This window comes from Sphaerotilus sp. FB-3 (assembly GCF_023706025.1).
In the GTDB taxonomy this organism is placed as follows: domain Bacteria; phylum Pseudomonadota; class Gammaproteobacteria; order Burkholderiales; family Burkholderiaceae_C; genus Sphaerotilus; species Sphaerotilus sulfidivorans.
Map to the genome: position 1 here is coordinate 42,722 of NZ_BQWE01000015.1, position 42,105 is coordinate 84,826.

General features: G+C 72.9%; 34 protein-coding genes, 2 pseudogenes and 1 riboswitch. Of the genes and pseudogenes, 24 read left to right on the top strand and 12 right to left on the bottom strand.

Annotated elements, in window-relative coordinates; translation table 11 throughout:
- Positions 1-1,728 (bottom strand): annotated as a pseudogene (locus NFT33_RS19310) (hybrid sensor histidine kinase/response regulator); the annotation flags it as partial.
- Between NFT33_RS19310 and NFT33_RS08085 the strand changes: the two are divergent.
- The 3 genes and pseudogenes from NFT33_RS08085 to NFT33_RS08095 all read left to right on the top strand — a co-directional run bounded on the left by NFT33_RS08085 (position 1,639) and on the right by NFT33_RS08095 (position 4,712).
- Positions 1,639-3,269: pseudogene (locus NFT33_RS08085) on the top strand (acyl-CoA synthetase). The pseudogenes NFT33_RS19310 and NFT33_RS08085 overlap by 90 nt on opposite strands.
- Before the next feature lie 32 nt (positions 3,270-3,301).
- Positions 3,302-3,787, top strand: a complete 486-nt coding sequence (locus tag NFT33_RS08090; RefSeq protein WP_149502838.1) for a MaoC family dehydratase — start codon at positions 3,302-3,304, stop codon at positions 3,785-3,787.
- A gap of 79 nt (positions 3,788-3,866) precedes the next feature.
- The gene (locus NFT33_RS08095; RefSeq protein WP_251674493.1) at positions 3,867-4,712 is read left to right on the top strand and encodes a Rossmann-like domain-containing protein; all 846 of its coding nucleotides are present in this window, start codon (positions 3,867-3,869) and stop codon (positions 4,710-4,712) included.
- On the opposite strand, the gene NFT33_RS08100 is transcribed toward NFT33_RS08095, so the two are convergent.
- From NFT33_RS08100 to queA, 3 genes are all read right to left on the bottom strand, one after another.
- The gene (locus NFT33_RS08100; RefSeq protein ID WP_251674495.1) at positions 4,663-7,182 is read right to left on the bottom strand and encodes an ATP-binding response regulator; all 2,520 of its coding nucleotides are present in this window, start codon (positions 7,180-7,182) and stop codon (positions 4,663-4,665) included. The genes NFT33_RS08095 and NFT33_RS08100 overlap by 50 nt on opposite strands.
- Positions 7,183-7,248: 66 nt before the next feature.
- A complete protein-coding gene (locus NFT33_RS08105; protein ID WP_149502841.1) occupies positions 7,249-7,626 on the bottom strand; it encodes a c-type cytochrome in 378 nt (125 codons plus the stop codon).
- Between the two features lie 108 nt (positions 7,627-7,734).
- The gene (gene queA, locus NFT33_RS08110; protein WP_149502842.1) at positions 7,735-8,904 is read right to left on the bottom strand and encodes a tRNA preQ1(34) S-adenosylmethionine ribosyltransferase-isomerase QueA; all 1,170 of its coding nucleotides are present in this window, start codon (positions 8,902-8,904) and stop codon (positions 7,735-7,737) included.
- A gap of 31 nt (positions 8,905-8,935) precedes the next feature.
- Between queA and NFT33_RS08115 the strand changes: the two genes are divergently transcribed.
- From NFT33_RS08115 to NFT33_RS08135, 5 genes are all read left to right on the top strand, one after another.
- A complete protein-coding gene (locus NFT33_RS08115) occupies positions 8,936-9,160 on the top strand; it encodes an AbrB/MazE/SpoVT family DNA-binding domain-containing protein (protein ID WP_149502843.1) in 225 nt (74 codons plus the stop codon).
- Complete coding sequence (locus NFT33_RS08120; protein WP_149502844.1) at positions 9,157-9,564, top strand: type II toxin-antitoxin system death-on-curing family toxin; 408 nt, start codon at positions 9,157-9,159, stop codon at positions 9,562-9,564. Before NFT33_RS08115 ends, NFT33_RS08120 begins: the two co-directional genes overlap by 4 nt.
- 61 nt (positions 9,565-9,625) lie before the next feature.
- The gene (recG, locus tag NFT33_RS08125; RefSeq protein WP_251674548.1) at positions 9,626-11,641 is read left to right on the top strand and encodes an ATP-dependent DNA helicase RecG; all 2,016 of its coding nucleotides are present in this window, start codon (positions 9,626-9,628) and stop codon (positions 11,639-11,641) included.
- A 169-nt stretch (positions 11,642-11,810) separates the two neighbouring features.
- Positions 11,811-11,981, top strand: coding sequence for a hypothetical protein (locus NFT33_RS08130; protein ID WP_251674498.1), 171 nt, complete (start codon positions 11,811-11,813; stop codon positions 11,979-11,981).
- A 27-nt stretch (positions 11,982-12,008) separates the two neighbouring features.
- Entirely contained in the window at positions 12,009-13,223 is a 1,215-nt protein-coding gene (locus tag NFT33_RS08135) for a hypothetical protein (protein WP_251674500.1), read from the top strand.
- An 81-nt stretch (positions 13,224-13,304) separates the two neighbouring features.
- On the opposite strand, the gene NFT33_RS08140 is transcribed toward NFT33_RS08135, so the two are convergent.
- Positions 13,305-13,520: a hypothetical protein gene (locus NFT33_RS08140; RefSeq protein ID WP_251674503.1), complete on the bottom strand. Its 216-nt coding sequence runs from the start codon at positions 13,518-13,520 to the stop codon at positions 13,305-13,307.
- Positions 13,521-13,630: 110 nt separating this feature from the next.
- On the opposite strand from NFT33_RS08140, the gene NFT33_RS08145 reads away from it, so the two are divergent.
- From NFT33_RS08145 to NFT33_RS08160, 4 genes are read left to right on the top strand one after another with little or no spacing between them, the layout of a single operon-like run.
- Positions 13,631-13,918 carry a hypothetical protein gene (locus NFT33_RS08145; RefSeq protein ID WP_251674505.1) on the top strand — a complete coding sequence of 96 codons (288 nt, stop codon included), beginning with the start codon at positions 13,631-13,633 and terminating at the stop codon, positions 13,916-13,918.
- Positions 13,915-14,607 (top strand): hypothetical protein, encoded by a 693-nt coding sequence (locus tag NFT33_RS08150; RefSeq protein ID WP_220785030.1) that lies wholly within the window; start codon positions 13,915-13,917, stop codon positions 14,605-14,607. Before NFT33_RS08145 ends, NFT33_RS08150 begins: the two co-directional genes overlap by 4 nt.
- A gap of 43 nt (positions 14,608-14,650) precedes the next feature.
- Positions 14,651-15,829, top strand: coding sequence for a CaiB/BaiF CoA transferase family protein (locus tag NFT33_RS08155; protein WP_251674507.1), 1,179 nt, complete (start codon positions 14,651-14,653; stop codon positions 15,827-15,829).
- Positions 15,826-17,661, top strand: coding sequence for a PhoX family protein (locus NFT33_RS08160; protein WP_251674509.1), 1,836 nt, complete (start codon positions 15,826-15,828; stop codon positions 17,659-17,661). The genes NFT33_RS08155 and NFT33_RS08160 overlap by 4 nt, the downstream gene beginning before the upstream one ends.
- Before the next feature lie 148 nt (positions 17,662-17,809).
- Here NFT33_RS08160 and NFT33_RS08165 read toward each other — a convergent pair whose 3' ends face one another.
- The 3 genes from NFT33_RS08165 to NFT33_RS08175 form a co-directional block, all read right to left on the bottom strand.
- Entirely contained in the window at positions 17,810-18,853 is a 1,044-nt protein-coding gene (locus NFT33_RS08165) for a pirin family protein (RefSeq protein WP_251674511.1), read from the bottom strand.
- Positions 18,854-18,919: 66 nt separating this feature from the next.
- Entirely contained in the window at positions 18,920-19,948 is a 1,029-nt protein-coding gene (locus NFT33_RS08170) for a LacI family DNA-binding transcriptional regulator (RefSeq protein ID WP_251674513.1), read from the bottom strand.
- Between the two features lie 87 nt (positions 19,949-20,035).
- Positions 20,036-20,770, bottom strand: coding sequence for a helix-turn-helix domain-containing protein (locus tag NFT33_RS08175; protein WP_220785020.1), 735 nt, complete (start codon positions 20,768-20,770; stop codon positions 20,036-20,038).
- Between the two features lie 250 nt (positions 20,771-21,020).
- On the opposite strand from NFT33_RS08175, the gene NFT33_RS08180 reads away from it, so the two are divergent.
- From NFT33_RS08180 to NFT33_RS08200, 5 genes are all read left to right on the top strand, one after another.
- Positions 21,021-21,449 carry a YiaA/YiaB family inner membrane protein gene (locus tag NFT33_RS08180; RefSeq protein WP_220785018.1) on the top strand — a complete coding sequence of 143 codons (429 nt, stop codon included), beginning with the start codon at positions 21,021-21,023 and terminating at the stop codon, positions 21,447-21,449.
- Between the two features lie 90 nt (positions 21,450-21,539).
- Positions 21,540-21,941, top strand: a complete 402-nt coding sequence (locus tag NFT33_RS08185) for a hypothetical protein (RefSeq protein ID WP_251674550.1) — start codon at positions 21,540-21,542, stop codon at positions 21,939-21,941.
- A complete protein-coding gene (locus NFT33_RS08190; protein WP_251674515.1) occupies positions 21,938-22,747 on the top strand; it encodes a DUF2145 domain-containing protein in 810 nt (269 codons plus the stop codon). Before NFT33_RS08185 ends, NFT33_RS08190 begins: the two co-directional genes overlap by 4 nt.
- 108 nt (positions 22,748-22,855) lie before the next feature.
- Positions 22,856-24,814 carry an MFS transporter gene (locus NFT33_RS08195; RefSeq protein WP_376744137.1) on the top strand — a complete coding sequence of 653 codons (1,959 nt, stop codon included), beginning with the start codon at positions 22,856-22,858 and terminating at the stop codon, positions 24,812-24,814.
- Positions 24,811-25,953 (top strand): GNAT family N-acetyltransferase, encoded by a 1,143-nt coding sequence (locus tag NFT33_RS08200; protein WP_251674519.1) that lies wholly within the window; start codon positions 24,811-24,813, stop codon positions 25,951-25,953. The genes NFT33_RS08195 and NFT33_RS08200 overlap by 4 nt, the downstream gene beginning before the upstream one ends.
- A gap of 24 nt (positions 25,954-25,977) precedes the next feature.
- On the opposite strand, the gene NFT33_RS08205 is transcribed toward NFT33_RS08200, so the two are convergent.
- The gene (locus NFT33_RS08205) at positions 25,978-29,625 is read right to left on the bottom strand and encodes a DUF748 domain-containing protein (RefSeq protein ID WP_251674521.1); all 3,648 of its coding nucleotides are present in this window, start codon (positions 29,623-29,625) and stop codon (positions 25,978-25,980) included.
- 182 nt (positions 29,626-29,807) lie between these two features.
- Positions 29,808-29,917, top strand: a riboswitch (TPP riboswitch).
- Positions 29,918-30,013: 96 nt separating this feature from the next.
- On the opposite strand from NFT33_RS08205, the gene thiC reads away from it, so the two are divergent.
- From thiC to NFT33_RS08230, 5 genes are read left to right on the top strand one after another with little or no spacing between them, the layout of a single operon-like run.
- Positions 30,014-31,867 carry a phosphomethylpyrimidine synthase ThiC gene (gene thiC, locus NFT33_RS08210; RefSeq protein WP_251674523.1) on the top strand — a complete coding sequence of 618 codons (1,854 nt, stop codon included), beginning with the start codon at positions 30,014-30,016 and terminating at the stop codon, positions 31,865-31,867.
- Positions 31,868-31,870: 3 nt separating this feature from the next.
- The gene (locus tag NFT33_RS08215; protein ID WP_251674526.1) at positions 31,871-32,938 is read left to right on the top strand and encodes an FAD-dependent oxidoreductase; all 1,068 of its coding nucleotides are present in this window, start codon (positions 31,871-31,873) and stop codon (positions 32,936-32,938) included.
- Positions 32,935-33,135, top strand: a complete 201-nt coding sequence (gene thiS / locus NFT33_RS08220; protein ID WP_220785003.1) for a sulfur carrier protein ThiS — start codon at positions 32,935-32,937, stop codon at positions 33,133-33,135. The genes NFT33_RS08215 and thiS overlap by 4 nt, the downstream gene beginning before the upstream one ends.
- 6 nt (positions 33,136-33,141) lie before the next feature.
- The gene (locus NFT33_RS08225; protein WP_251674528.1) at positions 33,142-33,960 is read left to right on the top strand and encodes a thiazole synthase; all 819 of its coding nucleotides are present in this window, start codon (positions 33,142-33,144) and stop codon (positions 33,958-33,960) included.
- An 11-nt stretch (positions 33,961-33,971) separates the two neighbouring features.
- Positions 33,972-35,672: a bifunctional hydroxymethylpyrimidine kinase/phosphomethylpyrimidine kinase gene (locus NFT33_RS08230; RefSeq protein WP_251674529.1), complete on the top strand. Its 1,701-nt coding sequence runs from the start codon at positions 33,972-33,974 to the stop codon at positions 35,670-35,672.
- Here NFT33_RS08230 and NFT33_RS08235 read toward each other — a convergent pair.
- Complete coding sequence (locus NFT33_RS08235) at positions 35,579-37,021, bottom strand: GGDEF domain-containing phosphodiesterase (protein WP_251674531.1); 1,443 nt, start codon at positions 37,019-37,021, stop codon at positions 35,579-35,581. The two genes, NFT33_RS08230 and NFT33_RS08235, sit on opposite strands and share 94 nt — an antisense overlap.
- A gap of 127 nt (positions 37,022-37,148) precedes the next feature.
- On the opposite strand from NFT33_RS08235, the gene NFT33_RS08240 reads away from it, so the two are divergent.
- On the top strand, positions 37,149-37,919 hold the full coding sequence (locus tag NFT33_RS08240; RefSeq protein WP_251674533.1) for a hypothetical protein: 771 nt from the start codon (positions 37,149-37,151) through the stop codon (positions 37,917-37,919).
- Here NFT33_RS08240 and NFT33_RS08245 read toward each other — a convergent pair.
- Positions 37,882-39,759, bottom strand: coding sequence for a CHAT domain-containing protein (locus NFT33_RS08245; protein ID WP_251674535.1), 1,878 nt, complete (start codon positions 39,757-39,759; stop codon positions 37,882-37,884). The two genes, NFT33_RS08240 and NFT33_RS08245, sit on opposite strands and share 38 nt — an antisense overlap.
- Entirely contained in the window at positions 39,756-40,721 is a 966-nt protein-coding gene (locus NFT33_RS08250; protein WP_251674537.1) for a caspase family protein, read from the bottom strand. The genes NFT33_RS08245 and NFT33_RS08250 overlap by 4 nt, the downstream gene beginning before the upstream one ends.
- A gap of 286 nt (positions 40,722-41,007) precedes the next feature.
- On the opposite strand from NFT33_RS08250, the gene NFT33_RS08255 reads away from it, so the two are divergent.
- A complete protein-coding gene (locus tag NFT33_RS08255; RefSeq protein ID WP_251674539.1) occupies positions 41,008-41,985 on the top strand; it encodes a GMP reductase in 978 nt (325 codons plus the stop codon).
- The last annotated feature ends 120 nt before the right edge of the window (positions 41,986-42,105 follow it).

Sequence of the window (42,105 nt, forward strand, 5' to 3'; positions counted from 1 at the left end):
GTCGGTACGGCCGGGCATGACGATGTCGGTGATCAGCAGGCCGATGTCGGGCACCGCATCGAGGATCTCGCGCGCCTCGTCGCCGTCGCCGGCCTCGATCACCGGATGGCCGAGCGCGACCAGCTGGCGCCGCACGATGCGGCGCAGCTCGGCCTGGTCGTCGACCAGCAGCACCAGCGGCCGGCCGGGCCGGGCCGGTGCGGTCTCCGGGTCGGGCGCTGCACGCAGCGCCTGGCCGGCGGGCGCACGCACGATCGCCGATTCGTCGAGCGCCGGCAGCAGCAGCGTCACCTGCGTGCCGGCGCCGGGGCGGCTGTGCAGCAGCACGCCGCCGCCGCACTGGTGCACGAAGCCGTAGACCATCGACAGCCCCAGGCCGCTGCCCTGGCCGAAGCGCTTGGTGGTGAAGAAGGGCTCGAAGACCCGCGCCTGCGTGGCCTCGTCCATGCCGATGCCGGTGTCGGTGACGCGGATGCGCACATGGCGGCCGGGCAGCACCTCGGCCTCGGCCGCCTCGGCGGTGTCGAGCAGGCATTCGTCGGTCTCGATGCGCAGCTCGCCGCCTTCGGGCATCGCGTCGCGGGCATTGATCGCCAGGTTCAGGATCGCGCTCTCGAGCTGATGCGCGTCGGTGCGGGCGATCAGGCGCTGGCGCGGCGCCGCCAGCGAGGTCAGCAGCCGCACCGAATCGGGCAGCGAGCGCACCAGCAGCTGCGCGGCATCGGCCACCACCTCGCCGACATCGACCGCACGCGGCGCCAGCGGCTGCTGGCGCGCGAAGGTCAGCAGCCGGCGGATCAGGTCGGCGCCGCTGTGCGCGGCCTTCAGCGCCGGTGTCAGGAACTCGGCCAGCTCCGGATCGCCCGGATGGCGGTCGCGCAGCGCGGCCAGATTGCCGATCATCACCGCCAGCATGTTGTTCAGGTCGTGCGCGATGCCGCCGGTGAGCTGGCCGACCGCCTCCATCTTCTGCGCCTGGGCCACCGCCACCTGCGCCTGCTTGACCTCGCTGACATCGACCGACAGCACGAAGCAGCCCAGCACCTCGCCGTCCGGGCCGAACTCCGGGACCAGCTCGGTGCGCGCATTGACGATGCGGCCGTCCTCGCGCTCCATCTCGTACTCGTAGCGCTGGCGGCTGCCCTTGAGCGCCTGCACCACATGCGGGATCACCACCGCATAGACCTTGGGCGGCAGCACGTCGATGATCGGCCGTCCGGCGGCGATGTCGCGGCCGCGCCCGAACCAGTCGGTGTAGCCCTTGTTGGCGTACTGGTAGACATGGTTCTGGTCGAAGTAGCCGATCAGCGCCGGCACGTTGTCGAAGATCAGGCGCAGCCGCGCCTCGCTCAGGCGCAGCTCGGCCAGCAGCGCTTCGCGCGGTGCCGATTCGGGGTCGGGTTCGGAATGGGGGAGCAGCGGATCCATCCCGGCCCATTCTAGGCAGCGAGCTGACCCCGGGCTTCCGGATGCACCCGGATGCCGCTGCATTCCGGTGTACGTCGCCGTACCCGGGTCGGGATGCCAAGATTCGATACATTTGCTCCGATGTGTTGAAAAAGTCACTCGGGAAGATGCGCCTCCGTTGAATGACAAACGGAGACAGATGCCATGCCAGTGACCGGACACGCCGGCGCGATGCCTTATGACGAGGGCCTGGAGCGCCAGGCCGCCAACTTCGTGGCCTTGTCGCCGCTGAGCTTCCTGGCCCGCACCGCCGCCATTCATCCGGAGCGCATCGCGCTGGTGCACGGCCTGCTGCGCCAGACCTGGGCCGCCACCTACCGGCGTTGCCGCCAGCTCGCCAGCGCGCTGCAGCGCCGCGGCGTCAGCGCCGGCCAGACGGTGGCGGCGATGCTGCCCAACACCCCGGCGATGTTCGAGGCCCATTTCGGCGTGCCGATGGCCGGGGCGGTGCTCAACACCCTCAACACGCGTCTCGATCCGGAGGCGATCGCCTTCCAGCTCGATCACGGCGAGGCCCGCGTGCTGCTGACCGATCGCGAGTTCTCCTCGACCATCCGCCGCGCGCTGGCGCTGATGACCGGCCCGAAGCCGCTGGTCATCGATGTGGCCGATGCGCTGTTCGAGGGCGGCGAGTTCCTCGGCGAGAAGGAGTACGAGGACTTCCTGGCCGAGGGCGATCCGGCCTTTGCCTGGCAGCTGCCGTCGGACGAGTGGAACGCGATCGCGCTGAACTACACCAGCGGCACCACCGGCAACCCGAAGGGCGTGGTCACGCACCACCGCGGCGCCTACCTGAACGCCACCTCGAACGTCGTCACCTGGGCGATGCCGCGCCACGCGGTCTATCTGTGGACGCTGCCGATGTTCCACTGCAACGGCTGGTGCTTCCCGTGGACGATGGCGCTGCAGGCCGGCACCAGCGTGTGCCTGCGCCGGGTCGATCCGACGCTGATCTTCCCGCTGATCCGCGAGCACCGCGTGACCCACATGTGCGGCGCGCGATCGTCTACGGCCTGCTGATCAACGCCTCCGAGCAGCTGCGCGCCGGCATCGAGCACTCGATCCACGGCCTGATCGCGGGCGCGGCGCCGCCGGCGGCGATCATCGAGGGCTGCGAGCGCATCGGCATCGACATCACCCACGTCTACGGCCTGACCGAGGTCTACGGTCCGGCGGCGGTCTGCGTCAAGCAGGAAGGCTGGGAGAAGCTCTCCATCGGCGAGCGCGCCGAGCTCAACGCCCGCCAGGGCGTGGCCTACCCGATGCAGGACGCCATCGCGGTGCTCGATCCCGAGACGATGCAGCCGGTGCCGGCCGACGGCCAGACCATGGGCGAGATCTTCTTCCGCGGCAACCTGGTGATGAAGGGCTACCTGAAGAACCCCGAGGCGACGGCCGAGGCCTTCCGCGGCGGCTGGTTCCACACCGGCGACCTGGCGGTGATGCACCCGGACGGCTATGTCAAGATCAAGGACCGCAGCAAGGACATCATCATCTCGGGCGGCGAGAACATCTCCAGCGTCGAGGTCGAGGAGGTGCTCTACCGCCACCCGGCGGTGATGGTGGCGGCGATCGTCGCCGCGCCGGACCCGAAGTGGGGCGAGGTGCCCTGCGCCTTCATCGAGCTGCGCGAGGGCGCCGAGTGCAGCGAGGAGGAGATCGTCGAGTACTGCCGCCAGCACATGGCGCGCTACAAGGTGCCCAAGCGCGTGGTCTTCGGCACGCTGCCCAAGACCTCGACCGGCAAGATCCAGAAGTTCATGCTGCGCCAGCAGATGAAGTCGGCCTCGGCCATCGGGTGAGACCGTGAAACGACCGGACGGGGGAGACGACGATGAACGATCTTCAAGGCCATGACATCGAGGACCTGCGCGTCGGCATGACCGCGACCTTCTCGAAGACCATCACCGAGGCGGACATCGTGCTGTTCGCCGGCGTTTCCGGCGACGGCAACGCGGTGCACACCAACGAGGAATTCGCGCAGGGCACGCCGTTCAAGGGCCGCATCGCCCACGGCTTCCTGACCGCCAGCGTCATCTCGGCCGCGGTGGCCAACAAGCTGCCCGGCCCGGGCTCGATCTACCTCGACCAGCGCATGAGCTTCAAGGCGCCGGTGCGGCCCGGTGACACGGTGCATGCGACGGTGCGTGTCAAGGAGGTCCAGCCCGAGCGCTGCCGCGTGCTGCTCGAGACGGTCTGCACCGTCAAGGGCACGGTGGTGATCGACGGGGAGGCGCTGATCAAGGTGGGCTCGCTGCTCAAGCGCGAGCAGGCCCAGGCCCGCGCGGCCGCGGCGGCCACCGCACCGGTCGAGGCCTGACGCAGCGCAGGGGGCGCCGCCGCGGGCGCCGCTATGCTCCGGCTCCTGTCCCTGCGTCCGGATCCGGAGAGCCTGCGCCATGCGCCTTGACGATGAACTGGTGGCCCCGCTGCGTGCGGTGGCCGAGCGCTTCGCGCTGCCGAAGGTGCGCGCGCTGCACCTGCCGCCGCGCGAGGCGGTGCAGGCGGCGCGCCGGGCCGGCCGCGGCGAGTTCTGCCTGCTCGAGCTCGACGACGGCACGCCCGGCGCCGCCTACGTCATGCTCGACGACGATCACGAGGCGCTGCTGCTCGGCCACGGTGCCGAGGCGCTCGCGGGCGCGGACGCGCTGGCGCTGGCCGCCTCGTTCGGGGCCGCGCGCGGCGCGCGCCGGGTGGTGGCGTGGGCGGCGCTGGGCGCGCTGTCGCGCTGGCTGGTCGAGCGCGCCGGGCTGGAGGTGCCGCGCAGCGGCGATCCCTGGGGCCGGCCGGCGCCGCTGCCGGGCGAGCATCTCGGCATGGTCGGGCTGTTCACGCCGATGGTGGCGCCGCTGCTGGAGGCCGGACTGCGGCTGACGGTGCTGGAGCTTCAGCCCGAGCTGGCCGGCCGGCGCGACGCGCTGACCGTGACGCTGGACCCGGCGGCGCTGCAGGACTGCCGGCGCATCGTCTGCACCGCCACCACGCTGATCAACGGCAGCCTCGAGGCGCTGCTGCCGCACCTGCGCCATGCGCGTCATCTGGCGCTGCTGGGCCCGAGCGCCGGCTGCCTGCCCGATGCGCTGTTCGCGCGCGGGGTCACCCAGATCGGCGGGCGCTGGATCACCGATCCGGCCGGCGCGATCGATGCGGTGCGCGCCGGCCGCGGCCTGGGCGAGGTCTCGCGCAAGTTCGCCTTCAGCCGCGGCGACTGGCCGGGCTGCCCGGCGCTGCTCGAGCGGCTGTGATCCCGAAGGTCTCGGCGGTGGCCAGCACCTGCTCGATCGCCGCCAGCAGCGCCTCGGCGCGGAAGGGCTTGTGCAGCACCTGCAGCCCGCTGGCCGACAGCAGCGAAAGATCGCCCGGCGAGGTGTCCCCGGTGATCACCAGCACCGGGACCGGTCCGCCGTAGCTGCGCACCGCCTCGACCACATCCAGCCCGCTGGCGCCGCGCAGCCGGTGGTCGGTGATCAGCAGGTCGATGCCGCTGTGGCCGCGCGGGCGCTGCGCCAGCTGGTGGCGCAGCGGTGCCAGTCCGTCATGGCACTGCACCACCGCGCCCCAGGCCTGCAGGCGGGCGCGCAGCGCGTCCTGCACCGCGGGTTCGTCCTCGACCACCGTCAGCCGCAGGCCCTGCAGCGGCAGCCGGCGCGGCAGCGCCGGCACCGGCAGCGCCGGCAGCGGCGTGGCGCTGTCGAGCTGCACCGAGAAGCGGCTGCCCCGCCCGGGGCGCGAGTTCAGCAGCAGCCGGTGGCCCAGCAGCGCGCAGCTGCGCTGCACGATCGACAGGCCCAGCCCCAGGCCGCGGCTGCTGTCGCCCAGGGTGCGCCGCGGCCTGCCGATCGGGGTGTCGAGCTGGACGAACTCCTCGAAGACCGCATCCTGGTCCTCCTGCGCGATGCCGACCCCGGTGTCGATCACGTCGAGCTGCAGCCGCTCGCCGCGGCGGCGCACGCCGACCAGCACGCCGCCGTGCTCGGTGTAGCGCACCGCGTTGCTGACCAGATTGCGCAGGATCTGGTCCAGCAGCACCGGGTCGGACACCACGGTGGCGCCACTGGGCCGGAAGCGCAGCTTCAGGCCCTTGCGCCGAGCGGTCTCGCCCTCGTGCGTGGCGATCGCGTCGAACAGCGGCTGCAGCGCCACCGGCTGCGGGCGCGGGCGCACCGTGCCGGCCTCCAGCCGCGACAGGTCGAGCAGGCCCTTGAGCAGATCCTCCATCGAGGACACCGCCTCGTCGACCCGGTCGGTCATGGGCCGCAGCGGTGCGGGCACCTGCTCGCGCAGCAGGTCGATCAGCAGGCTGATCGTCACCACCGGCTGGCGCAGGTCATGGCTGGCCGCGGCCAGGAAGCGGGTCTTGGCCTGGTTGGCCTGCTGCAGCGCGGCGGTGCGCTCGGCCACCCGACGCTCCAGGTCGGCGTTGAGCTGCTCGACCTGCCGCAGCGCCTCGACCAGCCGGCGGATCATCAGGCTGCCGATCGCCAGCAGCGCCAGCGGCAGCGCCAGCGGCAGCCAGTAGTGGTCCATCACCGAGCTCAGTCCCATCCAGACCAGATGATCATGGCCTGCGGCGATCAGCAGCGCCGCCAGCAGGCCGGCCAGCAGCAGGCGCGCCGGCCCCGGCAGGCGCCGGCAGCCGCTCCAGGCCAGCGGCATCAGCAGCGCGCAGACCAGGATCAGCACCGGGTGCAGCCAGAGGCGGACCGCGTCGAGCACGCCGGTCAGCGCGCCCCACAGCGCCAGCGCCACCGCCAGCAGCAGCGTCGCCTGGGCGACGCCGGCGCTGGCCGACTGCAGCCGGCCGCTCAGCTGCAGCGCGATCGCGGCCCCGAGCGCCAGCGTGCCGATCTGCAGCAGCAGCAGCAGGCCGTCATGCAGCGCGTCGGGCTGCGGCGGCGACAGCAGCACCAGCAGATGCATCAGGAGGCAGAGCATCCAGATCAGTCCGAACTGGCCGCAGATGCGCTCGCTGGGCCGGCGCCACCAGATCGCCAGCATGAACACCGCCAGACCGGCGCCGACCAGATAGAGGCTGCTCGGGATCCAGGCCATCTGGTGGATCAGTCGGGCGCCGGTCGGCAGGGCCTGCGCCGGGCCGAGCATCAGCATCGACAGGCCGGCATTGCGGCTGTGGACCACCGACAGCTCGATGCGGTTGAGGCCGGCCTGCAGCAGGTGGGGCGGCACGCTGACCAGATGGTCGCGGCCCCCGGTGTCGCCGGGCGGGCGCTCGAAGGGATCGATCAGCGCCCCGCCGAGCAGCTCGCCGTTGAGCCGCAGCTCATGCACCCGGCTCATGCGCGGAATGCACAGCACCCACAGGCCCGCAGGCCGTGCGCCCAGCGTGAACTCGATGCGGTAGTGACCGAGCCCGGCACTGGCCAGGCCGCGGCGCGCCCAGGTGTCGGGCAGCGGCACCGGCTGCCAGGCATCGCGCGGGCGCAGGCGGAACTCGGCCTCGCTCAGCTCGATCATCTGCATCGGTGCGGCGCCCGGCGCCCGCCCGTCCGCGAGGGTGGCCGGCGTGGTGCCCATGCCGCGGGCATCGTCCGGACCGGCCAGCAGCAGGACCAGCACCACCGCCAGCGCGGTCAGGATCAGGCCGCCCAGCAACAGCAGCCCGGCCCTGAGCCGCGGGCTGGAGCGGATCAGGGCGAGCGTGGCGGAACGGGCGCCAGGCGGTGGCAAGGGCGGGGGAGGGGGCGGAGCGGTCATCGGCGCCGCCGATGATCGCAGAGCCGGCCGCCGCCGTCAGCGCCTCGGCGGCGCTTCAGTGGTGCATCAGAGCGCCAGGATCCACTTCACCAGATCGCGGGCATCCGCTTCCTTGATGGCGACCGCGTTGGGCGGCATGGCCAGGCCCGAGGCCTTGCCCTTCCAGTGGCTGTCGTAGGGGTTGGAGCCCTTCAGCACGATCTGGGTCAGGGTGTCGGCGGCCTGCTTGTCGCTCTTGTACTTGGCGCCGACATCCTTCCAGGCCGGGCCGATCGGCGCCAGGCCGTCCGGACCCTTGGCGCCCGGCTCGATGTGGTGGCAGGTCATGCAGCCGCTCTTGGTGGCGAGCGCCAGCATCGCGTCATCCTTCGCCTTGTCGGCCAGGGCGGCGCCGCTGGCGAGCAGGGCGATCGCGGCGGCGAGGGCTTGGGTGCGGGTCTTCATGGTGGCTCCTGGAGTCGCGGCTTCGGCCGCGGGTTGAATCGGATGCCTCCAAGGTAGTGGCGCGCCGCGCCCCAAGGTTGCGCAAGATCAAGCGTGCGGCGGCTTTTGTCAGCGTGGCACAGCGCTGTTGCCGGATGGATCGCCGTCGTTGCCGGCAGATGCTGCACGCTGGAGCAGCATCGCGTCGCCGTAGCTGAAGAAGCGCATCCGTCGCGCGATCGCGTCGGCGTAGAGCGTGCGGATCGCGTCGAAGCCGGCGAAGGCGCTGACCAGCATCATCAGCGTGCTGCGCGGCAGGTGGAAGTTGGTCACCAGCCGGTCGACCACGCGGAAGTCGAAGCCTGGCGTGATGAAGATGTCGGTGTCGCGCGCGCCGGCGCGCGGCAGCCGGTCGGGTGTGCCCAGCGCGGCCGATTCCAGCGAGCGCAGCGTGGTCGTGCCGACCGCGATCACCCGCCCGCCGCGCGCGCGGGTCTCGGCGATGGCGTCGACGGTGGCCTGCGGCACCTCGAACCATTCGCTGTGCATGCGGTGGTCACTGATCGACTCGACCCGCACCGGCTGGAAGGTGCCCGCGCCCACATGCAGCGTCACGCTGGCGCGGCGCACGCCGCGGGCCTCGAGCGCCGCCAGCACGCCCTCGTCGAAATGCAGCGCCGCGGTGGGCGCGGCCACCGCGCCGGGCACGCGCGCGAACACCGTCTGGTAGCGGCGTGCGTCGTCCTCGTCGTCGGCATGCGTGATGTAGGGCGGCAGCGGCACATGGCCGAACTGCTCCAGCAGCGTCAGCGCGTCGCCGGGCAGGCGCAGGTGGAAGAGGCCGTTCTCCGGGCCGCAGCGCCCCAGCACCTCGGCGGCGAAGCGCTCGCCGGCGGCATTGTGGAAGTGCACCGTCTGGCCGGCGCGCGGCGACTTGCTCGCGCGCAGGTGCGCCCAGACCTCGTGGCGGCCGTCCTCGGTGCCGGGCAGCACCCGCTCGACCAGCGCCTCGACGCTGCCGCCGGTGTCCTTGGCGCCGTGCAGCCGCGCGCGGATCACCCGGGTGTCGTTGAACACCAGCAGGTCGCCGGGCTCGAGCAGGTCGGGCAGCTCGCGGAACACCCGCTCGGTGGCCGGCAGCGCGCGCCCGTCGAGCAGGCGCGAGGCGCTGCGTTCAGGCGTCGGATGCTGGGCGATCAGCTCCTGGGGCAGGTCGAAGTCGAAGTCGGCGACGGTGTGGTTCACGGGTTCACGCGGGAGAGCTTGCGAAGGGAAGGGGGGCGGCGCAGAATGGTGCATCGTATAACATTGGTTATAACCGGAGTCCGCCATGCACGCACTGAAGCTTACCCAGATCGGCAACTCGGTCGGCGTCATCCTGCCCAAGGAGATCCTGGCGCGGCTGAAGCTCGAGAAGGGCGACTCCCTCTACCTCACCGACAGCCCGGACGGACTGCGCCTGACTCGGCAGGATCCGGTGTTCGAGGAACAGATGAAACAGGCGCGCGAGGTCATGAAGGCGCGCCGCGCGGTGCTGCACGAGCTGGCCAAATGAGCGAGCCGGCCAACCCGGCATGGGTCTGGATCGACGCGGCCGTGCTGAGAGCGGTTCACGAGGAGCAGCTGGTCGAGCACGGCGGGGCGCCGGGCGTGCGCGACATCGGCCTGTTCGAGTCGGCGCTGGCGCGACCCCGGCATCTGGTGATGTATGGCGAGCCGGACCTGGCCGCCTTGGCGGCGGCCTATGGCTACGGGCTGGCACGCAATCATCCGTTCGTCGACGGCAACAAGCGCACGGCCTTCGTCGCGATCGAGCTGTGCCTGCTGCTCAATGGCCAGCAGCTGGCCGCGGATGACGCCGCGTGCGTGCTGACCACGCTGGCGCTGGCCGCGGGCGAGCTGACCGAGGATGAGCTGGCCGCCTGGCTGCGCCGGCACATGACGGCCCGTGAGCGCTGACCACACCACCACGGACGCCGCCGCCCCAAAGGCCTCGGCCCGCTCCGCCCCGCAGCGGGCGATGGACAAGCTCGGCCTGGTGCGCGACATCGACCTGGCGCTGCACCTGCCGCTGCGCTACGAGGACGAGACGCGCCTGACGCCGATCGCGGCGCTGCGCGAGGGCGACAGCGCGCAGGTCGAGGGCGTGGTGCGCTCGTGCGTGGTCGAGACGCGCACCCGCCGCCAGCTGGTCGTGCGGCTGGTCGAGGGTGCGGCCGAGCTGGTGCTGCGCTTCGTGCATTTCTTTCCGTCGCACCAGAAGACGCTGGCGGTGGGCGCGCGGGTGCGGGTGCGCGGCGAGGTGCGCGCGGGCTTCTTCGGCCGCGAGATGGTGCATCCGGTCTTCAAGGCGGTCCCGGAGGGCGGCGCGCCGCTGGCCGAGGCGCTCACGCCGGTCTATCCGGCCAGCGCGCAGCTGCCGCAGGCCTACCTGAGGAAGGCGGTCGAGTCGGGCCTGCGCCGCGCGCCGCTCGACGAGGTGCTGCCCGCCGGCGTGGTGCCGCGCGGCCTGCCGGCGCTGCGCGAGGCGCTGCAGCTGCTGCACCATCCGCCGGTGGGCACCTCGGCCTGGCAGCTCGAGGAGCGCAGCCATCCGGCCTGGCAGCGCATCAAGTTCGACGAGCTGCTGGCGCAGCAGCTCTCGCAGCTGACGGCGCAGCGCGAGCGCGCCCGGCTGCGTGCGCCGGTGCTGGCGGCTGCCGACGGGCAGGGTGCACCGGGCAGCCTGCACGCGCGCCTGCTGGCGGCACTGCCCTTCGGCCTGACCGGCGCGCAACAGCGCGTCTGCGCCGAGATCGCCGCCGATCTGGCGCTGCCGCAGCCGATGCATCGGTTGCTGCAGGGCGATGTCGGCTCGGGCAAGACGGTGGTGGCGGCGCTGTCGGCGGCGGTGGCGATCGACGCGGGCTGGCAGTGCGCGCTGATGGCGCCCACCGAGATCCTCGCCGAGCAGCATTTCAGGAAGCTGCTGCAGTGGCTGGAGCCGCTGGGCATCGGCGTGGCCTGGCTGACCGGCAGCCGCAAGGGCAAGGCCCGCGCCGCGATGCTCGAGCGGGTCGCCTCTGGCGAGGCCGCGCTGGTGGTCGGCACGCACGCGGTGATCCAGGAGGAGGTGCGCTTCGCGCGGCTGGGGCTGGCGGTGATCGACGAGCAGCACCGCTTCGGCGTGGCGCAGCGGCTGGAGCTGCGCCGCAAGCTCGCCGCGCAGGCGCTCGAGCCCCACCTGCTGATGATGAGCGCCACGCCGATCCCGCGCACGCTGGCGATGAGCTACTTCGCCGACCTGGACGTCAGCACCATCGACGAGCTGCCGCCCGGACGCACGCCGATCGTCACCCGCGTCTTCGCCGACGGCCGCCGCGACGAGATCATCGAGCGGGTGCGCGACGAGGTGGCCAAGGGCCGCCAGGTCTACTGGGTGGTGCCGCTGATCGAGGAGTCCGAGGCGCTGGACTTGCAGAACGCCACCGAGACGCACGCGCGGCTGGCCGCCACCTTCGACGGCGTCGCGGTCGGCCTGCTGCACGGGCGCATGCCGGCCAGCGACAAGGCCGCGGTGATGGCGGAGTTCACGGCCGGGCGCATGAGCGTGCTGGTGGCCACCACCGTGATCGAGGTCGGCGTGGACGTGCCCAACGCCAGCGTCATGGTCATCGAGCACGCCGAGCGCTTCGGGCTGGCGCAGCTGCACCAGCTGCGCGGCCGGGTCGGGCGCGGCGCGGTGGCCAGCGTGTGCGTGCTGCTCTACACCTCGCCCCTGTCGCCGACCGGGCGCGAGCGCCTGAAGGCGATGGCCGAGACCACCGACGGCTTCGAGATCGCCCGGCGCGACCTGGAGATCCGCGGCCCCGGCGAGTTCATGGGTGCGCGCCAGTCGGGCGACGCGCTGCTGCGCTTCGCCGATCTGGGGCAGGACGGCGCGCTGCTCGAGCGCGCCCGCGCGGTCGCGCCGGCGCTGCTCGAGCGCCATCCAGCGGCTGCCGCCGCCCACATCCAGCGCTGGCTGGGCGGGCGCATGGAGTTCCTGAAGGCCTGAATCCGGCTGAACCCGGCTGAATCTGAAACCGGTCGCGCCGGAACTTGAGGAAGAAAGTCACGCCGCCGAAATAAGCCCTGCTTTTCCGGCGATTCCCGGCCGGGGGCGGATTCAAGAATCGGCCCGTCCTGCAGCTTCCGTGGCCTGCAGTCGAGTCGGGAGTCGTGACTTGAATGCCTTTTCCTTCCTTCGTGGCGAGATGCTGATCTGGCTGGTGTTCTCCGGCATCCTGCTGTCGGCGATCGGCCTGTTCCTGTTCTGGTTCCTGCCGCCGCTGCGCCGGCTGGGTGCGGCGCTGTCCACCCGCGGGCTTGCTCGACTGCCGGCGGCAAGTTCCTGACCTCGCTGGCGGGCCTGGGGGGCCTCGGTGGGCTGGACGGTGGCGGCCCGCCGGGCGATGGCGCGGGTGCAGGACCGCTGCGAGCTGCTGCTCGAGGCGCTGGCCGAGCACCTGGGCCGCTCGATCAGCGCCTCCATCGTGCCCGAGATGGAGGCGATGAGCCGGCGCATCGTCGCCAGCCTCGACGGCCTGACCGGCCAGATCTCGGCGATGAACCAGCAGGCGCTCGAGCAGATGATGCGCGACCACGCCGGTCTGATCCAGCAGTCGACCCGCCACGAGATGGGCGAGCTGCGCGCGGCGCTGACGCTGATGTCGGAGCGCCTGCAGGCCTCGGCCGGCACGCTGGTCAACGGCGCCGACGATGTCGCCGGCGTGCTGCGCGGCGCCGGCCAGGACCTGCAGATGCAGCTCACCGCCGCCTCGCGCGCCTGGAGCGACTCGGCGCAGGCGACCTCGAACGCGTTCGGCAGCAGCATCGCCACCTCGGTCGACGCGCTGGGTCGCGCCGGCACGACGCTGGGCAGCACGATGGAGCAGGCGGTGGCCTCCTTCAGCCAGAGCGCCGCGCAGGCCACGCAGTCGCTGCAGCAGGCTGGCAGCGAGCTGGAGAGCGGCGTGACCCGCATCGGCGGCGTGCTGGGCCGTGGCGCCGAGGATCTGGATGCGGCGCAGCACAAGCTCGCCACCAGCGCGGTGGCGATGCGCGATGTGCTGGCCGACATGAGCAGCCAGGGCCGCCAGGGCGCCGACCAGATCCGCGCGGTGGCGCAGCAGCTGCGCGACACCCTCACCCAGCTGGACCAGGTGCAGCCGCGCTGGGCCGGCACCACCGACCGCCTCGGCCAGATCGCCGAGGAGATCGGCCGCGCGCTGGCCAGCGTCGAGACGCTGGCCCGGCAGCAGCAGACGCTGGTCGAGACGGTCGGCCAGAGCGCACCGCAGGCGCTCGAGGCGGTGCGCCAGGTCGGCACGATGCTGGAGCAGTCCGGCCGCGACACCGCCGCGGCGATGCAGTCCGGCCGCGACGCGCTGACCGGCAGCAGTGCGGTGCTGGCCGCCGCGGTCGAGTCGGTGCGCAGCAGCATCGAGCAGGGCGCCGCGCAGGCGCTGGCCCAGCAGCAGCAGCTCGACGGCCACCTGGCCCGCGCGGTCGGCCAGATCGGCGGCGCGGTGCGCGAGCTGGCCACCTTCACCCGCAGCCTCGAGGACCTGCTCGAGGAGCGGGTCGCGGCGGTCTGATCCCGGAGCGACGACGATCATGCTGATGACCCGACGCACCGCGCCTGCGGCTCCCGGCGCTCCCGCCCGGGGCGAGGGCGGCTATCTGGCCTCGGCCTCCGACCTGATGATCGGTCTGCTCTTCGTCTTCATCATCCTGGTGGTGGTGCTGGCGCTGGAGCAGCGCCGCCAGGCCATCGAGATCGAGGCGAGCAAGAACGAGCTGCGCGGCCAGGCCGATCCGCGCGGCAAGGTGACCGACACCATCGGCCAGGCGATGCTGGCGGCGATGCCGACGGTGCGCATCGATCCGGTCACCGGCGTGATCTCGCTGCCGGAGGATGTGCTGTTCCCGATCGGCCGTGCCGAGCTGGGAGCCCAGGGGCGTGCGGCGCTGCATGCGGCGGTCGACCACCGACAGCCGCCCGATGGCGCGCGGCGCCTACGACAACACCAGCCTGTCGCTGGACCGCGCGCGGGCGGTGCATGCGGCGCTGGTCGAGCAGAGCCCGCTGAACGGCTACCGCAACCGGCTGGCGCAGCCGCTGTTCTCCTTCAGCGCCTATGGCGACAAGCGCCTGCTGCCCGGCATCGATCCGACGGATGCGCGCAACCGCCGCGTCGACCTGCGCATCGTGCTGACCTACCGCACGCCGTCCGAACTGGAGGCCACGCTGACCCGGGCCCGCGCCGCCGACGCGGCCGCCTCGCGATGAGCGCCGCCGAACACTGGTCGCAGACTGCGGCGGCGGTCGAGGCGCTGGCGGCTCAGCTGCGCCGCCCCGATCCCGCGCCGCCGGTCGATCCGGTGCCGGGCGACGCGCAGCGGCTGGGGGTGCTGCTGCGCCAGCGCCTGGCGCAGGCGGGCGCCGATCCGCGCCGGGGTCTGGCGCGCGCCGAATGGCGCCGGCTGCCGCTGGCCTTCTGGGTGGACGGCGAAGATCCGCTGCCGCTGGTCGAGCCGGAGCGGATCGCGCTGTACTGGCAGCAGGTGCTGCCGGCGGCGCTGGCGCGGGGCGATGCTGCCGCGGCGGCGCGCTGGCGGGTCGAACTGCTCGCCGGCTACGCCAACGGCTTCGATCACGACGGGCCGCTGCTGCGCTCCTTCGCCGCGTCGCTGGCGCGCAGCTGGGCCGGCGTCGGCGACGCCCCGGGCGATGCCTGGGCGCGCCGCATCGCCGCGCTCGACCGGGCGACCAGCCTGTTCACGCCGTCGAAGGCGGTCGCTGGCCTGGCTGCCGATCTGAAGGCGCATGACGGCCTGTCGTCCGGCTGGCTGGCCCGGCATGGGCTGTGGCCGGACTTCTTCCGCTCGGCGCTGGGGCGTGCGGTGATGCGGGCGCTGCCGCAGGTGCCAACGCGGCCGTCGGTGCCGGTCGGCGAGTTCGAGACCTGTCTGGCCTAGCCCCTGGCGCCGGCGGGCGGCGTGTCGCGGTAGATTCGGCGCCATGTCCGAAACCGCCATCCCCTCCCATTCCTCCGACGCCGCCCGTTCGCGCAGCCCGCTGGCCGGGCTGAAGGTGCTCGAGCTCGGCCAGCTGATCGCCGGACCCTTCGCCGGCAAGACGCTGGGCGACTTCGGCGCCGAGGTCATCAAGGTCGAGCCGCCCGGCACCGGCGACCCGCTGCGCCAGTGGCGCCTGCTGCACGACGGCACCAGCGTCTGGTGGCAGGTGCAGAGCCGCAACAAGAAGAGCGTCGCGCTCGACCTGCGCACCGAGCAGGGCCGCGCCGACGTGCGCCGCCTGGCCGCCGAGTGCGATGTGCTGATCGAGAACTTCAAGCCCGGCACGATGGAGAAGTGGGGCCTGGGCTTCGACGAGCTGGCGCGCGACAACCCCGGCCTGATCATGCTGCGCATCAGCGGCTACGGGCAGACCGGCCCCTACCGCGACCTGCCGGGCTTCGCGGTCGTGGCCGAGGCGATGGGCGGCATGCGCCACCTGATGGGCGAGCCGGGCCGCGCGCCTGTGCGCGCCGGCGTCAGCCTGGGCGACACGCTGGCGGCGCTGCACGGCGTCATCGGCGTGCTGCTGGCGCTGCAGGCGCGAGCGCGCACCGGGCGCGGCCAGGTGGTCGACGTGGCGCTGTTCGAGGCGGTCTTCAACTGCATGGAAAGCCTGCTGCCCGAGTACAGCGCCTTCGGCGCGGTGCGCGAGCCGGCCGGATCGGCCTTGCCCGGCATCGCGCCGAGCAATGCCTACCGCTGCGCCGACGGCCAGGTGGTGATCGGCGGCAACGGCGATTCGATCTACCGCCGGCTGATGAGCGCCATCTGCCGCGCCGATCTGGCCGAGGCGCCGGATCTGGCCAGCAATGCCGGTCGCGTCGCCCGGGTCGACGAGATCGACGCGGCGATCACGCAGTGGACGGTGCAGCGCCCGGTCGACGCGGTGGTGGCCGCGCTGCAGGCGGTGCAGGTGCCGGTCGGGCGCATCTACACGGTGCGCGACATCGCCGCCGATCCGCACTACCGCGCGCGGCAGATGATCGAGCGCATCGTCACCGCCGACGGGCTGGCGCTGGAGGTGCCCGGCGTGGTCCCGAAGCTCGGCGACACGCCCGGCGGCCTGTTCCGGCCGGCGCCGCGCCTGGGGGAACACGACGGCGAAGGATGGACGCGATGACCGAAGCCGACGATCTTCTTCCGGCCGATCCGGCGCGTCGGCGCAGGCTGGGCGCGACGGCGGCCTGGATGATGCTGGCCAGCCTGGGCGCCGGGCGGGCGCAGGCGGGCCGCACCGGCACGACGCCGGCACTGGCCTTCACGCCGGTGCCGATGACGGTGGAGGCGCCGCTGGCGGTGCCGCCGGGCTACACCGCGCGGGTGCTCTACGCCTGGGGCGACGCCACCGGGCAGGCCGCCGTCCCGCCGTGGCGCAGCGATGCGGTGCCGACGCCGGCCGAGCAGACGCTGCAGGCCGGCATGCATCACGACGGCATGGCCTTCTTCCCGCTGGGCGGGCGCGGCGTGCTGAACGGCCGTCACGGCCTGCTGGCGCTGAACCATGAATACACCGACGAGCGGCTGCTGCACCGCGATGCCGCCTCGCTGGCCGGTGGCGCGCGCACGGCCGAGCAGGTCGCGCGCTCGCAGGCGGCGCACGGCGTGTCGGTGATCGAGGTGCAGCGCGAGGGCAAGGGCACGGACGCGCCGTGGTCGGTGGTGCGGCCCTCGCGCCGGGCGCGGCGCCTCACCGCGAACACGCCGATGGCGGTGGCCGGCCCGGCCGCGGGCCACGCGCTGCTGCGCACCGCCGCCGATCCCGAGGGCCGGCGCATCCTGGGCACCTTCGCCAACTGCGCGGCCAACGCCACGCCCTGGGGCTCCTACCTCACCTGCGAGGAGAACATCCAGGGCTACTTCGAGCCGCCGGCCGAGCCCGATGCCTCGCAGCGGCGCTGGGGCCTGCAGGCGGGCGGGCGCGGCAACTGGGCGCGCTGGCATCTGCACGACGAGCGCTTCGACCTGCGCCGCCACCCCAACGAGTTCCACCGTTTTGGCTGGGTGGTCGAGATCGATCCCCACGATCCGACGATGACCCCGGTCAAGCGCACCGCGCTGGGCCGCGCGGTGCACGAAGGCGCCGCCACCGGCGTGTCGAAGGACGGCCGCGCGGTGGTCTTCATGGGCGAGGACGCGCGCTTCGAATCCATCTACCGCTTCGTCAGCCGCGACCGCATCCGCCCCGGCGGCTTCGCGGCCAACCGCGACCTGCTCGACCACGGCACGCTCAGCGTCGCGCGCTTCGACGCCCAGGGCCGCGGGCGCTGGCTGCCGCTGACGCACGGCCAGGGCGGCCTGACGCCCGAGAACGGCTTTGCCGACCAGGGCGAGGTGGTGATCCGTACCCGCGAGGCCAGCGACCGCCTGGGCGGCACGAAGATGGACCGGCCCGAGTGGACCGCGATCAGCCCGGTCACCGGCGAGGTCTTCGTCTCGCTGACCAACAACACGCAGCGCGGCAAGCCCGGCCTGCCGGGGGCGGACGCGGCCAATCCGCGCGCGCCTAACCCGACCGGCCACCTGCTGCGCTGGCGCCACGGCGGCGACCTGGCGGCCGAGACCTTCCAGTGGGACATCGTGGCCCTGGGCGGCGGCGAGACCGCGGGCGACGCCTTCAGCAGCCCCGACGGCCTGACGGTCGACCCCTTCGGCCGGCTCTGGGTGGCCACCGACGCGGCGCCGATGCTGGAGGCCGCGCCCGGCGAGCGGCTCTGGCTGCCGCGCAACCAGCTGCTGGCCTGCGATCCGGTGGCGCCGGGCGGCGTGAACATGCGCCGCTTCCTGGTCGCGCCGCCGGGCTGCGAGGTCACCGGCCCGGTGATCACGCCCGACGGCCGCACGCTCTTCCTCAACATCCAGCACCCCGACCCCGGCTGGCCCGCGCCCGGCGGTCGCCCGCGCTCGGCGACGGTGGTGGTGACCAAGGACGACGGCGGGGTGATCGGGGGCTGAGCGATGCTCCCGACGCTGCCCCGTCATTCCCGCGAAGGCGGGAACCTACGAGTCGCCGCCGTCGTGCCCTGCGTGGGCCCCCGCCTGCGCGGGGGTGACGGCGTGTGGCGGGATGACGGCAGGTTGCGGTGACGGGCCGGGCGCTGCGTCACTCCGGCCGCTCGACGCGGCCGTCCGGGTGCCGGGCGAAGCGGGCGGCGTCGGTTCCGTGCACCGGCGCGGCGTCGTCCCAGGACCAGCCGCCGAAGCCGGTGCGCTGGTAGTCGGCGAAGGCCTGGCGGATCTCCGCCTGGGTGTTCATCACGAAGGGGCCGTACTGCGCTACCGGCTCGCCGATCGGGCGGCCCTGCAGCATCAGCAGCTCGGCCGGCGAGGTGCCGGTGTTGACGATCTCGGCCGGCCGCTCGGCGGCGAGGTCGATCGCGCAGTGGCCCGGCACCGGCTGGTCCGCCACCCGCAGGCCGTCGCCGAGGAAGAAATAGAGCCGGCGCTTCGTCGCCGCGCCGCCGCGTGCGGCGGGCAGCGTCAGCCGCGCGCCGGCATCGAGCTTCAGGGTCCAGATCGCCACGTCGGCCTCCGCCTGGCTGGCCCAGGAGTCGGGCGGTGGGCTGGGCGGCGTGGCCAGATCGGGCAGGGCGCCGGCCACACACAGCAGCTCGGCGCGCCGGCCCTGGGCATCGGTCTCGATGTGGCGGGGCATCGTGTCGGCCCAGAACATCGTGAAGTGCGGCGCGGCGAACTTGCTGCGCGCCGGCAGGTTCAGCCAGATCTGGAACAGGTCGAGCGGGTTGGGCGCGTCGGTGCGCAGCAGCGGGAACATCTCGCTGTGCTGGATGCCGCGCCCGGCGGTCAGCCACTGCACGTCGCCGTCGCCGTAGCGCGCGGCCGCGCCGGCCGAGTCGGCGTGGTCGATGCGGCCGGTGCGCACCAGCGTCACCGTCTCGAAGCCGCGGTGCGGGTGGGCGGGAAAGCCCGGCACCTGCTCGCCGTGGTACAGGCTCCAGCCGTCGCGGTAGGAGAAGTCGCTGCCGATCTGGCGTCCGGCCAGCGACGCCGCCGGGCCGAAGCGGCCGTTGCCGGCGGGGTAGCGGTCGTCGTGGTGGACGCAGAAGAGGAAGGGGTCCTGCGTCGGCCACGGAAAGCCGAGGGGCAGGAAGGTCGGTGCGGGCAGATCGGCGTCGGGCGTGGACATGGTCGGGGCGGGCCGGCGGGCCCGGGTGACGGGGTTCCCGGACTGTACGCCCCGACGCCTTTCCCCTCAGGCCGCGTCGACCCGGCGCACCGACTGCCGCCGCACCAGCTCGGGCGCGACATCGCGGATCACCGGGCGGTCGCGGCCGTAGCAGCGGTTGATCAGGTCGCGCGTGGCCTGCGTGGCGATCGCGTCGATGTCGATGCGCACCGTGGTGAGCGCCGGCCAGACATGGGCGGCGAACTCGCAGTCGTCGTAGCCGACCACCGACAGGTCCTCGGGCATGCGCAGGCCGGCGGCCGCGAGCACGCTGATCGCCGCGATGGCCATCGGGTCGTTGGCGCAGAACAGCGCCGAGAAGGGCAGGGGCGCCGGGCCGCAGCGCGCCAGCAGCGCCTCGGCGGCCGCCCGCCCGGAGGCCGGCGTGAAGTCGCCGGTGATGATGCGCTCGGAGGGCACCCGCACGCCGGCCGCCCCGAGCGTGTCGAGAAAGCCGTGCAGCCGCGCCTCGTTGTCGGGCGCGTGGTGCGGGCCGCTGATGATGGCGACCTCGCGGTGCCCGGCCTCGAGCAGGCACTGCGCGGCCAGCCGGCCGCCGAGCGCGTGGTCGCTCGAGAAGCACACCGATTCCAGCCCGGGCACGATGCGGTTGAGCACCGCGATCTGCGGCATCTGCGCATGCAGCTGGCGGAGGTCGTCGTCGTGCAGCGCGTGGCTCATCAGCAGCAGGCCGTCGCATTCGCGCTGGCGCAGGAAGTCGATGCCGTCGAGCGCCTGCAGCCGCGCGTCGCCGCAGGCGCCGCCGCTGGCGGTGACCATGTGGCGCTCGACCTCGCGCAGCTCGCGCCCGATCGTCTCGAGCACCGCGCCGTGGAACAGGCCCTGGTACTGCGGCACGTACACGCCCAGCATGTCCAGGCTCTTGCGCGACAGCGCGCGCGCGATGCTCGAGGGCCGGAAGCCCAGCGTCTCGATGGCCTGCTGCACCCGTGCGGCCGTCTCCGGCGCGACCGGGCCCTTGCCCGAGATCACCCGCGAGGCGGTTCCGACACCCACGCCCGCCAGGCGGGCGACATCCTTGATCGTGCTGGCCATTGTGCTTGTCGTGCTCGTCGCTGCAGGAGTGGGGGGCAATGCAAGAGGAAAAGGGTCGATTCTGGCCTGCCCAGGGGCGCGCTGGCCTTACGGCCGCCGCAGATCGCGGAACGGCCCGAACAGCCACGAGCGCATGCCCAGCACCATCGTGAAGGGCTGCTTCTGGTCTTCGGGCAGGCGCTGGTCGGCCAGGTGCTGGCGCGCGAAGTCGGCGCCGATGCGTGCCAGGCGCTCGTTGAAGACCGGTGCCAGCGCGCGGTTGATCTCGCCGTGCACCAGCATCAGCTGCTCGCCCTCGCCGTCGAAGCCGCCGCGGAAATAGTCCGGCACCACCTCGGCGCGGAAGAACTGCATCACCGGCCCGTGCGGGCGCCAGCGGAAGGTCTTGCTGACCTTGAGCCGGTAGCGGTTGTGCTCGCGCAGCTCGATGATGCCCAGCCGGTCGAGCTGCAGCAGCAGCCCCACCAGCTCGGCCGGCTCGTAGCGGTAGCTGGCCAGCATCTGCTCGAAGGTCCACTGGCTCAGGCAGCAGATCGCCGCCAGCAGCAGGCGCCGGTCGGCCACGACCGCGCGCTCCTGCTCCTGCGTCAGCTCCGTGCGCGCGGGCTGCTCGTCGGCGAGCCGGCGCGAGAGCTCGGCGAAGTCGGTGCGCAGCACCCGGCAGATCGCGTCGATGCGCGACAGCGGCATGTCGCCCTGCGCGAACATGCGCTTGACGCTGGACTCGGCCATGCCGAGCTGCGCCGCCAGCGCGGCATAGGTGATGCCGGCGCTCTTCAGCTCGGCCTTGAGGACGCGGATCAGGTCGGCGGTGGTGCTCATCGGCAGCTCCGGTGTCAGGGTGATGCATCGACGGTGGCCATCGACGGTATCGTCTGATGATACTGATGGTGCCGAAAGATGATCGATCGGGGCATGAGATTGAACCGATGTGGGTGAGGGCGCAGCATGAGCCCATCTTCAACGCCCGCACCGCCAGGTCTGCACCATGTCCACTGCCTCTGCATCGCCCTCTGTCTCCGCTCCGTCCCTCGCGGCGGCTGTGGCCGATCTGTCTGATCTGTCCGAAGAGATGCCGGCGCTGCGCTCACGCCGCGCCGGCGGCCGCCCGCAGCGTGACAGCCGGGCCTGGCGCGCCCAGGTCTGGATCTCCTTCGGCCTGGCGGTGGCGCTGTGCGCCGGCGGTCTGGCCGGCCTGCCGGGCCAGAGCCTCGACCGCGCCTTCATGGTGATGGGCTACCTGTTCTGTCTGTGCTCGGCCTTCGTGCTGTCGAAGTTCGTCCGCGACCGCGAGAGCCGTCCGGATGCGGATGCGCCGATGTGGGCCTGGGTGGTGCGCGGCAGCTTCGTGATGGCGATGAGCCTGACCGCCTGGGGCCTGTGGCGCATGCAGGTCGAGGATGTCTGGAAGGCCTACCTCGGCGTGAGCTGGCTCTATCTGATCTCGTCGGCCTTCACGCTGGCCAAGACCCAGCGTGACGCCTGGGAGGCCGGCCGCTGAGCCGCCTGCCCCGCAATCCCACATCGCACTGTCCCCGTTTTTCCAAGGAGAAGCATGATGAAGACGCGCAAGGTCCTGACCTTGACCCTCGTGTTGTCGCTGGCCCTGCTCGGCGCCAGCGCACCGGCTGCCGCCCGGGGCGCCTCGGACGCCAGTGCCGCCTCGTCCGGGCTGTCCATCGGGGTGCCGGTGGCGGTGTCGGTGGTCGCGCCGTCGGCGGTGCTGGCCTCCGGCGCGGTGCTGACGGTGCTCAGCGTGCAGGCGCTGGCCTCCGGCACGGTCTGGGTGCTCGAGCGCGCCTCGGACGGCGTGCGGGTGGTGGTGAACTTCAGCGCCACCGGTGCCGAGGCGGTCTCGGTGGGGGTGGGCGCGGCGGTGGTCGTGACCGCGATCAGCGCCGGCTGGATCCTGTCGAGCGCCGGCCGGGCGCTGTGCTTCCTGCCCAGCGAGCGCGGCGCCGCGCTGCTGCACCATGAAAGGATCTCGCGATGAACGCCGCTCCTGCCCTGAATCCGACCCTGGCGGTCCTGGTGGTGGCCGGTGCGCTGCTGGCGACGACGAGCCCGCCGGCGCAGGCCGGTCGCGGCTGCGAGACGAAGCCGGTCAGCACCGAGACGCTGGTGCGCTCGCTGGAGCTGGCCGAGCGCACCGCGCGCTGGCTGGATGCCAGCGGCGCCGGGGTGGTGCTGCTGGCGCGGCGCGGCCAGAACCTCGATGCCTACGGCGTGCAGTGGTCGCACCTGGGCTACGCCTACCGCGACGAGCGCGCCAGGGCCTGGCGGGTGGTGCACAAGCTCAACCACTGCGGCACCGCCGAGTCGGCGCTGTACCGGCAGGGACTGGCGGAGTTCTTCTCGGACGATCTCTACCGCTTCGAGGCCGGCGTGCAGGTGCTGGCGCCGGCCACGCAGAAGGCGCTGCGCCCGCTGCTGGAGGACAACACCCGCGCGGCCACGCTGCATGAGCCGGCCTACAGCATGGTCGCCTGGCCCTGGGCGACCCGCTACCAGCAGAGCAACCAGTGGGCACTGGAGACGCTGGCGCTGGCGATGGAGCCCTCCGCGACCGACCGGGCCCGGGCGCAGTCCTGGCTGCAGTTCAAGGGCTATGTGCCGACGACGCTGCGCATCGACGCGATGAAGCGCCTGGGCGCGCGTGTCGGCAGCGCGCACATCGCCTTCGACGATCACCCTAACGCGCAGCGCTTCGCCGATCGCATCGACACCGTCACCGTCGACTCGGTCTTCCGCTTCGTGCAGAGTGCGAGACTGGCCAGCCCGGCGCAGACGATCCGATGACGCACTGGAAAAACTGAACCGGCAAAACCGTTCTTTCCGCGCGCGGGATTCTCCGGATTGCCGCGATCATCGGCACGGTTCCCGCCGTGCGCCTGAAGCCTGACCGCGATGATGCCCATCGATACCCCGTCAACGCCTGCCGCCGAGCCGAGCCAGTTCGCGCTGCTCGGCCAGCGCCGCTTCGCGCCCTTCTTCTGGACCCAGTTCCTGGGGGCGGCCAACGACAACCTGTTCAAGTTCGCCCTGACCGTGCTGGTGACCTACCAGCTGCAGCTGGCCTGGCTGCCGCCGTCGCTGGCCGGGCTGGTGATCGGGGCGCTGTTCATCCTGCCCTTCGTGCTGTTCTCGGCCACCGCCGGGCAACTCGCCGACAAGCTCGACAAGGCGCTGCTGATGCGCTTCGTCAAGTCGCTCGAGATCGGCATCATGGCGCTGGCCGGCTGGGCCTTCGTGCAGACCGACGACCAGGTGCGGGTGGCCACGCTGCTGGCCTGCGTCTTCGCGATGGGGCTGCACTCGACGCTGTTCGGCCCGGTCAAGTTCGCCTACCTGCCGCAGCACCTGTCCGAGCGCGAGCTCACCGGCGGCAACGGCATGGTCGAGATGGGCACCTTCGTGGCCATCCTGCTGGGCAATGTGGCCGGCGGCCTGCTGATCGGCCTGCCGCAGGTGGGGCCGGCGGCGGTGGCCGTGGCCTGCGTGGCGCTGGCGCTGCTGGGCCGGCTGACCGCGCATCAGGTGCCGGCGACGCCGGCGACCGATCCGGGCCTGCGCATCAACCTGAACCCGCTGACCGAGACCTGGCGCAACCTGAAGCTCGCGCATGGCCACCTCGTGGTGTTCCGCTCGCTGCTGGGCATCTCGTGGATGTGGTTCTTCGGAGCGGTCTTCCTGAGCCAGTTCCCGGCCTTCGCCAAGGAGGTGCTGCACGGCGACGAGCGGGTGGCCTCGCTGCTGCTGGTGGTGTTCTCGGTGGGCATCGGCGCGGGCTCGCTGCTGTGCGAGGTGCTGTCGCGCCGCCAGGTCGAGATCGGCCTGGTGCCGCTGGGCGCGATCGGCATGACGGTGTTCGCGGTCGACCTGTACTTCGCGTCGAGCGGTCTGGCCACGCCGGCCGCGTCCTGGGGCGTGGCGGGCTTCCTGGCGCAGCCGGCGCACTGGCGCGTCATGCTCGACCTGGCGCTGATGGCGCTGTCTGCCGGGCTCTACAGCGTGCCGATGTACGCGCTGATCCAGCTGCGCGCCCCGAAGAGCCACCGCGCGCGCATCATCGCCGCCAACAACATCCTCAACGCGCTCTTCATGATCGCCAGCTCCCTGCTGGCCGGCGCGATGCTGTCGGCGGGCTTCAGCATCGCGGAGGTCTTCCTGGCCACCGGCCTGGCCAATGCGCTGGTGGCGGGCTACATCTTCCTGCTGGTGCCGGAGTACCTGCTGCGCTTCGTCGCCTTCTTGCTGACCCATGTCGTCTACCGGCTGCGGGTGAGCGGCGCCGGGCACATTCCGGCCGAGGGGCCGGCGGTCATCGCCGCCAACCATGTGAGCTTCGTCGATGCGCTGGTGCTGGCGGCGGTCAGCCCGCGGCCGATCCGCTTCCTGATGGACCACCGCATCTTCGCCACCCCGGTGCTGGGGGCGCTGTTCCGGCTGGCCGGCGCGATTCCGGTGGCGCCGCAGAAGGAGGATCCGGTGGTCTACCAGCGTGCCTTCGAGGCCGCCTCGAAGGTGCTGGCCGACGGCGACCTGCTGGGCATCTTTCCCGAAGGCGGCATCACCCGCGACGGCCGGCTGCAGCCCTTCCGCGGCGGCATCGCCCGCATCATCGAGCGCGATCCGGTGCCGGTGGTGCCGGTGGCGCTGCTCGACCTGTGGGGCTCGAGCTTCTCTCGCATCGAGGGCGGCCGCGCGCTGGCCCGGCCGCTGCGCCGGGGTCTGTTCAGCCGCATCGGCGTGGCGGTGGCCGCGCCGATGCCCGCCCGCGGGCTCACGCCGGAAGCCCTGCAGCACCAGGTGCAGCACCTGCTCGACATTCATTCCCTTTCCAGAACATCGACACCGACCCCATGAACGTCTCCGCCCCCGCTCCGCTGCTGTCCCCTGCCATCGAACCGAGCGTCAGCGTCGTGCGTGATGCCGACGGCCTGAGCGCGCTGCGCACCGACTGGGAAGCGCTCGAGCGTCGGGCGGTGCATGGCGGGCCCTTCGTGCGCTGGCGCCATGTGCAGCTGGCCGCGCGTCACCTGCTCGGCGCCGGCGACGAGCTGCATGTGCTGACGGTGCGCGCCGACGACGAGCGCCTGATCGGCGTGCTGCCGCTGCTGCGCACCAGCGAGCGCCACTACGGCATGACGCTGAAGGTGCTGCGCCAGATCGGCATCCTGGAGGGCGACCGCCCGGGCGTGCTTGCGCTGGACGATGCCGATGCGGTCTGGGCCGCGCTGTGGCGCCATCTGCAGGCGACCCGGGCCGACTGGCAGGTGCTGGACCTGCGCGAGCTCGACCCCGGCAGCTGGCCGCTGCGCGAGCTGGCCGAGCCGGGTCCGGGCTTCCAGGCCGAGCTGGGCGATGACGTGATCTCGACCTTCCAGCCGCTGACCGGCACCTGGCCGGCCCATCTGTCGCGCCGACCGGAGGCCCTGCGCGAGCAGCGGCTGCAGGCGCGCCAGCAGCTGGCCGCGGCCATGCCGGGGCTGTGCGTGGCGGTGGCCGACACGCCGCAGGACATCCTGGCCGCCTTCGACCGCTATCTCGCGCTCGAGGCCGGGCTGCGCGAGCAGGGCGGCGGCGTGACGATCGGCGGCGACGAGCGCCGGGTCGCCTTCTACCGCGAGTGGCTGCCGCGCCTGGCGGCCGACGGCGACGCGGCGGTCTGGCTGCTGGGCAGCGTCGAGCAGGGCGAGGTCGCCGGTCTGCTGCGGCTGCGCAGCGGCCACATCTGGATCGAGCGCCACGCCTGCTTCGATCCGGCCCGCGCCGCGCACACGCCCAGCCTGCTGCTGCTGCTCGAGGCGCTGCAGCACGGCTTCGCCACCACCGCGACCGAGAGCCGGCTGGTGAATCTGCGCGAGCCCGCCGGGGCAGCGGCCTCGGCGATGTCCTGGTACGACGACTGCCTCCAGACCCGGCGCCTGTCGGTCTGGAACCTGCACTCGAAGCTGGCGCCGGTGGCTTTCCTGAAAGGCCTGGGGCGGCGCCTGCGCGGCTGAGCGGACCGCCCGCTGTCGGCGCCCTCAGCGCGCCGACAGCGTCATGCCGACCTGTGGCGTCCAGCCGGCCTGTCCCGCCAGCAGCTTCGGCGCGGCGACGAAGACCCGCTCGTTGGCCAGGCCGCGCTCGCGCAGCGCGTCGCGCACCGCCTCGGCGCGCGCGGTGGCCAGCTCGCGCCAGTCCTCGTCGTCGACCGGCTCGGCCGCGGCCAGCGCGGCGGTGGCGGTGCTGCCGGCGGGCACGCCGCCCTTGAGCCGCTGCGTCACCAGCAGCGCGAGCAGGCGCTGGCGCTCGGCATCGGTCATCGCTCGGGCGGTCTCGTCGGCGAGATCGGCGCGCGCGCCGGCGCGGGCCAGCTCGCGCCGGTGCAGCGCCTGCAGCCGGCGCTCCAGCGCCGCGGCCTGCCAGGCGGCGCGCTCGGCCTCGCGGTCGGCCTCGCCGGCCAGCGTCACCGTCAGGGCCGGCCGGTCGGCCAGCGAGCGCGCGACGCGGTCGAGCAGTGCCGGTGCGTCAGGCTGCAACTGCGCCAGCCCGGGCAGGAAGGCCACCCGGCTCAGGTCCTCGCCGCTGCCGCCCGACAGCAGCGAGAACGGCGCGGTCAGCGCCTTGGTCAGCACGTTGCCGAGGACCTTGAGCACCAGGCCGAAGACGCTGAACTGCGGGTCGTTCAGCGAGCCGCCGATCGGCAGATCCAGGTCGATGACGCCGTGGCGGTCGCTCAGCAGCGCCACCGCCAGCCGCACCGGCAGCTTCGTCGCGTCGGGGCTGTCGACCGCCTCGCCGAAGGTGAGCTGGTTGAGCACCAGCCGGTTCGTCGCGTCGAGCCGGCCGCTCTCGTCGATGCGGTAGGCCACGTCCATCGACAGCTTGCCGCGCTCGATGCCGTAGCCCGCGTACTTGCCGGAATAGGGCGACAGCGGCGCCAGCTCGATGTCGCTGGCGCGCGCCTGGATGTCGAGCGCCGGCGGGCTGGCCAGCGGCTGCAGCCGCCCCGATACCGACAGGTCGCCAGTGCGCGCGACCTTGCCGGCCAGCGTCAGCGTCGCCATCTCGCGCGAGCCGCTGCGCCAGGCCCCGAGCTGGCCGTGCAGTTCGTCGAGGTCGGCGCTGTAGTTCGGGCGGATGAAGCGGTCCTCGAAGTCGATGCGCGCGCGGCTCAGCCGGGTCGGGCCGATGTCGAGGTCGACCGGCAGCTCGGCCGGCGCGGACGCTGCCGAGGCCGCAGCCGGCGCCGACGTGACGGCGACCGGCCGCTCGCCGGCATCGCGCAGGTTGAATCTGCCCTCCGGCGTGATCATCAGCCGTGCGAACAGGCCGTCGAGCGCGGTCTCGCGCAGGCTTACCTTCGGGCGCGTGCCCGGCTGCAGTGCCACGTCCAGCCCTTGCAGCGAGAGCGTCTGCCAGCTCAGCAGCTCGGCGCCGTCGTCGCCTTCGGTGCTGCCGCCGCTGCCGCTGCCTGCGCCGCGCTGCCGGGTGTGCAGCTGCAGGTCGGCGAGCCGGCCGTCGCCGCGCAGCCCGAGCTGCAGGCCGGCGGCGGGCTGGCGCAGCGTCAGCTCGCCGTCCCAGCCCAGCCGCGCGCGCACCAGCTCGACGCCGGGCATCGGCGGCGCGTAGGGCGCCAGCAGGTGCAGCGGCAGCGCCTGCAGCTTCAGCCGCGCCGACACCGCCAGCGGCTCGAGCGCGAGCTGGCCGCGGGCGTCGATCACCGGCGCGCTCGGGCCGGCGCGGCGGGTGCTGCCCTCGCCGCGCAGGTCGGCGGCGAGCTGCCAGCGCAGCGGCGCGGCCAGCCGGTCGCCGCGCCACTGCAGGTCCTGCACGCCGAGCTGCAGCCGCTCGATCTCGAGCGCGACATCGTCCTCGGGCTGCAGGTCGCGCCAGCCCAGGCGGCCGTCCTCGAGCTGCAGCGCACCGAGCCGCAGCGACCAGCCCGGCGTCGGCGGCTCGACGGCGGCCGGCGCCTTCGGGGGCGCCGACGTGGATGCCGCCGGGGGCGTGGCCAGCCAGTCGGCCAGATTCAGGCGTCCTTGCGCGTCGCGCTCCAGCCGGGTGCGCGGCTGCTGCAGCCGCAGCCGGCCGATCTCGACCTGGCGGGCGTTCAGGTCGATCTGGCCCGCCTCGATCTCCAGGTGCTCCAGCGTCGCCAGCGGCGGCGTGGCGACCGGGGCGTCGGGCGTGCTCAGCTTCAGCGCGGCCAGCTCGCCGCGTTCGAGCGCGATGTTCAGTGCCGGCGCGTCGCCCGCCTGCCAGCGCAGCCGCGCCTGCGCCGCCAGCCGGCCGTCGAGCCGCGGTTTCAGCACCGGGCGCAGGTAGGGCGCAAACGCCTCCAGCCCGAGTGCGTCGATCTTCAGGGTCAGGTCGGCCGCGCCCGGATCGGCCTGGCCCTCGACCGCCAGCGTGCCGCGCGCCGGTGCGGCCAGCGCGGCCTCGAGCTTCAGCCGCGCGGGCTGCTGCATCGGCCAGGCCAGCGCGCCGGTCTCGAGCGACAGATGCTCGAGCGCGAGGCGGGCGGCGGGCTGCGTCGTCGCGTCCTGCCAGCCGATGCGGGTGTCGTGCAGCGCCAGCGCCTCGACGCTGACCTGCCAGGCCGGTGCGGCCGGCGGCGCCGCACTGTCCGGTACCGCCAGCCTGGCAAGATTCAGCCGCCCCTGCGCGTCGCGCGCCAGGTCGAGCGTCAGCCCGTCGAGCGTGATCGCGCCGAAGGCCAGGCGCCGAGCCAGCGGCTGCACGTCGCGCAGCGCGATGTCGAGGTCGTTCCAGCCCAGCAGCGCGCGGCCGTCGCGGTCGGCGAAGGCCAGCGCCTGCGCCTGCACCCGGCCGCTCAGGCGCACCACCGGCGGCACACCGACCGGGGCGTCGAAGTCGAGCTTCAGCTCGGTGCCGATGCGCCCGCGCAGCAGTCGCACCGGCAGCGCCGCCGGCCAGTGGCCCAGCCACGGCGCCAGATCGAGCTGCGGCAGCGAGAAGCTCGCCTGCGTGCGGCGGTGCGGCGCGAACGGCCGGCCCTGCGCCTGGCTGTCGAAGCGCGCACCATCCAGCACGAAGGCCAGCCGCGGCGTCACCTCGATCTCGACCTGCGAGGGCAGCGTCGACAGGAAGGGCAGCGTGAGCGTCAGCTCGCCGAGCTGGTGGATCCGGCCGGTCGGCCGGTCGTCGAAATGCACCGAGCCGTCGCTCAGTCGCAGGTTGTGCAGCGCGAAGCGTGCCGGGCCGTGCTCGGGCTGCGGCGCGGGCGACGGCGCGGCCAGCCGGGCGATCAGGTCGTCGATGTCGTAACGGCCCTCGGCGGTACGGGTCAGGCGCAGTGTCGGCGCCTCGATCTCCAGCGCCGCCACCACCGGCGCCAGCTGCCACAGCGAGGCCGCGTCGAGATCGGCCCGCAGCCGTGCGACTTCCAGCAGCGGCTCGGCCGATGGCGCGCCGGGCGCGGCGCCGATGCGCAGCCGCTCGATCGCCAGATCCATCGCCCAGGGTCGGATGCTGACCCGCTCGAGCGTGACCGGCCGCCCCAGCGCCTGGCTGGCCTGGCGCTCGACCAGCGACTTCAGCAGCGGCGGCAGCGCCAGCCAGGCCAGCAGCCACAGCAGCAGCAGGCCGGCCAGCATGATCGTGGCGGCACGCAGCAGCCGGGGAGGGTGGTGCGGGCGGGTGTTCTCGGGGACGTCGACAGTCATCAGCGGCGGCGGGATCGTTCTTCGAGGGGCCTTCAGGTGGGTCAACGCGCGAGCCGGGCCGCGCGCGGACCGCGATCGTGACACGGACCTGTTGCTGCATGACCCCGGCTTGACGCCTGGAGGGCATGTCACCACAATGCGCCCCACGCTCCGGGGTGCCCCGGGTCGGCAAAGCCTCATCCAGAACCAGGACGGGGCCTTGCGGATCCGATGTGCTGAGATGGTCCAAGACCGAACCCGCTGTACTTGACCCGGTTAATACCGGCGTAAGAAGAGCCTGCACCTCGGCCCCTGCCAGTCCGTCGCCTCTCTCGCGACGACCGGTACCGCGGCCCCGGGAGTCCCTTCGGAGCGCGACCCGACCGCCTGAAACCGAAGGAACCCTCCGATGAACGCCCCCGACAAGCTCCAGGAACTGCTCACGCTGACCCGCGAGCCGTTCCCCGCCTCCACCAAGGTCCATGTCGAAGGCAGCCGGCCCGACATCCGCGTGCCGATGCGCGAGATCGCGCTGACCAACGGCGAGCGGGTCACGGTCTATGACACCTCCGGCCCCTACACCGACCCGACCACCGCGATCGACATCCGCCAGGGCCTGGCGCCGGTGCGCGCCGGCTGGATCGAGGCGCGTGGCGACACCGAAAGCTACACCGGCCGCCAGCGTGTCGCGCTGGACGACGGCGGCAAGAACGAGGAGCGCGACGGCGGTCGCATCGAGCAGCTGCGTGCCGAGGCCGCCGGCCTGCAGCGCCAGCCGCGCCGCGCCAAGGCCGGCGCCAACGTCTCGCAGATGCACTATGCGCGCCAGGGCATCGTGACGCCGGAGATGGAATACATCGCCATCCGCGAGAACGGCAAGCGCGAGTGGATGCGCGAGTACCTGCAGGACGCCGAGCGCGAGGCCCGCCTGAAGGGCAACGCGATGGGCGCGCGCATCCCCGAGATCATCACGCCGGAGTTCGTGCGCGACGAGGTGGCCCGCGGCCGCGCGGTGATCCCGGCCAACATCAACCACCCGGAAGTCGAGCCGATGATCATCGGCCGCAATTTCCTGGTGAAGATCAACTCGAACATCGGCAACTCGGCCGTCACCTCGTCGATCGAGGAAGAGGTGGAGAAGCTGGTCTGGTCGATCCGCTGGGGCGGCGACACGGTGATGGATCTGTCCACCGGCAAGAACATCCACACCACCCGCGACTGGATCCTGCGCAACTCGCCGGTGCCGATCGGCACGGTGCCGATCTACCAGGCGCTGGAGAAGGTCGGCGGCATCGCCGAGGACCTGAGCTGGGAGATCTTCCGCGACACGCTGATCGAGCAGGCCGAGCAGGGGGTGGACTACTTCACCATCCACGCCGGCGTGCGCCTGCCCTTCGTGCCGATGACGACCAAGCGCCGCACCGGCATCGTCAGCCGCGGCGGCTCGATCCTGGCCAAGTGGATGATCACGCACCACAAGGAGAACTTCCTCTACACGCATTTCGAGGAGATCTGCGAGATCATGAAGGCCTACGACGTCACCTTCTCGCTGGGTGACGGCCTGCGCCCGGGCTCGGGTGCCGACGCCAACGACGAGGCCCAGTTCGCCGAGCTGCGCACCCTGGGCGAGCTGACCGAGATCGCCTGGAAGCACGATGTGCAGACCATGATCGAAGGCCCCGGCCATGTGCCGATGCACATGATCCAGGCCAACATGGACGAGCAGCTCAAGCACTGCAAGGAGGCGCCCTTCTACACGCTGGGCCCGCTGACCATCGACATCGCCCCGGGCTACGACCACATCGCCTCGGCGATCGGCGCGGCGATGATCGGCTGGATGGGCACCGCGATGCTGTGCTACGTGACGCCGAAGGAGCACCTGGGCCTGCCGGACCGCGACGACGTGAAGGCGGGGATCATCGCCTACAAGATCGCCGCGCACGCGGCCGACGTGGCCAAGGGCCATCCGGGCCAGCGCGCCCGCGACGACGCGATGAGCAAGGCGCGCTTCGAGTTCCGCTGGCGCGACCAGTTCGCGCTCGGCCTGGATCCGCAGACTGCCGAGGAATACCACGACGAGACGCTGCCGAAGGACTCGTCGAAGGAAGCGCACTTCTGCTCGATGTGCGGCCCGAAGTTCTGCTCGATGAAGATCACGCAGGACGTGCGCGACTACGCCGAGAAGGGCATGGCCGAGAAGTCGGCCGAGTTCAAGGCGGCGGGCGGCGAGTTCTACATCCCGATCCAGCCGGCGAAGGGCTGAGCCATGCTGCTGCGCATCGGCATCGCCGGCGCGGGCGTGCTGGGCCGCCTGCTGGCCTGGCAGCTCTCGCACGCCGGACACGCGGTCGAGGTCTTCGATCCGGCCGCGGGCCCGGAGCCGCGCGGCGACGGCCTGGGGCCGGCGGGCTTCACCGCCGCCGGCATGCTCAGCCCGCTGGCCGAGCTGGACGCGGCCGGGCCGGAGGTGGCGACATTGGGCCTGCGCTCGGTGCCGCTGTGGGCCGAGGTGGCGCAGCGGCTGGCCGCACTCGACGGTCAGGGCGATGCGACGCGCTACTTCCGCCAGCGCGGCAGCCTGATGCTGGCCCACGGGCCGGACCTGGGCGCGGCGCAGCGGGTGCTCGCGCGCCTGTCGACCGCGCCGGCCGGTCTGTCCGAGCCGCGCCGGCTGACCCGCCCGGCGCTGCTCGACCTCGAGCCGGCGCTGCTGCCGGGCCTGCACGCCTGGTTCCTCGACGGCGAGGGCCAGGTCATGCCGCAGGCGGTGCTGCCGGCGCTGTGCGCGCTCGCCCGCGAGGTGCGCTGGCGCTGGGGCCGTTCGGTCGCCTCCACCGCCCCCGGCACGATCACGCTGGACGATGGCGCGGCGCACGGCTTCGACCTCGTCTTCGACGTGCGCGGCCTGGGCGCGCGGCCGCAGGTGGCGACCCTGCGCGGCGTGCGCGGCGAGGTGATCTGGCTGCATGCGCCCGGCGTGCCGCTGTCGCGCCCCTTGCGGCTGCTGCATGCGCGCCACCGGGTCTACATCGTGCCGCGGCCGGACGATCGCATCGTCATCGGCGCCAGCGAGATCGAGAGCGAGGACCGCTCGCCGGTGAGCCTGCGCTCGGCGGTCGAGCTGATGGCCGCCGCGCACAGCGTGCTGCCGGCGCTGGCCGAGGCGCGCACCCTGCACATGGAAACCAATCTGCGCCCGGCGCTGCCCGACAACGCGCCGCGGCTCGACATCGAACCCGGCCGCGTCGCGATCAACGGCCTGTTCCGCCACGGCTGGCTGCTCGCGCCGGCCCTGATCGAGCAGGCGCTGCAACACACGGCATTGTCATCATGAAGATCCACGTCAACGGCGACCCCGTCGAGCTGCCCGAGGGCACGACGCTGGCCGAGCTGCTGCAGCGCCTGGGCCACGCGCCCGAGGCGGTCGGCAGCGCGGTCGAGGGCCGCCATGTGCCGCGCGCCGCCCGCGCCACGCGGGTGCTGGCCGACGGCGAGTCGGTCACGCTGTTCCAACCCATCGTCGGAGGCTGAAACGCCATGAGCGCCCTGAATGCCACGCTGAACCCGTCCGCCTGGCACGCCTACTGCGTCACGCTGAACAGCCGCCTGCTGCTCGGCACCGCCGGCTATCCCTCGCCGCAGGCGCTGCACGAGGCCATCGTCGCTTCCGGCACCGAGGTGGTCACCGTCGGCCTGCGCCGCGTCCATGCGGGCGAGGGCGGCGACAACGGCCACATCGCCGCGATCCGCTCGGCGCTGCGCGAGCAGGGCGCACGCCTGCTGCCCAACACCGCCGGCTGCCGCACCGCCCGCGAGGCGGTCGAGCTGTCGCACATGGCCAGAGAGCTGTACGGCACCGCCTGGATCAAGCTGGAAGTCGTCGGCGACGAGCAGACGCTGCAGCCCGACCCGTGGGAGCTGGTGCTGGCCGCCGAGGAGCTGGTGCGCGAGGGCTTCCAGGTCTTCCCCTACTGCACCGACGACCTCGTCACCTGCCAGCGCCTGCTCGACGTGGGCTGCGAGGTGCTGATGCCCTGGGGCGCGCCGATCGGCTCCGGCCAGGGTCTGATCAACCCGTGGGCGCTGCGCACGCTGCGCGAGCGGCTGCCGCAGGTGCCCTTGATCGTCGATGCAGGCATCGGTGCGCCGGCGCATGCGGTGCAGGCGATGGAGCTGGGCTATGACGCGGTGCTGCTGAACTCGGCGGTGTCGCAGGCGCGCGATCCGGTGCGCATGGCCGCCGCCTTCGGGCGCGCAGTGCAGGCCGGGCGGCTCGGCTTCGAGGCCGGCGTGATGGCGCCGCAGGCGATGGCGGTGGCCACCACGCCGGTCAGCGGCCGGCCCTTCCTGCTGTGACGGCCGCACCGATGTCGGATCGTCCTGTTCTCTGGAGCGTCGCCGGCAACGACAGCGGCGGCGGCGCAGGTCTCAGCGCCGACGCGCGTGCCGCCGAAGGCTGCGCGGTCCACCTCTGCCCGGTGGTCGCCTCGATCACCGCGCAGAACTCGCTCGGCGTCGACCGCGTCGTGCCGGTGGCGGCGGAGGTGCTCGACGCACAGCTCGCCGCGCTGGCGGCCGACCTGCGCCCGAGCGTCATCAAGACCGGGCTGATCGGCAGCGCCGAGGGCGTGGCGGTGCTGATGCGCTGGCTGGCGCGCTTCGACGCCGAGGGCGGGCCGCGCGTGCGCCTGGTGGTCGATCCGGTGCTGGGCGCCAGCGCGGGCGGCGCCGCGTTCTGCGATGACGCGCTGCTGGCGGCCTACCGCGAGCGGCTGCTGCCGCGTGCCGATCTGATCACGCCGAACCGGCGCGAGGCGGCGCGGCTGCTGGGCGTGGCTGACGCCGCGACGCCGGCCGAGGTGCCGGCGCAGGCCGCGGCGCTGCGTGCGCTCGGGGCCGGCGCGGTGGCGATCACCGGCGGCGACAGCGCGGACGGCGCCGCCGACCGCACCGATGCGCTCGACTGGATCGACACGCCGCTGGCACGCGGCTGGCTCGCGCTGCCGCGGCTGGACGCACGCCACACGCACGGCACCGGCTGCACCTTCGCGACCAGCGCCGCCGCGGCGATGGCGCGCGGCTTCGTCACCGCCGACGCGCTGGTGCTGGCCAAGATGGCGACCACCGCGGCGATCGCGGCCGGCCATGCGGCGGGCCAGGGCGCCGGGCCGGTCGGCTTCGATGCGGGCTTTGCGGGCGACGCACGCCGGCTGCCGCGCCTGGGCTGCGACGAGACGCCGCCGGGGCCGGTGGTCGTGCCGCCCGAGCGGTGGCCGGGCGGCCTCTACGCGATCAGCGACTCGTTCGCGCAGGCCGCGCCGCTGCTGGCCGCCGCCGCCGAGGTGGCGGGCCTGTGCGCGCTGCAGCTGCGCATCAAGCGCGCCGCACACCGCGGCCTGGACGACGCGGCCTTCGCCGAGGCGCTGCAGGTGCAGATCGGCCAGGCGCAGGCGGCGATCGCGGCGCTGCCGGCCGAGCGCCGCCCGGTGCTGGTGATCAACGACCACCACGCGCTGGTGCTCGACGCCATCGAGGCCGGTCGGCTGGACGCGGCGTCGATCGCGCTGCACCTGGGCCAGGAGGACATGCTGGCGCTGGGCGCGGCCGGGCGGGCGCGTCTGGCAGCAGCCCAGGCGCGCGGGCTGCGGCTGGGCCTGAGCTCGCACAGCCTGTGGGAGCTGGCGCGCGCGACCGCGCTGCAGCCGGCCTATGTCGCCTGCGGCCCGGTCTGGGCGACGACGACCAAGGACATGCCGTGGACGCCGCAGGGCCTGCACAACCTGGGCTGGTGGGCGCGCATGGCGCCGGTGCCGGTGGTCGGCATCGGCGGCGTGCTGGATGAGACGCAGGTCGAGGCGGTCATGGCCGCAGGCGCCGCCGATGTCTGCCTGGTGCGGGCGCTGGCCGCGCAGCCGGGGGACGCCGATCCGGCTGCCGCTCAGCGCGAGCGGCTCGCGCGGATGGCCGCCGCCTGTCAGCGCGGCCGCGAGCCTTCTGCCGCGCTGGCCGCGCCGCTCTGGCCGCGTGCCAGTCTGGATCCCGCAGCCGAGGCGGGCATCGTGGCCTGAGTCGCGTCGGTGTTCGCCGGCAGGCCCGGCGGCCCCGAGCGGCCGGCGCACCAGGCAGGCACCTGATCGGCGGGCAGCTCGCGTCCGCAGGCCGGACCCTGGGCCGCATCGCAGCCCAGCTCGGCCAGCCAGGCGCGGGTCAGCAGATCGTCGACGCCGGTGGCCACCACCCGCGCCTGCCAGCCCTGTGCCAGCGCGACCAGCGCACGCACCACCGCGATGCGCTGGGCCTCGCTGCGCAGCAGGCCCAGCGAGGTGGAGTCGAACTTCAGCTCGGCCACGCTGGCCGGCGCGGCCATCGCCAGATGCAGCGCCATGCCGTCGCCCTCGTCGTCGATCGACAGCGGCACGCCGGCGCTGCTCAGCGCCTCGATCACCTCGGCGCCGCGCTGCATGATCGCGGCGCTGCGGGCCTCGACCGTCAGGTCGGGCGCCGGCCAGCGGTGGCGGTCGAGCAGGGCCAGCAGCGCGGGTGCGAGCGTCGGTTCGTCCAGCAGCCGGCCGGGCAGCGGCAGCGACAGCCTGACCTTCAGGCCTTGGCGGCGCCAGCCGCTGGCGGCCTGCAGCGCCCGGTCCAGCAGGCCGAGCAGCTGATGCTGCTGCTGGCTGCGGTCCTGGCGTGGCGGCGCGCCGATCGAGGTCGGTGCGAAGTCGGTGCTGCTGCCGCTGCCCGGGCCACCGGCGCCGGCCACGATCTGCAGTCGCAGCAGTCCGCCTTCCTGCAGGTCGATCACCGGCACGAAGCCGGGTGTGCAGGCCTCGTCCTCGGGCTCCGGCGCGGGTTCGCAGCGGCTGGCGGTGCCCAGGCCGCGCGGCTCGTACAGCGCGGTGATGACCTGTGCGCCGCGGGCCTGCTCCAGCGCGGCGCAGGCCTGCTGCAGCAGCACGCCGGCATCGGCCGCATGGCGCGGGCACAGCGCCACGCCGATGTGCACCTGCAGCCGTCCGGCGAAGCCCGCGGCCATCTTCTGGCCCATCGTCATCAGGCCGCCGACCGATGGATTGCCGGGAATCAGCGCCAGGAACTCGTCCGGGCCGCTGAGCGCGAAGCTGTCGGTATGGCGGCTCATCGCCAGCAGCTGATGCGCGAACTCGTCGCGCAGCGCCTCGGGTTCGGCCCGGCTGGGGCCGGGCGGCCCGGGCAGCACCGAGATGCCGATGCACATCAGCGCGAAGGCCGCGCCACCCCGGCTGACCGAGGCCACCGCCTGGCCGAGCCGGTCGAGAAGCAGGTCACGGTGCGGCAGACCGGTGCGGGCATCGATCAGGCCCAGATGACGCAGCGTCGCGTCATGGTCCTGCTCCTGCAGCGGCCCGTCTTCCATCACCACGATGCGCAGCTGGTTCATGAGGTCAAGGTTCCGGCGGTTTCCGGTTGAAAGCGATGCCAGCCAAGGTAGCAGCCCGGGGCGCTCCTGTCCTTGTGTTCCGCTTGCAGGGCGGGGGGTGGCGGCATGTGCTCAGGCTCTCTTCAAGATGTTCCGCCAGGCCCCGGGCATCATTCAATTTGTTTCTTTTTGTTACTTGCGGGAGGCCAAGGGCGACATGGAAGCGATGGCACTGTGGCATGGACTGGGCGGGCTGGCGACTGCGGCGGGGCTGCTGCTGGCGGGCGCGGGCGGCATGCATCTGCTGACCCGGCAGCGGGTGCGCGCGCATCTCGATGCGCACCAGCGCCAGTGCTGGACCGAGCAGGACCACTGGCTCGACGAGCATCAGGCGCGGCTGCAGGCGCTCGAGGGCGAATTGCCCGCGCTGCGCCAGGTGCGCGACGAGGCGGTCTGGCGCGAGGCCGAGCTGCAGCGCGAGATCGAGGCGCTGCAGGCGGCGCGCCGTCATGTCGAGCAGGCCCTGGGCCAGCAGCTGGTGCAGCAGGACCGGCAGATCGGCGGCGAGCGCGCGGCGCATCGCCGGGAGGTCGAGGCGCTGCGCAGCCAGCTCGCGGCCGCGCGTGCCGAGGTGGCTCAGCTGCTCGGGCTGCTCGAGGAGTCGGATGCGGCGCGTGCGCGGCTGCAGGCGCGGGTGGAGCGTCTGCCGCCGGTCTCGCGCTCGGCGGTGGCGGCCGAGGGTCGCCGTGCCGGTCCGGTGCGGCTGGCGCTGCGCGGCACCGGGGTCAGCGGCACCGGTGCGGACGAGGGGAGTGTCGACCTGCCGTCCGAGCGGCGCCGGCGTGTGGTGCCGCTGCCGCCCGGCATGAACGACCGCCGGGTCAGCGGCGCGGGCGCCCGGCTGCGGGCGCTGACCTGATCCTGACCGGTGCGGACGGCCGTGCCGGCCGCACCGCCGTCCAGGCCGGATCGCCGTAGGCCTGGAAGGCGCCCCAGCTCAGGTCGCCCGCCAGGGCCCGTTCGCGCGCGCTCTGCCGAGCCCGGAAGACCGCTTCGCCGAAGGGTTGCCCGTGCTGCAGCAGCTCGCGGTAGAAGGTGGTGCCGAACTGTGCCGCGCCCGCGTCGCTGACCGCCCAGCCCGCCACCAGCACGCAGCGCACGCCGATGTCGATCAGCGTCTGCGCCAGGCTGGCGGCGCGCTGCGGCGGTGTCGTGCGGCCGTCGTCCAGACGGCCGAGATGGCAGCAGTTCAGGAAGACCAGTTCCGGCACCGGGTCCATCGCGCCGATCTCGATGGCGGTCAGCATCAGGTCGTCGGAGAGCATGACGCCGCAGCGCCCGCCGGGGCCGTCCGGCAGCCGGCCATGCGCGCTGACATGCAGCAGATGCAGCGGCCGGGCATGGAGCTGGCGCAGCACCCGGCCCGCCAGGGCCTCTTCGCCGACCAGCAGCGTCGACGCCTGGCCGCAGTCCTGCAGCAGCCGGTGGATCTGCGTCGCCTCCTCGGCCGCCTCGGGCAGGGGCTCGAGCGGGTCGCCGCTGCCTTGACTGCTGCGGGTGAGCGTGGAGGGATTGCCGATGACCAGCGCCGCCTGGCCCGGACTGCGCCGCACCTGGCGGCGAAAGCTGCTGCTGGCGAGCTGGCGCACCAGCGGCATGCGCAGCGCCAGCGGCTCGGCCGGGCCGATGGCAGGATCTTCGGCCAGCAGCAGCTCCCAGGGCACCGCAGCGCTGTGCGCATCGACCACCAGCACCGCGCGCGACAGCTGGCGCACGGTTTCCCGGAAGTCCGGCGGCACCAGCAGATGGAAGAGTGTTCGGCCCAGCTCGGCATCCCAGCCCGGCGCGCCGGCGATGTCTGCCGGGCGCAGCAGCGCATCGAGCAGACCGGGCTGCAGCGGCTGGCCGACCGCCTCGGCGCGTGCCCGTGCGCCCAGGTGCAGATAGTCCAGCGCGCCGTCGGCGCGTGTGCGCACCAGCAGCCGCGGCCAGTAGCTGCCAGCGGTGCCGGCCGCGTTCGAGCCGCCATGGGCGGTCGAGCCCGAGGCGGCACGCACACGATGGCCGCGGCTGCGCAGCAGCGTGCCTTGCCAGTCCAGCGTCAGGCCGCCGTGCTCGGCCAGCCGCTGCAGCCGCGGCGCCAGCCGGTCGAGCTGCTCCGCCGCCGCCTGCGCCAGGTCGGGGCGAAGCTCGACCAGCTCGAGACGAGCGATGCGGATGGCGCTGCCAGCCACCTCGGCGAAGCGCTGGCTGGCCTGCAGCACCCCGAGCACCAGCGCCTCGACCACGGTCTCCAGGCCCAGATTCGCGGCCGAGTTGCTGCCCAGCAGCAGCGTGCCCAGCGTGAAGGCGCGCGGGCCGGGGCCGAGCTGGTCGCGCACCTGCAGCAGCAGACGCAGCGCGCCGGTGCGCACCGCCTCGGTCAGGCCGAGGCTGCCCAGCGTGCCGTCATAGGGCCCCAGTCCGGTCACGACCGCGCCGCGCAGCGGCGCGCTGTCGCTCTGGCCGCCGCGCAGCACCACGGTCGCGGTGCCGATCGGGCCGGCGTACAGGCCGAGCCGATGGCGATCGCTCAGGGCGCCGTCGAGCGTCTGGTCGATCAGCGCCTGCGGTCCGGCGATCGGATCCTGCTCATGCTGCCCGACCAGCAGCGGCAGCGCGAGGCCGCGCAGATCGCCGGCACGCACCTGCACGCTCAGCGTCGGCCGGGCGGAGGTGGCGGCCGTGGCGGCCGTGGCGGCGTCCGCGTCCGCGCTCAAACGGTGAAGGGCTTCTGGGCCAGGAAGGTGGCGCAGGGACCCAGGGTGTAGAGGTTGGGCGTCTGCGTCGGCTCCATGCCGGCGACGATCACATGACGGAACTGGGTGTGGTTGCCGCCGAAGCGGCCCTGGTTCCAGACCTCCAGCAGCCGGCCGGTGAAGGCGCCGTTGAATTCGCCGTCCATCGAGGTCTGGTTGTCCTGGCAGCCCGAGATCAGGATGACCGAAGGCAGGAACTTCGTGACCACGCCGGTCAGCCGGCTGCTGTCGATGCGCACCTGCGCCAGCGCCGCATCCGGATCGATCACGCCGCCGGACCGGGCGGCCTCGGCCGCGACCTCCTGCTGCAGCCCGTCATAGAAGTCCTGGTGATCGCGGTAGGTCTTGCGCGCGATCTGGCGCGGCATCAGGCGCGGGCGCGGCTGGCCCGGCAGCACCACCGGAGGCGAGGCCGGCGCCGCGCGGGTCACCGTGCCGCTGTGGCAGCTGTCGGACAGCACCAGCACCCGCACGCCCGCGGCGAAGCGGCTCAGCTCCAGGTAGAGCTCGTCGTCGATCAGCTGGCCGTCCCACAGGCACCAGGTCTCGTCCAGGCGATCGACTTCCTCGCCGCTGGTGTCGGGCACCTGGCCGCCGTGGCCGGAAAAGGTCAGCAGGAAATAGTCGCCCGACTTCAGCGTTCCCGATGCCGCGCGCAGCGCCTTCCGCACCGCCGCGCGGCTGGCCTGGGCGCCGAGCAGCACCGTCGGCTTCAGGCCCTTCGACAGCGCCAGGGCCCGCATGTCGGCCGCATCGGCCTCGCAGGCGAAGAGTTCGCCGTCCCAGCCGGCATAGTGACCGGGATCGACCTTGTTCAGGCCGATGTGCAGCGACAGCGCCCGGCGCTTGGCAGCGGCGGAGGCCGATGCGGCCGGGCGGGGGGTGGCGCGCTTCTTCGGGGCGCTGGTCGGGATGGTGCTCATGCGCGGTTTCCTTCCTGATGTGTCCCGATCTGAAATCTTGATCGAGGATGGAAGTGGAGAATTCCGGCGCTTTTCTGTCCATCGGGCGGGCGTGCAGATGCCAATTCGTGGCGCCGAGGATGTCACGACCCCGCGTAGAATCGTTCATCGGGCCCAAATTCTGCGGCCCGGTGCCGGCGGCTTCCCCAGCCGCCTCCGACCGGTCCCCAGGTCAAGCGCTCGCAGTCCTGCGGCGGCACTGCATTCCCGTCGCCGCACCCCACCGACTCCGAGAGCCTTTCCCGTCATGGACATCTTCGACTACGACAACGTGCTGCTGCTGCCGCGCCAGTGCCGCGTGGACAGCCGCAGCGAGTGCGACACCTCCGTCGTCTTCGGCGGCCGCCGCTTCCACCTGCCGGTCGTGCCGGCCAACATGAAGACCGTGCTCGACGCGCCGCTGGCCGCCTGGCTGGCGGCGAACGGCCATTTCTACGTGATGCACCGCTTCGACCTCGACACGGTCGCCTTCGCGCGCTCGATGCGCGAGCAGGGCCTGTTCGTGTCGATCAGCTCGGGCGTGAAGCCGCACGACTTCGCGGTGATCGACCGCCTCGCCGCCGAGGGTCTGGGCGCCGACTACATCACCATCGACATCGCGCACGGGCACGCCGAATCGGTGCGCCGCACCATCGAGCACATCAAGGCGCGGCTGCCGCAGGCCTTCGTCATCGCCGGCAATGTCGGCACGCCCGAGGCGGTGATCGACCTGGAGAACTGGGGCGCCGACGCCACCAAGGTCGGCATCGGCCCGGGCAAGGTCTGCATCACCCGGCTGAAGACCGGCTTCGGCACCGGCGGCTGGCAGCTTTCGGCGCTGAAGTGGTGCGCGCGGGTGGCGACGAAGCCGATCATCGCCGACGGCGGCATCCGCCACCACGGCGACATCGCCAAGAGCGTGCGCTTCGGTGCGGCCATGGTGATGATCGGCTCGCTCTTCGCCGGCCACGAGGAGTCGCCGGGCAAGACGGTCGAGGTCGACGGCCGGCTCTACAAGGAGTACTACGGCTCGGCCAGCGACTTCAACAAGGGCGAGTACCGTCATGTCGAGGGCAAGCGCATCCTCGAACCCGTCAAGGGCCGGCTGGCCGACACGCTGCGCGAGATGCAGGAAGACCTGCAGAGCTCGATCTCGTATGCCGGCGGCACCCGGCTGGCCGACATCCGCCGCGTCAACTACGTGATCCTGGGCGGCGACAACGCCGGCGAGCATCTGCTGATTTGACATCCTCCCCGCCCTGAAGGACGAGGATTCCGGCAGACACGACCGCTTGCGCGGCCGAGCCTTCGGCGGGTTCCTGCTTCCTCGCGGCTGCGTGTCGTCCCCTCACGGGTCTGGCACGTC

Bases quoted from the DNA above. Each gene is read 5' to 3' on its own strand.
- NFT33_RS08090 (WP_149502838.1), top strand. From the start codon at position 3,302: ATGAACGATCTTCAAGGCCATGACATCGAGGACCTGCGCGTCGGCATG.
- NFT33_RS08095 (WP_251674493.1), top strand. From the start codon at position 3,867: ATGCGCCTTGACGATGAACTGGTGGCCCCGCTGCGTGCGGTGGCCGAG.
- NFT33_RS08100 (WP_251674495.1), bottom strand. From the start codon at position 7,182: ATGACCGCTCCGCCCCCTCCCCCGCCCTTGCCACCGCCTGGCGCCCGT.
- NFT33_RS08105 (WP_149502841.1), bottom strand. From the start codon at position 7,626: ATGAAGACCCGCACCCAAGCCCTCGCCGCCGCGATCGCCCTGCTCGCC.
- queA (WP_149502842.1), bottom strand. From the start codon at position 8,904: ATGCACCATTCTGCGCCGCCCCCCTTCCCTTCGCAAGCTCTCCCGCGT.
- NFT33_RS08115 (WP_149502843.1), top strand. From the start codon at position 8,936: ATGCACGCACTGAAGCTTACCCAGATCGGCAACTCGGTCGGCGTCATC.
- NFT33_RS08120 (WP_149502844.1), top strand. From the start codon at position 9,157: ATGAGCGAGCCGGCCAACCCGGCATGGGTCTGGATCGACGCGGCCGTG.
- recG (WP_251674548.1), top strand. From the start codon at position 9,626: ATGGACAAGCTCGGCCTGGTGCGCGACATCGACCTGGCGCTGCACCTG.
- NFT33_RS08145 (WP_251674505.1), top strand. From the start codon at position 13,631: ATGGCGCGCGGCGCCTACGACAACACCAGCCTGTCGCTGGACCGCGCG.
- NFT33_RS08150 (WP_220785030.1), top strand. From the start codon at position 13,915: ATGAGCGCCGCCGAACACTGGTCGCAGACTGCGGCGGCGGTCGAGGCG.
- NFT33_RS08155 (WP_251674507.1), top strand. From the start codon at position 14,651: ATGTCCGAAACCGCCATCCCCTCCCATTCCTCCGACGCCGCCCGTTCG.
- NFT33_RS08160 (WP_251674509.1), top strand. From the start codon at position 15,826: ATGACCGAAGCCGACGATCTTCTTCCGGCCGATCCGGCGCGTCGGCGC.
- NFT33_RS08165 (WP_251674511.1), bottom strand. From the start codon at position 18,853: ATGTCCACGCCCGACGCCGATCTGCCCGCACCGACCTTCCTGCCCCTC.
- NFT33_RS08170 (WP_251674513.1), bottom strand. From the start codon at position 19,948: ATGGCCAGCACGATCAAGGATGTCGCCCGCCTGGCGGGCGTGGGTGTC.
- NFT33_RS08175 (WP_220785020.1), bottom strand. From the start codon at position 20,770: ATGAGCACCACCGCCGACCTGATCCGCGTCCTCAAGGCCGAGCTGAAG.
- NFT33_RS08180 (WP_220785018.1), top strand. From the start codon at position 21,021: ATGCCGGCGCTGCGCTCACGCCGCGCCGGCGGCCGCCCGCAGCGTGAC.
- NFT33_RS08190 (WP_251674515.1), top strand. From the start codon at position 21,938: ATGAACGCCGCTCCTGCCCTGAATCCGACCCTGGCGGTCCTGGTGGTG.
- NFT33_RS08195 (WP_376744137.1), top strand. From the start codon at position 22,856: ATGATGCCCATCGATACCCCGTCAACGCCTGCCGCCGAGCCGAGCCAG.
- NFT33_RS08200 (WP_251674519.1), top strand. From the start codon at position 24,811: ATGAACGTCTCCGCCCCCGCTCCGCTGCTGTCCCCTGCCATCGAACCG.
- NFT33_RS08205 (WP_251674521.1), bottom strand. From the start codon at position 29,625: ATGACTGTCGACGTCCCCGAGAACACCCGCCCGCACCACCCTCCCCGG.
- thiC (WP_251674523.1), top strand. From the start codon at position 30,014: ATGAACGCCCCCGACAAGCTCCAGGAACTGCTCACGCTGACCCGCGAG.
- NFT33_RS08215 (WP_251674526.1), top strand. From the start codon at position 31,871: ATGCTGCTGCGCATCGGCATCGCCGGCGCGGGCGTGCTGGGCCGCCTG.
- thiS (WP_220785003.1), top strand. From the start codon at position 32,935: ATGAAGATCCACGTCAACGGCGACCCCGTCGAGCTGCCCGAGGGCACG.
- NFT33_RS08225 (WP_251674528.1), top strand. From the start codon at position 33,142: ATGAGCGCCCTGAATGCCACGCTGAACCCGTCCGCCTGGCACGCCTAC.
- NFT33_RS08230 (WP_251674529.1), top strand. From the start codon at position 33,972: ATGTCGGATCGTCCTGTTCTCTGGAGCGTCGCCGGCAACGACAGCGGC.
- NFT33_RS08235 (WP_251674531.1), bottom strand. From the start codon at position 37,021: ATGAACCAGCTGCGCATCGTGGTGATGGAAGACGGGCCGCTGCAGGAG.
- NFT33_RS08240 (WP_251674533.1), top strand. From the start codon at position 37,149: ATGTTCCGCCAGGCCCCGGGCATCATTCAATTTGTTTCTTTTTGTTAC.
- NFT33_RS08250 (WP_251674537.1), bottom strand. From the start codon at position 40,721: ATGAGCACCATCCCGACCAGCGCCCCGAAGAAGCGCGCCACCCCCCGC.
- NFT33_RS08255 (WP_251674539.1), top strand. From the start codon at position 41,008: ATGGACATCTTCGACTACGACAACGTGCTGCTGCTGCCGCGCCAGTGC.